The organism is Georgenia sp. M64 (assembly GCF_038049925.1).
Taxonomy (GTDB): Bacteria; Actinomycetota; Actinomycetes; order Actinomycetales; family Actinomycetaceae; genus Georgenia.
The window spans coordinates 3,789,125-3,846,508 of sequence record NZ_CP145809.1; the positions used below are offsets into that span (position 1 = coordinate 3,789,125).

General features: G+C 74.8%; 49 protein-coding genes, 1 tRNA gene and 2 pseudogenes (2 of these 52 only partly in view). 27 read left to right on the forward strand and 25 right to left on the reverse strand.

Annotation, left to right across the window (positions count from 1 at the left end; all coding sequences use genetic code 11):
* The 3 genes from AAEM63_RS16825 to AAEM63_RS16835 all read left to right on the forward strand — a co-directional run.
* A protein-coding gene (locus AAEM63_RS16825; protein ID WP_341359374.1) for a DNA repair helicase XPB crosses the window boundary here: on the forward strand, positions 1–1,572 show its 3' portion. The gene continues 72 nt to the left of window position 1, outside the view; only the last 1,572 of its 1,644 coding nucleotides appear in the window; the start codon falls outside the window, past its left edge; it ends in the stop codon at positions 1,570–1,572.
* A gap of 87 nt (positions 1,573–1,659) precedes the next feature.
* Positions 1,660–3,660 (forward strand): TPM domain-containing protein, encoded by a 2,001-nt coding sequence (locus tag AAEM63_RS16830; protein ID WP_341359375.1) that lies wholly within the window; start codon positions 1,660–1,662, stop codon positions 3,658–3,660.
* A gap of 80 nt (positions 3,661–3,740) precedes the next feature.
* Positions 3,741–4,550 (forward strand): PspA/IM30 family protein, encoded by an 810-nt coding sequence (locus tag AAEM63_RS16835; RefSeq protein WP_341359376.1) that lies wholly within the window; start codon positions 3,741–3,743, stop codon positions 4,548–4,550.
* A 96-nt stretch (positions 4,551–4,646) separates the two neighbouring features.
* On the opposite strand, the gene AAEM63_RS16840 is transcribed toward AAEM63_RS16835, so the two are convergent.
* Positions 4,647–5,792: a Glu/Leu/Phe/Val dehydrogenase dimerization domain-containing protein gene (locus AAEM63_RS16840; protein ID WP_341359377.1), complete on the reverse strand. Its 1,146-nt coding sequence runs from the start codon at positions 5,790–5,792 to the stop codon at positions 4,647–4,649.
* Positions 5,793–5,958: 166 nt separating this feature from the next.
* On the opposite strand from AAEM63_RS16840, the gene AAEM63_RS16845 reads away from it, so the two are divergent.
* From AAEM63_RS16845 to AAEM63_RS16855, 3 genes are read left to right on the forward strand one after another with little or no spacing between them, the layout of a single operon-like run.
* The gene (locus AAEM63_RS16845) at positions 5,959–6,513 is read left to right on the forward strand and encodes a twin-arginine translocation signal domain-containing protein (protein WP_341359378.1); all 555 of its coding nucleotides are present in this window, start codon (positions 5,959–5,961) and stop codon (positions 6,511–6,513) included.
* Entirely contained in the window at positions 6,510–8,222 is a 1,713-nt protein-coding gene (locus tag AAEM63_RS16850; protein ID WP_341359379.1) for a Tat pathway signal protein, read from the forward strand. The genes AAEM63_RS16845 and AAEM63_RS16850 overlap by 4 nt, the downstream gene beginning before the upstream one ends.
* Before the next feature lie 21 nt (positions 8,223–8,243).
* Positions 8,244–9,071: a multicopper oxidase domain-containing protein gene (locus AAEM63_RS16855; RefSeq protein ID WP_341361401.1), complete on the forward strand. Its 828-nt coding sequence runs from the start codon at positions 8,244–8,246 to the stop codon at positions 9,069–9,071.
* A gap of 79 nt (positions 9,072–9,150) precedes the next feature.
* Here the strand turns inward: AAEM63_RS16855 and AAEM63_RS16860 are convergent, their stop codons facing one another.
* The 11 genes and pseudogenes from AAEM63_RS16860 to AAEM63_RS16910 form a co-directional block, all read right to left on the reverse strand.
* On the reverse strand, positions 9,151–9,843 hold the full coding sequence (locus AAEM63_RS16860; RefSeq protein ID WP_341359380.1) for an ATP-binding cassette domain-containing protein: 693 nt from the start codon (positions 9,841–9,843) through the stop codon (positions 9,151–9,153).
* Positions 9,840–10,649 (reverse strand): urea ABC transporter ATP-binding protein UrtD, encoded by an 810-nt coding sequence (urtD, locus tag AAEM63_RS16865; protein ID WP_341359381.1) that lies wholly within the window; start codon positions 10,647–10,649, stop codon positions 9,840–9,842. Before urtD ends, AAEM63_RS16860 begins: the two co-directional genes overlap by 4 nt.
* Positions 10,646–11,932: an urea ABC transporter permease subunit UrtC gene (gene urtC, locus AAEM63_RS16870; RefSeq protein WP_341359382.1), complete on the reverse strand. Its 1,287-nt coding sequence runs from the start codon at positions 11,930–11,932 to the stop codon at positions 10,646–10,648. Before urtC ends, urtD begins: the two co-directional genes overlap by 4 nt.
* Complete coding sequence (gene urtB / locus AAEM63_RS16875) at positions 11,929–12,813, reverse strand: urea ABC transporter permease subunit UrtB (RefSeq protein WP_341359383.1); 885 nt, start codon at positions 12,811–12,813, stop codon at positions 11,929–11,931. The genes urtC and urtB overlap by 4 nt, the downstream gene beginning before the upstream one ends.
* Before the next feature lie 64 nt (positions 12,814–12,877).
* Entirely contained in the window at positions 12,878–14,140 is a 1,263-nt protein-coding gene (gene urtA, locus AAEM63_RS16880) for an urea ABC transporter substrate-binding protein (RefSeq protein ID WP_341359384.1), read from the reverse strand.
* 333 nt (positions 14,141–14,473) lie between these two features.
* Positions 14,474–15,292: an urease accessory protein UreD gene (locus AAEM63_RS16885; RefSeq protein WP_341359385.1), complete on the reverse strand. Its 819-nt coding sequence runs from the start codon at positions 15,290–15,292 to the stop codon at positions 14,474–14,476.
* A 209-nt stretch (positions 15,293–15,501) separates the two neighbouring features.
* Positions 15,502–16,215, reverse strand: a pseudogene (gene ureG / locus AAEM63_RS16890) (urease accessory protein UreG); the annotation flags it as partial.
* Positions 16,208–16,885: an urease accessory UreF family protein gene (locus tag AAEM63_RS16895; protein ID WP_341359386.1), complete on the reverse strand. Its 678-nt coding sequence runs from the start codon at positions 16,883–16,885 to the stop codon at positions 16,208–16,210. The gene AAEM63_RS16895 and the pseudogene ureG, both read right to left, overlap by 8 nt.
* Complete coding sequence (locus AAEM63_RS16900; RefSeq protein WP_341359387.1) at positions 16,885–18,588, reverse strand: urease subunit alpha; 1,704 nt, start codon at positions 18,586–18,588, stop codon at positions 16,885–16,887. Before AAEM63_RS16900 ends, AAEM63_RS16895 begins: the two co-directional genes overlap by 1 nt.
* Positions 18,581–19,000 (reverse strand): urease subunit beta, encoded by a 420-nt coding sequence (gene ureB, locus AAEM63_RS16905; RefSeq protein WP_341359388.1) that lies wholly within the window; start codon positions 18,998–19,000, stop codon positions 18,581–18,583. Before ureB ends, AAEM63_RS16900 begins: the two co-directional genes overlap by 8 nt.
* 8 nt (positions 19,001–19,008) lie before the next feature.
* A complete protein-coding gene (locus AAEM63_RS16910) occupies positions 19,009–19,311 on the reverse strand; it encodes an urease subunit gamma (RefSeq protein WP_341359389.1) in 303 nt (100 codons plus the stop codon).
* A 188-nt stretch (positions 19,312–19,499) separates the two neighbouring features.
* Here AAEM63_RS16910 and AAEM63_RS16915 point away from each other — a divergent pair.
* The 3 genes and pseudogenes from AAEM63_RS16915 to AAEM63_RS16925 all read left to right on the forward strand — a co-directional run bounded on the left by AAEM63_RS16915 (position 19,500) and on the right by AAEM63_RS16925 (position 22,585).
* Positions 19,500–20,109, forward strand: a pseudogene (locus AAEM63_RS16915) (NYN domain-containing protein).
* 72 nt (positions 20,110–20,181) lie between these two features.
* Positions 20,182–21,690 (forward strand): amidohydrolase family protein, encoded by a 1,509-nt coding sequence (locus AAEM63_RS16920; protein WP_341359390.1) that lies wholly within the window; start codon positions 20,182–20,184, stop codon positions 21,688–21,690.
* 58 nt (positions 21,691–21,748) lie between these two features.
* Positions 21,749–22,585 (forward strand): PhzF family phenazine biosynthesis protein, encoded by an 837-nt coding sequence (locus AAEM63_RS16925; RefSeq protein WP_341359391.1) that lies wholly within the window; start codon positions 21,749–21,751, stop codon positions 22,583–22,585.
* 168 nt (positions 22,586–22,753) lie between these two features.
* On the opposite strand, the gene AAEM63_RS16930 is transcribed toward AAEM63_RS16925, so the two are convergent.
* Positions 22,754–23,329: a hypothetical protein gene (locus AAEM63_RS16930; RefSeq protein WP_341359392.1), complete on the reverse strand. Its 576-nt coding sequence runs from the start codon at positions 23,327–23,329 to the stop codon at positions 22,754–22,756.
* 151 nt (positions 23,330–23,480) lie between these two features.
* Between AAEM63_RS16930 and AAEM63_RS16935 the strand changes: the two genes are divergently transcribed.
* The 4 genes from AAEM63_RS16935 (at position 23,481) to AAEM63_RS16950 (ending at position 27,418) form a co-directional block, all read left to right on the forward strand.
* Positions 23,481–24,053 carry a sigma-70 family RNA polymerase sigma factor gene (locus AAEM63_RS16935; protein ID WP_211338721.1) on the forward strand — a complete coding sequence of 191 codons (573 nt, stop codon included), beginning with the start codon at positions 23,481–23,483 and terminating at the stop codon, positions 24,051–24,053.
* On the forward strand, positions 24,050–24,940 hold the full coding sequence (locus AAEM63_RS16940) for a zf-HC2 domain-containing protein (protein ID WP_341359393.1): 891 nt from the start codon (positions 24,050–24,052) through the stop codon (positions 24,938–24,940). Before AAEM63_RS16935 ends, AAEM63_RS16940 begins: the two co-directional genes overlap by 4 nt.
* Before the next feature lie 61 nt (positions 24,941–25,001).
* Entirely contained in the window at positions 25,002–25,766 is a 765-nt protein-coding gene (locus AAEM63_RS16945) for a response regulator transcription factor (protein WP_341359394.1), read from the forward strand.
* Positions 25,766–27,418 carry a HAMP domain-containing sensor histidine kinase gene (locus AAEM63_RS16950; protein WP_341359395.1) on the forward strand — a complete coding sequence of 551 codons (1,653 nt, stop codon included), beginning with the start codon at positions 25,766–25,768 and terminating at the stop codon, positions 27,416–27,418. The genes AAEM63_RS16945 and AAEM63_RS16950 overlap by 1 nt, the downstream gene beginning before the upstream one ends.
* A gap of 425 nt (positions 27,419–27,843) precedes the next feature.
* On the opposite strand, the gene AAEM63_RS16955 is transcribed toward AAEM63_RS16950, so the two are convergent.
* From AAEM63_RS16955 to AAEM63_RS16970, 4 genes are read right to left on the reverse strand one after another with little or no spacing between them, the layout of a single operon-like run.
* A complete protein-coding gene (locus tag AAEM63_RS16955; RefSeq protein ID WP_341359396.1) occupies positions 27,844–29,532 on the reverse strand; it encodes an FAD-binding oxidoreductase in 1,689 nt (562 codons plus the stop codon).
* Positions 29,529–30,296, reverse strand: coding sequence for a lysophospholipid acyltransferase family protein (locus AAEM63_RS16960; protein ID WP_341359397.1), 768 nt, complete (start codon positions 30,294–30,296; stop codon positions 29,529–29,531). Before AAEM63_RS16960 ends, AAEM63_RS16955 begins: the two co-directional genes overlap by 4 nt.
* Positions 30,296–31,165 (reverse strand): SDR family oxidoreductase, encoded by an 870-nt coding sequence (locus tag AAEM63_RS16965; RefSeq protein WP_341359398.1) that lies wholly within the window; start codon positions 31,163–31,165, stop codon positions 30,296–30,298. Before AAEM63_RS16965 ends, AAEM63_RS16960 begins: the two co-directional genes overlap by 1 nt.
* Positions 31,162–33,429 (reverse strand): HAD-IB family hydrolase, encoded by a 2,268-nt coding sequence (locus AAEM63_RS16970; RefSeq protein ID WP_341359399.1) that lies wholly within the window; start codon positions 33,427–33,429, stop codon positions 31,162–31,164. Before AAEM63_RS16970 ends, AAEM63_RS16965 begins: the two co-directional genes overlap by 4 nt.
* Before the next feature lie 167 nt (positions 33,430–33,596).
* Here AAEM63_RS16970 and AAEM63_RS16975 point away from each other — a divergent pair, with 167 nt between their 5' ends.
* From AAEM63_RS16975 to AAEM63_RS17000, 6 genes are all read left to right on the forward strand, one after another.
* Positions 33,597–35,087 (forward strand): hypothetical protein, encoded by a 1,491-nt coding sequence (locus AAEM63_RS16975; RefSeq protein WP_341359400.1) that lies wholly within the window; start codon positions 33,597–33,599, stop codon positions 35,085–35,087.
* A 177-nt stretch (positions 35,088–35,264) separates the two neighbouring features.
* Positions 35,265–35,540 carry a WXG100 family type VII secretion target gene (locus AAEM63_RS16980; protein WP_341359401.1) on the forward strand — a complete coding sequence of 92 codons (276 nt, stop codon included), beginning with the start codon at positions 35,265–35,267 and terminating at the stop codon, positions 35,538–35,540.
* Positions 35,541–35,636: 96 nt separating this feature from the next.
* Positions 35,637–36,548, forward strand: coding sequence for a DUF4031 domain-containing protein (locus AAEM63_RS16985; RefSeq protein ID WP_341359402.1), 912 nt, complete (start codon positions 35,637–35,639; stop codon positions 36,546–36,548).
* A gap of 116 nt (positions 36,549–36,664) precedes the next feature.
* Entirely contained in the window at positions 36,665–36,946 is a 282-nt protein-coding gene (locus AAEM63_RS16990) for a dsRBD fold-containing protein (RefSeq protein WP_341359403.1), read from the forward strand.
* Positions 36,947–37,032: 86 nt separating this feature from the next.
* Positions 37,033–38,535, forward strand: coding sequence for a gluconokinase (locus AAEM63_RS16995; protein ID WP_341359404.1), 1,503 nt, complete (start codon positions 37,033–37,035; stop codon positions 38,533–38,535).
* A gap of 119 nt (positions 38,536–38,654) precedes the next feature.
* Entirely contained in the window at positions 38,655–38,924 is a 270-nt protein-coding gene (locus AAEM63_RS17000; protein WP_341361402.1) for a DUF1918 domain-containing protein, read from the forward strand.
* A gap of 179 nt (positions 38,925–39,103) precedes the next feature.
* Here AAEM63_RS17000 and groL read toward each other — a convergent pair whose 3' ends face one another.
* A complete protein-coding gene (gene groL, locus AAEM63_RS17005; protein ID WP_341359405.1) occupies positions 39,104–40,732 on the reverse strand; it encodes a chaperonin GroEL in 1,629 nt (542 codons plus the stop codon).
* 213 nt (positions 40,733–40,945) lie between these two features.
* Between groL and AAEM63_RS17010 the strand changes: the two genes are divergently transcribed.
* Together AAEM63_RS17010 and AAEM63_RS17015 are read left to right on the forward strand one after the other, a co-directional pair.
* Positions 40,946–42,394: a glycoside hydrolase family 15 gene (locus AAEM63_RS17010; RefSeq protein WP_341359406.1), complete on the forward strand. Its 1,449-nt coding sequence runs from the start codon at positions 40,946–40,948 to the stop codon at positions 42,392–42,394.
* A 318-nt stretch (positions 42,395–42,712) separates the two neighbouring features.
* Positions 42,713–43,609 carry an SGNH/GDSL hydrolase family protein gene (locus tag AAEM63_RS17015; protein ID WP_341359407.1) on the forward strand — a complete coding sequence of 299 codons (897 nt, stop codon included), beginning with the start codon at positions 42,713–42,715 and terminating at the stop codon, positions 43,607–43,609.
* Positions 43,610–43,613: 4 nt separating this feature from the next.
* Here AAEM63_RS17015 and AAEM63_RS17020 read toward each other — a convergent pair whose 3' ends face one another.
* From AAEM63_RS17020 to AAEM63_RS17035, 4 genes are all read right to left on the reverse strand, one after another.
* On the reverse strand, positions 43,614–45,104 hold the full coding sequence (locus AAEM63_RS17020; RefSeq protein ID WP_341359408.1) for an NAD(P)/FAD-dependent oxidoreductase: 1,491 nt from the start codon (positions 45,102–45,104) through the stop codon (positions 43,614–43,616).
* A 5-nt stretch (positions 45,105–45,109) separates the two neighbouring features.
* A complete protein-coding gene (locus tag AAEM63_RS17025) occupies positions 45,110–45,757 on the reverse strand; it encodes a LytR C-terminal domain-containing protein (protein ID WP_341359409.1) in 648 nt (215 codons plus the stop codon).
* Positions 45,758–45,877: 120 nt separating this feature from the next.
* Positions 45,878–46,159 carry a DUF3263 domain-containing protein gene (locus tag AAEM63_RS17030; RefSeq protein ID WP_341359410.1) on the reverse strand — a complete coding sequence of 94 codons (282 nt, stop codon included), beginning with the start codon at positions 46,157–46,159 and terminating at the stop codon, positions 45,878–45,880.
* A 116-nt stretch (positions 46,160–46,275) separates the two neighbouring features.
* Positions 46,276–48,591 (reverse strand): beta-galactosidase, encoded by a 2,316-nt coding sequence (locus AAEM63_RS17035; RefSeq protein WP_341359411.1) that lies wholly within the window; start codon positions 48,589–48,591, stop codon positions 46,276–46,278.
* Positions 48,592–48,657: 66 nt separating this feature from the next.
* Here AAEM63_RS17035 and AAEM63_RS17040 point away from each other — a divergent pair, with 66 nt between their 5' ends.
* Entirely contained in the window at positions 48,658–49,326 is a 669-nt protein-coding gene (locus AAEM63_RS17040; RefSeq protein ID WP_341359412.1) for a uracil-DNA glycosylase, read from the forward strand.
* A gap of 110 nt (positions 49,327–49,436) precedes the next feature.
* Positions 49,437–49,700, forward strand: a complete 264-nt coding sequence (locus AAEM63_RS17045; protein ID WP_341359413.1) for a hypothetical protein — start codon at positions 49,437–49,439, stop codon at positions 49,698–49,700.
* Positions 49,701–49,788: 88 nt separating this feature from the next.
* Here AAEM63_RS17045 and AAEM63_RS17050 read toward each other — a convergent pair.
* The 3 genes from AAEM63_RS17050 to AAEM63_RS17060 form a co-directional block, all read right to left on the reverse strand.
* Positions 49,789–49,864: transfer RNA gene (locus AAEM63_RS17050), tRNA-Thr, on the reverse strand.
* A gap of 61 nt (positions 49,865–49,925) precedes the next feature.
* A complete protein-coding gene (locus AAEM63_RS17055; protein WP_341359414.1) occupies positions 49,926–50,735 on the reverse strand; it encodes a thioredoxin domain-containing protein in 810 nt (269 codons plus the stop codon).
* A gap of 164 nt (positions 50,736–50,899) precedes the next feature.
* A complete protein-coding gene (locus tag AAEM63_RS17060) occupies positions 50,900–52,654 on the reverse strand; it encodes a protein kinase (protein WP_341359415.1) in 1,755 nt (584 codons plus the stop codon).
* 163 nt (positions 52,655–52,817) lie between these two features.
* Between AAEM63_RS17060 and AAEM63_RS17065 the strand changes: the two genes are divergently transcribed.
* The 4 genes from AAEM63_RS17065 to AAEM63_RS17080 form a co-directional block, all read left to right on the forward strand.
* A complete protein-coding gene (locus tag AAEM63_RS17065; RefSeq protein ID WP_123915128.1) occupies positions 52,818–54,245 on the forward strand; it encodes a trehalose-6-phosphate synthase in 1,428 nt (475 codons plus the stop codon).
* Complete coding sequence (otsB, locus tag AAEM63_RS17070) at positions 54,242–55,171, forward strand: trehalose-phosphatase (protein WP_341359416.1); 930 nt, start codon at positions 54,242–54,244, stop codon at positions 55,169–55,171. The genes AAEM63_RS17065 and otsB overlap by 4 nt, the downstream gene beginning before the upstream one ends.
* A 135-nt stretch (positions 55,172–55,306) precedes the next feature.
* The gene (gene ugpC / locus AAEM63_RS17075; RefSeq protein ID WP_341359417.1) at positions 55,307–56,434 is read left to right on the forward strand and encodes a sn-glycerol-3-phosphate ABC transporter ATP-binding protein UgpC; all 1,128 of its coding nucleotides are present in this window, start codon (positions 55,307–55,309) and stop codon (positions 56,432–56,434) included.
* Between the two features lie 146 nt (positions 56,435–56,580).
* Positions 56,581–57,384: the 5' portion of a DUF4032 domain-containing protein gene (locus AAEM63_RS17080; RefSeq protein WP_341359418.1), read on the forward strand. 438 nt of this gene lie beyond the right edge of the window; only the first 804 of its 1,242 coding nucleotides appear in the window; it begins with the start codon at positions 56,581–56,583; its stop codon lies beyond the right edge, outside the window.

Sequence of the window (57,384 nt, forward strand, 5' to 3'; positions counted from 1 at the left end):
GAGGCCCGGCGGGCCATCGCCCCGTTCGCGGAGCTCGAGCGCGCACCCGAGCACGTCCACACCTACCGGCTCACCCCGCTCGGCCTGTGGAACGCCCGGGCCGCCGGGCACGACGCCGAGCAGGTCGTCTCCGCCCTCATCGAGTTCTCCCGGTACTCGGTGCCGCACGCGCTCCTCGTCGACGTCGCCGAGACGATGGACCGCTACGGCCGCCTCCAGCTGCTCAAGCACCCCACCCACGGGCTGGTCCTGCACGCCCTCGACGTGCCGGTGCTCGAGGAGGTGCTGCGCTCCAAGCGGGTCAAGGGCCTGGTGGGCGAGCGGCTGGACGCCGAGGACGTCGTCGTCCACGCCTCCGAGCGCGGCCACCTCAAGCAGGTGCTGCTCAAGCTCGGCTGGCCCGCCGAGGACCTCGCCGGGTACGTCGACGGCGAGGCGCACCCCATCGCCCTGGAGCAGGAGGGCTGGCACCTGCGCCCGTACCAGGAGGAGGCGGTGGAGACCTTCTGGCACGGCGGCTCCGGCGTCGTCGTCCTGCCCTGCGGTGCGGGCAAGACCCTCGTGGGTGCCGGCGCGATGGCGCGGTCCTCCACGACGACCCTCATCCTCGTCACCAACACCGTCTCGGCCCGCCAGTGGCGCGAGGAGCTCGTCCGCCGCACGTCGCTGAGCGAGGACGAGATCGGCGAGTACTCCGGCTCGCGCAAGGAGGTCCGGCCGGTGACGATCGCGACCTACCAGGTGCTCACCACGAAGCGGAAGGGCGTCTACACCCACCTCGAGCTCCTCGACGCCCACGACTGGGGTCTGATCCTCTACGACGAGGTCCACCTCCTGCCCGCGCCCATCTTCCGCATGACGGCGGACCTGCAGGCCCGCCGCCGGCTCGGCCTCACCGCCACCCTGGTCCGGGAGGACGGCCGGGAGGACGAGGTCTTCTCCCTCATCGGGCCCAAGCGCTACGACGCGCCCTGGAAGGACATCGAGGCCCAGGGCTACATCGCGCCCGCGAGCTGCGTCGAGGTCCGCCTGACCCTGCCCGAGTCGGACCGGATGGTCTACGCCACCGCGGAGCCCGAGGAGCGGTACCGCCTCGCCGCCTCCGCGGCGGGGAAGACGCGGGTGGTCCGCGAGATCCTCGCCAAGCACCCCGGCGAGCAGACCCTCGTCATCGGCCAGTACATCGACCAGCTCGAGGAGCTCGCCGAGTCCCTGGGCGCCCCGCTCATCACGGGTCAGACCACCGTCACCGAGCGCCAGCGGCTCTTCGACGCCTTCCGCGCGGGCGAGGTCCAGGTGCTCGTCGTGTCCAAGGTGGCGAACTTCTCCATCGACCTGCCCGAGGCCTCCGTGGCCGTGCAGGTGTCCGGGTCGTTCGGCTCACGCCAGGAGGAGGCGCAACGGCTCGGCCGTCTCATGCGGCCCAAGTCCGACGGGAAGTCGGCGCACTTCTACGCCGTCGTGGCCCGGGACACCGTCGACCAGGACTTCGCCGCCCACCGGCAGCGGTTCCTCGCCGAGCAGGGCTACGCCTACACCATCGTCGACGCCGAGGACCTCGCCACGGCCTGAGCGTGCAGGTCGTGCGCCGATTGCGCTGTCGGAGGACGGTGCGCCGTTGTCGTTGCGCGGTGGCGTAGGTCCGGCGAGGATCGAAGGGTGAAGCACCTCACCGTCCGTGCCCTCGCCGTCGCCCTCCTCACCCTGCCCGCCCTGGCGATCGCCGGACCGGCCGGGGCGGTGCCCCCCGAGCAGCTCACCGAGCAGGTCACCGACGTCGCCGACGTCCTGTCCGCCGCGGAGGAGCAGGACGTCCAGGAGGTCATCGACCAGGTCCAGGACGAGACCGGTCAGCTGGTCTACGTGGCGTTCGTCGACGACTTCACCGGCATGGGCTCGAACCAGTGGGCGGTGGAGTCGGCGGAGCTGTCCAACCTCGGTCCCGCCAACGTTCTCCTCGCCGTCGGCATCGACGTGAACTCCTACGGCTACGCCCTCCACGACTCCTCCGCCGTCTCCGAGGCCGAGCTGGAGGACCTCCTCGCGCAGGACGTCGTCCCGCAGCTGTCCGACGGCGCGTTCGCGGCCGCCGCGACGACGTTCGCGCAGGAGGTCGGTGCAGCGGCGACCGGCACCAGCGACGGCGGCGTCGGCGACGTGGGCGGTGGCTCGATCCTCGGCGGCCTCCTCGGCTTCGGGCTCCTGGCGATCGTCGTCATCGGCGGCGTGGCGATGTTCCGCAGCCGGAAGAAGTCCGCTCAGGACCGGCCCGCCCAGGCCCGTCGCCTACCGCCGGACCACCCCTTGAACCTGCCGACGCCGGAGCTCGCCAAGCGGGCCGGCTCGGCGCTGCTGTCTGCCGACGACGCCATCCGGTCCTCCGAGCAGGAGCTCGGCTTCGCCAAGGCCCAGTTCGGCCTGCAGGCCACCGACGCCTTCACCGCCGCGCTGGGGGTCGCCAAGGAGAAGGCGCAGCGCGCCTTCCACATCCGCCAGCTCCTCGACGACGACCAGCCCGAGACGGAGGAGCAGCAGCGGCAGATGTACGCCGACATCCTCCAGCTCACCGGTGAGGTGGAGCGCGGCCTCTCCGAGCATGCCGAGGAGTTCGTCCGGCTGCGCAACATGCAGGCACGCGCCCCGCAGGTCCTCGACGAGCTCGAGCAGCGCGCGGGCGAGGTCGCGCGGCAGATCGAGGGTGCACGCGCCCAGCTCGCCGCGCTGTCCAACCAGTACCCGGCCCCGGCGCTCGCGTCCGTCTCGCGCAACCCCGACCAGGCCCGGGCGCTGCTCGAGTCCGCGCGCGCCTCGGTCGCCGAGGGCCGGGCCAAGGTCGAGGCCGGTGACCGGGCGACCGCCGTGACGCACATCCGCGTGGCGGAGGAGGCCATCGGCCAGGCGGACACGCTCCTGAAGTCCGTCGCGGGGGCCCGCGGCGCCCTCGCCGAGGCCGGCCAGCGGCTGGACTCCGCCATCGCCTCCATCACCGCCGACGTCCGCGACGCCGCGCGGCTCGCCCCGGCCGACCCCGTCGTCGCCGCCCGGCGCAAGGACGCCGAGTCCGCGATCGCGCTCGGCCAGCAGGCCCGTGAGGGCGGCGACCCGCTCGCGGCCATCCAGCGCCTCACCGCGGCCGAGACCGCCATCGACGCGGCGCTCGCGCCGGCCCGCGAGGCCGACGACACCAACCGTCGCGCCCTGGCCCAGCTCGGCGACCGGATGGGCCGGCTGGACTCCCAGCTCCGGGCGACCACCGACTACATCAACACCCGACGCGGCTCGGTGGGCACCGAGGCCCGCACCCGGCTGTCGGAGGCCACGCGCCTCGCCGCCGAGGCGAACCGGCTGGCCGGCACCGACCCGGTCGCGGCCCTGCAGCACGTCACCCGGGCCGAGCAGATGGCCCTGTCGGCCCAGCAGCTGGCCGAGCGTGACGCCGACCGGTTCGACGACTCATTCACCGGCGGCTTCGGCGGCGGCCGGCGGGGTGGTCTCGACATCGGCTCGCTCGTCCTGGGCGGCATCCTCTTCGGCGGCGGGGGCGGGCACTCCGGCGGCTGGGGCGGCGGTGGCGGCTTCGGTGGCGGTGGGTTCGGCGGCGGTGGTGGCGGCTTCGGCGGCGGTGGCGGCGGCTTCGGCGGCGGCGGTGGTGGCTTCTGAGGCTCAACCCGTTCGGCAGGCGCCGCCCGGCGACCTCGACAAGACTTTCCCGCGTTACCCCAACCAAGAAGGGCACGGACATGGCAGAGAAGCAGAGCATCCTCGGGCGCATCGCCCAGCTGACGAAGGCCAACATCAACGCGCTGATCGACCGCGCCGAGGACCCTCAGAAGATGCTGGACCAGCTGGTGCGCGACTACACCTCCTCGATCGCCGAGGCCGAGGACGCCGTCGCCGTCACCATCGGCAACCTCCGTCTGGCCGAGCAGGACCACGCGGCCGACCTCGCCGACGCCCGTGACTGGGGCCAGAAGGCCCTCGCGGCGTCGAGCAAGGCCGACGAGCTGCGCGCCGCGGGCGACCCCGCCGAGGCCGCCCGGTTCGACAACCTCGCCAAGGTCGCCATCGGCAAGCAGATCTCGGCCGAGAACGAGGCCCAGGCCGCCGAGCCGATGATCACCTCGCAGAACGAGGTCGTCGACAAGCTCAAGGTCGGCCTGCAGCAGATGCGCGTCAAGCTCGACGAGCTCAAGTCCAAGCGCGACCAGCTCGTCGCGCGCTCGAAGACCGCCGAGGCCCAGGCCACCGTCCAGGGCGCGATCTCCTCGATCAACATCATGGACCCCACGAGCGAGATCTCCCGCTACGAGGAGCAGGTGCGCCGCGAGGAGGCCCGGGTCGCCGGCCACGCCGAGATCCAGGCGGGCTCGATCGAGGACCAGTTCGCCGAGCTCGAGGACTACGGCCGCAGCGCCGAGATCGAGGCTCGCCTGGCCGCGCTCAAGGGTGGTAGCCCGCGTCAGCAGATCACGTCCGACGCCGCGACCGACGAGGGCTCGGCCGACCTCGACGCCGAGTACGTCGCTGACGAGGACAGGACCACCTACTGACCTGACGGCGGGCCGCGCGACGGTCCTGCGAGGATGACCACTCGCGGCCCCCGCCTCCGGGCGGGGGCCGCGCACGTCTCTCGACGTCGGGCGGGCCTAGCGGCGCGGGAGGTACGGGTGGTTCGAGCCGACGGCGGCGATGCGCTCCTCGGCCAGGTGGTCCGCCGCGTGCGCGGGGCTGATGCCGTGCTCCTCGGCGCGTCGCAGGACCGCCAGGGTCGCGCCGAACAGGCTCTCGACACGGTGCTTCGCGCGGTCGGGCACGTAGCCCTCGAGCTCGTCGGCCACCTGGATCACCCCGCCGGAGTTCACCAGGTAGTCGGGGGCGTAGGTGATCCCGCGCTCGAGGAGCCGTTCGGGGATGCCCCCCTCGCCGTCGTCGGCGAGCTGGTTGTTCGCCGAGCCGCACACGAGCCGGGCCGCCAGGGCCTCCACCGTCGTGGCGTCCAGCGCCCCGCCGAGCGCGCAGGGGGCGTAGACGTCGATGGCCGACCGGACGAGCTCGTCGGTCCCCGCCACCTTCTCGATCTCGGGGTGCCGGGCCCGGACCGCCTCGACGGCCAGCTCGTTGACGTCGGTGACGACGACGTGGGCGCCCGCGGCGACGAGGTGGTCCACGAGGACGCGGCCCACCTTGCCCACGCCGGCGACGCCGACGGTCCGGCCGCGCAGCGACGCCCGGCCCCACACGTGGTCGGCCCCGGCCTGCATCGCGGTGAACACCCCGAGGGCCGTGAGGACCGAGGGGTCGCCGGACCCGCCGTGGACCTCGCTGCGGCCGGCGACGAACGACGTCTCCCGGTGGATGACGTCCATGTCGGCCACCACGGTGCCGACGTCGCAGGCGGTGACGTACCGGCCGCCGAGGGACTCGACGAACCGTCCGTAGGCGCGCAGGAGCGCCTCGGACCTGACCTCGGCCGGGTCGCCGATGATCACGGCCTTGCCGCCCCCGAGGTCGAGGCCCGCGAGCGCGTTCTTGTAGGTCATGCCGCGCGATAGGCGCAGGACGTCCGCGAGCGCGTCGTCCTCGCCGGCGTAGGGGTAGAAGCGGGTGCCGCCGAGGGCGGGGCCGAGCGCGGTGGAGTGGATCGCCACGATGGCCCGCAGGCCGCTGGCACGGTCGTTGAGGTAGGCGACCTGCTCGTGGCCGTGGAGCGGGTCGAAGGGCCCGGGGGCACGAAACGTCGTGGCGGGCGTGAGCGTCTGGGGTCGTGCGTCTGGGCGCGAGAGGGTGGTCACGGGTCCGACTCCTTCGTCATCTCGTGGATGCGCGGCGCTCGGACCGTGGGTGGGGTCCTCGCACCACGACCAGCCTAGGCCCAAGGTCCCGGTTTCGGCGCCCGCGGACGGCCCCTGTCGGCAAGGTTTTCCCAAGCGTGGGGCGCGACGCTGACCCTTTCCGGGGATGCACCCGAAGGGTGGGACCACCATGGTCGAGCTGAGCAGACGGCAGGTGCTGACCGGCGGGGCGGCCGTGGCCGCCACCGGGCTGCTGACGTGGTCCTGGGCGGGGGCGCTCGGGCCGCCCGCCGCGGTGCCGGTCCCGACCTCGTTCGGCTCCGTGTCCCTGCTCGGTGCGCGCGTGAGCGGGCGGACCGGCGTGCACGGCCACGACGCCGCGACCGCGGCCGGCGCCTCGGCTGCCGCGGCCGTCGCCGCCGCGACCCTCGCCGCGCACCGCACCTGGCCCGGGCTGGTGCGGGTCGACGTCGCGATCGCCAACCACCTCGAGCGGGCCGTGGCGTTCTCCCCGGGCCAGTTCCGCCTGCGGGTCGGTGCGGACGGACCGACCGTCACCGCCCTCGACACCGAGCTCACCCCCGGCGCCCTGCCCGCCGGACGGACGGTGCGCACCTGGCTGACGTTCCTCGTCCCGGCCGCTCCGGCAGAGCTGTCCCTGAGCTTCGAGGACACCGCCGCGACCCTGGCGCTGGCGGTGCACACCGTGGAGGACCGATGAGCACCACCGACGAGCGCCGTGCCGCCGACGGCCGAGCTGGCGGGCGTCGCACCGACCGGGACGCCGAACGAGTCGCCCTGGCTGCTCACCGGAGCGACCGGCCCACCGACCGTCGTGACCTGCTGCGGCTCGCCGCGGCCGGGGCCACGGCCACGGCCCTGGGTCTCGTGGGCGCCCCCACGGTCGCCGCAGCCGTCCGACCGGCACGAGACGTCGCCTCCCTCGCCCCGGCGCGCACCGCGCTCGGCGCCGTCACCCCCGTCCCCGGTGTGCTGGACCTGTACGTCAACGAGGGCCGGGTGCCCATGGTCGACGGCACCTTGGTCTACATGCGCGGGTTCGGCGACCGGCCCACCGCCGCCGACGACCCCGCGCCCAGTCTCCGCCTCCCGCCGCACGTCTTCCTCGCCGACGGCACGCTCCACGCCTCCGCCACCTACCCGCTCGACGCGCCGGCCCCGCCGCACGGCCGCCCGGCCGCCGCGTCCGGGCCCGACGCGCAGGGGCTCTACGAGGTGCGGCGCGGGTACTGGGCGAGCTTCTTCCCGCCGCGCACCATCGTGGCCGAGACCGGCGCCCGTCTGCGTCTACGCGTGCACAACGGTCTCGCGGGCGTGCACCGCCTCAGCATCCCGGGTGTCCTCGACACCGGTGACATCGCCCCGGGCGCCTCGGCCGCCGTCGACGTCCCCACCCCGCCGGCGGGCACCTACCTCCTCGAGGACCCGGGGAACGCCCCGGTCGAGCGGCTGCTCGGCCTGCACGGCGTGCTCGTCGTCGTCCCGGCCGCGCAGCGGTGGCGGCTGAGCGAGGGCGGCACCGAGTTCGAGCGGCAGTGGCTGTGGATCTGCCAGGACGTCGACCCCGACTGGGGCCGCCGGGCGCAGGCGGGCGAGCACATCGACCCCGAGGCCACTCCCCCGGTGCCGCGGTACTTCATGATCAACGACCGCTCCGGGTACGCCGCCCTCGGCATGTCCCGCGACACCCGGTCCAACGAGGCCGCGCACGAGGACACCCTGCCGTCGGGCTTCCCCCGGCGGGTGGACGTGCGCGACCTGTCCGCCGGCAGCCCCGGCACGGTGCGCAGCGGCCAGCTCCTCCGGTGCGTCAACACCGGCGTCGTCGTCCACCAGCTGCACTTCCACGGCAACCACGTCTCGACGGTGCGGCGCAACGGGGTCGACTTCCCGCGGGACGGGCTCCTCGGCCTCGTCGATGCCGAGGGGCACGTGCTGCTGCAGCAGTGGGAGGACGTCGTCGAGCTCGACCCGCGCTCACGCAAGGAGACCCTCCTGCCGCTGAAGAAGCCGCCGCAGGTCGTCGAGCCGGTGTGGGCGGCGCGCACCGAGGACTGGCACTACCCGATGCACTGCCACGCGGAGCCGTCGCAGACGGCGGCCGGCGGGCTCTACCCGGGCGGCATGGTCGCCGGCTGGGTGCTCGCCGGCCAGGTGAGCCCGCCGCACCACACCTACCGCAGCCAGGCCGACTTCGCCTCGGACCAGCCCAAGGAGGACGACCCCCTCACCGAGTTCCGCCAGCGCCCCGACCGGTTCTTCGAGCGGGACGTCTTCGGGCGCCGGCTGCGCTTCCCCGACGGCGCCGAGCACGAGATGTGGAGCTTCGAGTCCGAGACGTCGGGGCGCGGTTTCCCGGCCCCCGTCATCCGGATGACGGAGAACGCGCTCGTCCACGTCCGGGTCTAACCGAGCAAGGGCCCGCACACCATCCACCTGCACGGGATGGAGCCGGACCCGCGCAACGACGGCGTGGGGCACACCTCGTTCGAGGTGAGCGGCTCGTACACCTACCAGTTCCGACCCGACGCCGGAGTGCCGGGCGACCCCAACGAGGGCTCGGCGGGCACGTACTTCTACCACTGCCACGTCAACACGGTCCTGCACGTGCAGATGGGCATGGTCGGGCCGATGCTCGTCGACCCGGTCGTCCACCCGAGCTTCCCGGTGCCGGCGGGGACCCGCCGCCCGTTCGTCGACGGACCCCTGTACGACATCGCCACCGAGCTCATGCTCGTGCCCTACGCGGTGGACCCGACCTGGCACCACCTCAACCACGCCGCGGGGCTCTCCGGCGAGGACGTCGGGCTCAACCGGTTCCGGGCGAAGCACTTCTACGTCCTGGGCGGGCACATCGCCCAGGGGCAGCCGAAGGACCGGGTGTGGGTCCCGCGGCAGGTGCGGGCCAACGCCTCGGGGTACCCGACGCTGCTGCGGGTGCTCAACCTCAACTTCATCCCGACCAGGGTGCGGTTCACCCGGGCCGGCGGCGAGCCGGTGCGGATGGCCTCCCTCGTGGCCCACGACGGCCGGGCCTACCGGGACACCGTGCGCCCGGGCAGCCCCCTGCCGGAGGACCTCGGCAACCGGCTCGTCACCGACCGGCTCGCGTTCGGTGCCGCCGAGCGCTACGACATGCTCCTCCTCCCGCCGGAGCCCGGCCCCTACGAGATCCACGTCGACTGGTTCGACTGGGTCCCCGGCGCCGCCGGCCTGCGCCTCCTCGCCACCCGGACGGTGCCGCTCACGGCCGTGTGAGAAGTGCGACCGGCGAAGACGGGCGGCGTCCGGCGGCATGGGCACGTGCCGTCCGGGCGCCATGGCGGCGTGGCCGCCGTCAGATCGCCATGGCCGCGCGCACCTCGTCCACGGCCGCGGCACCGCCGGCCCCCGTGGCCGTGACCCGCCCGGACTCCAGCACGGCGAACTCCCGCGCCGCCGTCACCGCGAAGCCGACGTGCTGCTCGACGAGGAGCACCGAGAGCCCTGCGCCGGTGAGCTCGAGGACGGCGTGCTCGATCTCGGCCACCACCGACGGCTGGATGCCCTCGGTGGGCTCGTCGAGGACGAGCACCCGCGGCGCGGTGATGAGGGCCCGGGCGATGGCCAGCTGCTGGCGCTGGCCGCCGGAGAGCAGGCCGGCGCGCCGGTCCAGCAGCGGCATCAGCGCCGGGAACAGGTCGAGCGCCTCGGCGAGCCGGCCGCGCCCCTCACGCCGGCCGTCGGCCACGAGCCGCAGGTTCTCGCCCGCGGTGAGGTCGGCGAACGACTGCTGCCCCTGCGGGACGTACGCCAGACCACGCCGGACGCGCCGGTGTGCGGGCAACCGCGTGATGTCGTCGCCGTCGAACCACACCGAGCCCCGGACGGGTCGGAGCAGCCCGACGGCGGCCCGCAGCAGCGTCGTCTTGCCGGCACCGTTGTGGCCCAGGACGGCGGTGAGGCCGCCGTCCGGCACCGTGAGGTCCACGCCGTGGACGACCACGGCCGGTCCGTACCCGACGTGGACGTCGCGCAGCTCGAGCATCATGCCCCCCTCGTCCCGGCCGGTGCGCCGAGATACACCTCGATGACCCGCGGGTCGGCCTGGACCTCTGCCACGGTGCCCTCGCTGAGCACGCTGCCCTGGTGCAGCACCGTGACGGAGTCGGCGAACGAGCGCAGGAACTGCATGTCGTGCTCGACGACGACGACCGTTCGTCGTCGCCCCACCGTGCGGAGCAGCTCACCCGTCTGCTCGCGCTCGGCCTGGCTCATCCCGGCGACGGGCTCGTCGAGGAGGAGCAGCCGGGCGTCCTGGACGAGGAGCATCCCGATCTCGAGCCACTGCTTCTGGCCGTGGGCCAGCTCCCCCGCGGGCCGGTCCCGTTCCGCGGCCAGGCCGACCGTCTCCATGGCCTCCTCCACCACCTCGACGCGACGACGGGGCCGGAGGAGCTGGTGCACCGGGCGCCGGGCGCCGGCCGCGATGTCGAGGTTCTGGACCACCGTGAGGCCCTCGATGACGCTCGCGGTCTGGAAGGTGCGGCCGACCCCCGCTCGCACGACCTGGTGGACCTTCCGGCCGATGAGCTCGGCGCCACCGAACCGGGCCGACCCGGTCGCCGGGGTCAGGCCCGTGATGGCGTCGACGACCGTGGTCTTCCCGGCGCCGTTCGGGCCGATGAGGAAGCGCAGGTCCCCCTGGACGACCGTGAGGTCGATGCCGTCGACGGCGACGAACCCGCCGAAGCTCACGCGCAGCCCCCGGACCTCGAGGTAGTCGTGGGCGACGTCCTGGGTGGCGAGGAGCCGGTCGACCCGCGCCGGGTCACGGGTGGTGTCGTGGTCGCTCATGGGTGCCTCTCCGTGGTGGCGGCCAGGTGGTGGTCGGGATCGCTCGCCGCTGCGGCGGGCGGGTCGGCGTCGACGTGCCCCGCGGCGGCCCTGTGGTCGTCGGCACCGCCCACGGCGGTGGCGGCCCTGTCGGGACCGACCGCTGTGGTGGGCGCCCTGCCGGTGCCCTCGCCACGACCGACCGTGCCGGCGTCGTCCGCCCGCCCCGCCCACCGACGTCGACGCAGGGCGCCGGGGAGCTGGGCCAGCCCACCGGGGAGGAACGCGACCACGAGGATGAACAGGGCGCCCTGGAAGTAGGTCCAGAACGACGGGAACGACTCCGACAGACCCGTCTCGGCCCAGGCCACCGCGACCGAGCCGAGCACGGGGCCGAGCAGGGTGGCCCGGCCGCCGATCGCGACACCGACGAGGAAGCCGATCGAGGGGACGACGCCGACATCGGCGGGCGAGATGATCCCGACGATCGGCACGAACAGGGCCCCGCCGACCGCGGCGAAGACGGCGGCCACCACGTACGCGAAGACCTTGACCCGCACGGGGTCGTAGCCGAGGAAGCGCACGCGGTTCTCCTGGTCGCGCACCGCCACGAGCAGCTCGCCGTAGCGCGAGCGCATGAGTGCCCGGACGACCAGGACCATCACCAGCAGCGTGCCGGCGGCGACGAGGTAGAGCATCCGCCGGTTCACCGGGTCGGCGAGGTCGTAGCCGAAGAACGAGCGGAAGCCGTTGAGCCCGTTCGTCCCGCCGGTGGTCTGCTGCTGGCCCACGAGCAGGATCGCGAACGCCGCGGCGAGGGCCTGGCTGAGCACGGCGAAGTAGGCGCCGCGCACCTGCCGCCGGAACACCGCGGTGCCGAGCACGAGGGCGAGGATGGCGGGCACGGCCACGACGAGGACGACCGTCGTCGCGGGCGAGCGCATGGGCTCCCACCACCCGGGCACCTCACCGGTGCCGTACAGGAGCATGAAGTCCGGTACGCCGCCGGGGCCGGCGTCGGCGAGCTTGAGGTGCATCGCCATGATGTAGGCGCCCAGGCCGAAGAACACGCCCTGGCCGAGGGTGAGCATCCCTCCCTGACCCCAGGCCAGGCCGATGCCGACGGCGACCATCGCCAGGCACAGGAAGCGGGCCAGGAGGCTGAGCCGGAAGTCGCTGAGCACCGCCGGTGCGAGGACCAGCAGGACGAGCGCCGCGACGGCGGTGAGGGCCCAGGTGCGGGCGGGGCCGGGGCGCAGGACGACGGCGGCCCACCGGCGCACGGCGGTGCTGCCGCCGCTCATGCCAGGCTCCTCGTCCGGACGGTGACCAGACCCTGCGGCCGCCACTGGAGGAAGAGGACCACGAGGGCGAGGAGGAGGACCTTGGCCAGGCTCGCCGTCGTCCCGAGCTGGAGGAACGCCTGGATGATGCCCAGGCCGAAGGCGGCCACCACCGCCCCCTTGATCTGCCCGATCCCGCCGACGACGACCACGAGGAACGCGTCGACGATGTAGCTCTGGCCCAGGGTCGGCCCGATGGAGCCGAGGAGGGTCAGCGCGACGCCCGCGACGCCGGCGATGCCCGAGCCGATGAAGAAGGTGAGCCGGTCGGTGGCCGCCGCGGAGATCCCCGACGTCTCGGCCAGGTCGCGGTTCTGCACGACCGCCCGGATCCGGCGGCCGAGCGACGTCCTGGCCAGGACGAGCGCGACGGCGGCGACGCAGACAACGGCGAGCAGCAGGATGAAGAGCCGCGAGCGGGGCACCGACACCCCGAGCAGCTGGACGGGGCCGGCGAGCCACGACGGGGCGCGGACGTCGACGTTCGGTGCGCCGAAGACGTCGCGCGCCACCTGCTGGAGCACGAGGGCGACGCCCCAGGTGACGAGGAGCGTGTCGAGCGGGCGGCGGTGCATCCGGGAGATGAGCAGCACCTCGAGGACGACGCCCATGAGGCCGCCGACGAGGAAGCCGACCACCACGGACACGAGCAGGGAGACGCCCGGGTCGGCCAGGACCTGCTGGACGACGAAGGCGGTGTAGGCGCCGGCCATCATGAACTCGCCGTGCGCCATGTTGATCACGCCCATCTGGCCGAACGTGAGGGCGAGGCCGAGCGCGGCGAGGAGGAGGACCGAGCCGAGGCTCAGGCCCGCGAAGAGCTGGGGTAGGACGGCGTCCATCGTGCCTCCGTCTGCTGGGCGGTCCCCGCCCCGGACGGGCGGCCGGGGCGGGGACCGGCGGTGGTCAGGAGAGGCCGGCGGCCCAGTCGTAGGACTCCAGGAACGGGTCCGGCTCGATGGGCCCGTCCGAGCTCCACTCGGTGTGGATGAGCCCGTCCGGCCCGATCCGGCCGATGAGCGCGGTCTTGCTGAGGTGGTGGTTCTCGCCGTCGATCGTCACCGTGCCCTCGGGCGCCTCGAACGTCGTGCCGTCCGCGGCCTCCTGGACGGCGGCGACGTCGAAGGAGCCCGCCTCCTCCACCATCGCGCGCCAGAGGTGGAGGGAGGTGTAGGCGGCCTCCATCGGGTCGGAGGTCACCCGGTCCTCGCCGTAGGCCTCCTGGAACGCCGCGACGAACGCGTCGTTCTCGGGGCTGTCCACGGTCTGGTAGTAGTTCCAGGCGGTCAGCTGGCCCTCGACGTTGTCGATGCCGATGCCGCCGACCTCCTCCTCGGCGATCGAGACCGACATGACCGGCATCTCCTCGGCCGTCAGCCCGATGTTGCGGTACTCCTTGAAGAAGGCGACGTTGGAGTCACCGTTGAGGGTGTTGAAGACGGCGTCCGCGCCCGCCGAGCGCACCTTGCCGACGATCGTGGCGAAGTCGGTGTGGCCGAGCGGGGCGTACTCCTCGCCGAGCACCTCGATGCCGTGCTCCTGGGCGTAGGCGTTGATGATCTTGTTCGCCGTGCGGGGGAAGACGTAGTCCGACCCCACGAGGAACAGCGACGTCGCACCCTGCTCACGCAGGTAGTCCAGCGCGGGGATGATCTGCTGGTTCGTCGTGGCGCCGCTGTAGAAGATGTTCTCCGACGCCTCGAGGCCCTCGTACTGCACGGGGTAGAACAGCAGGGCGTCGTTCCCCTCGAAGACGGGCAGCATCGCCTTGCGGCTGGCGGAGGTCCAGCCGCCGAACACCGCCGCGACGCAGTCGGAGACGATGAGCTTCTCGGCCTTCTCCGCGAACACGGTGGGCTCGGAGGCGCCGTCCTCGGAGACGACCTCGAGCTGCTTGCCGAGGACACCGCCGTCGGCGTTGATCTCCTCGGCCGCCAGCGAGAGGGAGTCGAAGACCGTCTGCTCGGAGATGGCCATGGTGCCGGAGAGGGAGTTGAGGAAGCCGATCTTGACGGTGTCGCCGGAGGTGTCCACGCAGGACTCGGCCGACGCGGCGGAGGTGTCCGCCTCGTCGCCACCGGCCACGCGCGCGCCGCAGGCGCTCAGCGTCATGGCCAGGGCGGCGACGGCGGCGAGCGCCACGCGGGTCCGCAGGGGTGTGGGGGTCATCGCAGGTTCCCTTGATTCGGGCCACGGGGGCCGGGGCTGGGGGTCGCGACGCCGTGTCGCGACGCCTGCGACGCTAGGAGTCCCCTGTTTCCGGGGACTGCCCGCACCGTTTCGGATGGGTAAACGCTGTGGCAGCCCCCGCCGACGGCGAACGATCCGTCGCCACCCACGCCCACCACCGACGGCGAACGATCACCTTGTCGCCACCCACGCCCACCACCGACGGCGAACGATCCGGCGCCACCCACGCCCACCACCGACGGCGAACGATCCCTCCGTCGCCGAGTGAGAGTGGTGTGCCGGGATCACTCGGCGACACGGTGATCGCTCGTGTCAGACGGCCGCACCGGCTCGGCCCGCACGGAAGGCACCGGCCGTGACGGCGGCCAGAGAGCCCACCTCGAGCGGGCGCGGCTCGAGCGGCCCCGCCTCGGACAACCTCTCGGCGGGGCCCATGCCTGCGCACCACGAGCTCCACCAGGGTGAGAGGCTCGCGCTGTGCGCCGCCGTCCCGAGCAGGCGCGCGAGGGCACCGGCACCATCGAGGTCGAACCTCGTCCCGCGCGCCGACGGGTCCCCGGCGGGACCGGGTCGCCACCCGAGGGCCAGCACGGTGTCCACCACGCGTGCCCGCCCGAGCACTGCCGGTGCGGTCCGCGCGGTCGGGCCGAGGTCCAGGTCCTCCACGAGCAGCTCGGCCCCGGCCTGCCGTACCGACGTGCGAGCCCGCAGAGCGCCGCCGGTCTCCCCCGTGCGGCCCAGGACGAGGACCTCTCGCAGCAAAGCCCGCGCGCCGTCGCCGAGCTCGACGTCGGTGGACCGCAGGACGTCCGCACCGTCGGCGACCACGAACGGCAGCCCCTCCCACGTGAGCCTCGCACCGGCCCCGAGTCGCACCCGCACGGCCCACGAGGAGGGCTCCCCGCCCGCGTCGTAGGCCACCGTCCCGGCTGTCTCGACGACGTCCAGGCTCGCGCCGTCGCCCACCTCGACCTCGACGGCCACGTGGTCCCCACCCAGGAGCAGCGCCCCGGTGGCGACCACGGCGACGGCCGCCCCGGAAGCGTCGGAGCGGAGCAGCCGCGGGCTGAGCGCGCCGCCCTCGAGCCGGGTACGGACCCGGCCGGGGCCCCGCTCGACGGCGATCCTCACCCGCGCGCGGCGCCGCGCAGGCCACCAGGGCCGCCGGCGGTCGGGGCGAGCTCCTCGCCCAGGTGGGTCTCGTGGTGGACGTGCTCGACCGTGTGCGCGCCGTCGGCGTGCCGGTGAGCGCCGGCCCCGTCGTGGCGGTGGACGAACGCGCTCCCCGGCGGCGCGCCCACGGCACCGGCCGCACCGGCGGCGGCATCGTGGTCGTCGCCCTCGTGGCTGTGGAAGAAGCCCCCGCCGTCCTCGTCGGCGTGGAAGTGCGGTGCCATCGGCCCGGGGTCAGCGGGGACGAGGCGGCCGCCCGCGTGCTCGGCGAGCACGCCGCGGACCCACCCGCACAGCTCGGCCACCGAGGCGGGGTCCTCCCTCGAGAGCGCCAGCACCGGCCGGCCCTCGCGGGCGGCCTCGCCGTCGGCGACCATGCGCTCGACGTCGACGCCGACGTAGGGCGCCAGGTCGGTCTTGTTGACCACGAGCAGGTCGGCGCGGGCGATGCCGGGGCCGCCCTTGCGCGCGACGTCGCCGCCGCCGGCGACGTCCAGCACGAAGATCTGCGCGTCCACCAGGGCCGGGGAGAAGGTCGCGGTGAGGTTGTCCCCGCCGGACTCGACGAGGACGACGTCGAGCGGTGCGAAGTCCTCCTCGAGGTCCTCCACGGCGAGGAGGTTGGCCGTGACGTCGTCGCGGATGGCCGTGTGGGGGCAGGCACCGGTCTCCACCGCGCGGATCCGGTCGGGGTCGAGGACCCCGGCCGAGCGCAGGAAGCGCGCGTCCTCGTCGGTGTAGATGTCGTTGGTGATGACCCCGAGGGACAGGTCGGCCGACAGCTCCCGGCACAGCAGCGCGATGAGGGAGCTCTTGCCGGTGCCCACGGGTCCGGCGACGCCGAGCCGGAGGGACCGGGTGGGTGAGGTGTTCTCAGGCACTGAAGAGCCTCTCTGTGGTGGTGTCGTGGATCTCGGCCCACAGCTCGACGAGCGGGGCACCGGTGGCGGGGATCTCGTGCGGGGCGGTCAGGTCCGCCACCCGCCCGGCGAGCTCCTCGATGAGCGGGTGGGCCGCGAGCACCCAGGCGGTGGCGTCGACCGGGTCGACCGGGGCGAGCTTGAGCGCCGCGGCCGCGACCGTCTGGGCGTCGTCGTAGCCGACGAGGCGCGCGGTGTCGGTGGCGCCGAGGCCGGAGCGGGCGGCGAGCAGGCCGAGCGCGACGGGCCGGGAGGGGCGCGGCGGGCGCGGCGCCTCAGGGACCGGCCACAGCCGGTCCGCGAGTCGCAGGTACCCCCGGCCGAGCCGGCGCGAGGCCGACCGCAGCGCCGCACTGGGGGTCCGGGCGGCCCACGCCGTCTCCACCACGGCGAGGTCGCCGCCGGCGAGCGTCACGTGCCGCGCGACGACGGCGGCCCCGGCCTCCACCAGCACCACGGTCCGCAGCCGGGCGGCGAGGTAGGCGGGGACCTGGGCGGGCGGCATGCCGGCCCGCAGCGCCGGCTCGAGCCCGGCGGACTGGGTGTGGGCCCCGCTGGGCAGCCGGGCGTCGGCGAGCATCGCCAGCAGCAGGGGCGTCGAGCCGGGCGCGGCTGTCGGTGGTGCGCCCATCAGAACAGGGAGTAGAGCTGGGCCAGGGGCAGCGCGTCGGCCGGGGCGGGCTCGACGCGCTCGCCGTCGACGTCGATGGCGAAGGTCTCGGGGTTGATGTCGATCCGCGGGAGCGCGTCGTTGTTGACCATCTGCGCCTTCCCCACGCCGCGGGTGTCGGCCACCGGGAGCAGCGTTCGCCGGAGCCCGAGCCGGTCGGCGAGGCCGTCGTCGAGTGCGGCGGGCGCGACGAAGGTGACCGAGAGGTCCGGGGCGACGGCGTCGGCCAGGGTCGGCCGCTCGAGCACCGGCTGCGGGGTGGGGATCGAGGCGTTGGGGTCGCCCAGCGCGCCGCGCACGATGGCCCCGCCCTTGATGACGACGTCCGGCCGGAAGCCGAAGAAGCGCGGGTCCCACAGGACGAGGTCGGCCATCTTGCCCGGCTCGACCGAGCCGATGTGGGCGTCGACGCCGTGGGCGATCGCCGGGTTGATCGTGTACTTGGCCACGTAGCGCCGGGCCCGCTCGTTGTCCGCCGGCAGCGCCGACGACAGGGCGCCGCGGCGCGCCTTCATCACGTGCGCCACCTGCCAGGTGCGGGTGATCACCTCGCCGATGCGGCCCATCGCCTGGGCGTCGGAGGAGGTGATGGACATGGCCCCCATGTCGTGCAGGACGTCCTCCGCCGCGATCGTCGTCGCCCGGATCCGCGACTCGGCGAACGCGAGGTCCTCGGGGACGCCGGGGTTGAGGTGGTGGCAGACCATGAGCATGTCGAGGTGCTCGGCGACCGTGTTGACGGTGTGCGGCAGGGTGGGGTTGGTCGAGCCGGGCAGGACGTACGGCTCGCCGGCCAGGCGCAGGATGTCGGGGGCGTGGCCGCCGCCGGCGCCCTCGGTGTGGAAGGCGTGGATGGACCGGCCGCCGATCGCGGCCACGGTGGACTCGAGGAACCCCGCCTCGTTGAGCGAGTCCGAGTGCAGCGCCACCTGCAGGCCCCACTCGCCCGCGGCGGTGAGCGCGGCGTCCAGCGCGGCCGGGGTCGAGCCCCAGTCCTCGTGGACCTTGTACCCGCCGGCGCCGCCGAGCGCCTGCTCGGCCAGTCCCGGGGCGCTGACCGTGTTGCCCTTGCCGAAGAGGATGACGTTGACCGGCAGGGCGTCGAGGCTGCGGTGGATCGTGGCGAGGTGCCAGGTGCCGGGGGTCACGGTCGTCGCCTTGGTGCCCTCCGACGGGCCGGTGCCGCCACCGGCGATCGTCGTGATGCCGGTGGCGAGCGCCTCGTGCACCTGGGAGGGGGAGATGAGGTGGACGTGGGAGTCGAACCCGCCGGCGGTGAGGATCTTCCCCTCGCCGCTGATGACGTCGGTGGACGGTCCGATGCGCAGCGCGGGGTGGACGCCGTCGGCGATGTCGGGGTTGCCGGCCCGGCCGAGCGCGGTGATGCGGCCGTCGCGGATGCCGACGTCGGCGCGCACCACCCCCCACCAGTCCAGCACGACGGCGTTGGTGATGACGGTGTCCGGCGCCCCCTCGGCGCGGGTGGTGGTCCCCTGCGCCATGGACTCCCGGATGGACTTGCCACCGCCGAACACCGCCTCCTCGCCGCCGGCGGTGCGGTCCTCCTCGACCTCGATCCACAGGTCGGTGTCGCCCAGGCGCACCTGGTCGCCCACCGTCGGGCCGTACAGGGCGGCGTAGCGCTCCCGCGAGATCTCAACCATCGGTGGGTCCCGTCCCCTGGTTCGTCGCGGGTGCGTCGACCGCCACCGCGTCGGGCATGTCGGTCGCCGACGTGTCGAGCGCCCCGCCGTCGGCCTTGCCGCGCTGGATCCCGGGCACCCGGCGCGCCCCGCGCAGCGCGACCGCGGCCACGGTGCGCGAGGCTCCCGGCTCGAACCGCTGCGACGTGCCGGCCGGGACGTCGAGACGGAAGCCGTGGGCGGCCGCGCGGTCGAAGGCCAGGGCGGCGTTGGCGTCCGGCAGGTGCAGGTGGGAGCCGATCTGCACGGGCCGGTCGCCGGTGTTGAGCACGACGAGCTCGAGCCGCTCGGCGGCCGTGCGGTCGGCGTTGAGCTCGATGGTGCCGGGGGCCACGCGCACGGCGCCCGGTCCGGAGGCGGAGATCCCTGCCATGGTGCTCCTCAGGCGATCGGCTGGTGGATGGTGACGAGCTTGCGCCCGTCGGGGAAGGTCGCCTCGACCTGGACGTCCGGGAGCATGTCGGCGACGCCGTCCATGACCTCGTCCCGGCCGAGCACCGACCGCCCCTCGACCATGAGGTCGGCCACGCTGCGCCCCTCGCGCGCCCGCTCCACCACCCACGTGGTCAGCAGGGCGACCGTCTCGGGGTAGTTCAGGCGCACGCCGCGCTCGCGCCGGTCGCGCGCGACCATGCCGGCGACGGCGAGCAGCAGCTTCTCCTGCTCCGACGGTGTCAGGTGCATCGGCCCTCCCGCGGCGGTGTGGCCCCGCGTCCAGCGGGCGTACCCGATGGTCGCCGCCGGACGTTTCGGGCGTGTGACCGGCCGGGAACGGTCGTGTAACCCCTCCCGGGGCGGGTGCGCCGACGCCGGGGCGCGCCGACACCGCGCGGGCGCCACCGACGGGACGGGCGCGCCCCTACGCTGGCCCCATGTCAGACTTCCCGGCGCCCGCCCCAGAGACCTACCTGCTCGTCGACGGCGAGAACATCGACGCCACCCTGGGCATGAGCGTGCTGGGCCGGCGGCCCGCCCCCGAGGAGCGTGCTGGGCCGGCGGCCCGCCCCCGAGGAGCGTCCGCGCTGGGACCGCATCCTCCACTTCACCCAGGAGGTCTGGCACGGCCAGGCGCGAGGGCTGTTCTTCCTCAACGCCACCTCGGGGCAGATGCCCATGAGCTTCGTCCAGGCGCTCCTCGCGATGAGCTACCACCCGATCCCGCTGGCGGGCACGGGGACCGAGAAGGTCGTCGACATCGGTATCCAGCGCACGATGGACGCCATCCTCGAGCAGGGGCACGGCGACGTCGTCCTGGCCTCCCACGACGGCGACTACATCCCGCAGGTGGAGCGGCTCCTCGACGCCGGCCGCAAGGTGGGCGTGCTGTGCTTCCGGGAGTTCCTCAACGGCCAGCTCGCCGACCTCACCGAGCGGGGTCTGCAGATCTACGACCTCGAGGACGACCTCGGCGCCTTCAACGCCGTGCTGCCGCGCGTGCGGATCATCCCGCTCGCGGCCTTCGACCCCTCCCGCTACCTGTAGCGCGACCGCTACCTGCAGCCCGACCGCTCCACGCCAGTCCGGGGCACCCGCGGCCGGCTCTAGAGTTCCCCCATGGTCACCGCCTCCGCCTCGGTGCTGCTGCGCGACGTCCGCCTGGTCCCCGTCGCCGGCATCTCCGCACCGCCGGAGCCGGTCGACGTCCGGATCACCGGCGGCCGGATCAGCGAGGTCGGCCCGCACCTGTCCCGCCGGGCGGGTGAGGACGAGCTCGACGGAGCCGGGCGGTGGGCCGCCCCGGGGCTCTGGGACCACCACGTCCACCTCGGTCAGTGGGCGCGCACCTTCGACCGGCTCGACCTGACCGACGCCGCGAGCGCCGCCGAGGTCCTGCGGCGCGTGCGCGAGCGCCTCGGCGGCGCCCGGACCCCGCTGGTGGGGTTCGGCTTCCGCGACGCCGCCTGGCCCGACGCCCCGGACCAGGCGGCCCTGGACGCCGTCGCCGGAGGAGCCGCCGTCGTGCTCGCGTCCGGCGACTTCCACTCCGGCTGGCTCTCGGCGCGGGCGCGCGAGCTCCTCGGCGTCCCGGCCGACGGCGACGCGCTGGTCCGCGAGAACGCGTGGTTCGCCGCGCTCGGGCGCCTGGAGGACCTGCCCGGGGACGAGCCGGTCTCCTACCGCCGCGCCCTGGCCGAGGCGGCCGCGCGCGGCGTCGTCGGGGTGACCGAGATGGAGTGGGCGGCCAACGCCTTCGAGTGGCCCGACCGGGTCGCCGACGGCGCCGACACCCTGCGTGTGCGCGCCGCCACCTACGCCGACGGTCTCGACGACGTCCTCGCCGTCGCCCTGCGCACCGGCGAGGCCGTGCCCGGGGGACGGGGTCTGGTGCGGATGGGCCCGCTCAAGATCATCTCCGACGGCTCGCTCAACACCGCGACCGCGCACTGCCTCGCGCCCTACCCCCAGCCGATCGACCCCCGCCACCCGCACGGTGTGCAGAACGTGCCGGCCGACGAGCTGCGCGACCTTCTGCGCCGCGCGCGACGCGGCGGTCTGGACGTCGCCGTCCACGCCATCGGCGACGCTGCCGTCTCCATCGCCCTGGACGCGTTCGCGGCGACCGGCGCCCGCGGGTCGGTCGAGCACGCCCAGCTCCTCACCCCCGCCCACAGCGCCGAGATGGCCCGGCTGGGGGTGGTGGCGAGCGTGCAGCCGGCCCACCTCCTCGACGACCGCGACGTCACCGAGGAGCGCTGGCCCGACCGGGCGGGACGCACGTTCGTCCTGCGCGAGCTGCTCGACGCCGGGGTCCGGCTCACGCTCGGCTCGGACGCCCCCGTCTCCCCGCTCGACCCGTGGCTGGCCATGTCCGCGGCCGTGCACCGCAGCGCCGACGCGCGCGCGCCGTGGCACCCCGAGCAGCACATCACCCCCGCCGAGGCGCTCGCCGCCTCGACCGACGGCCAGGGCACGCTCGCCGTGGGCGGGCGCGGCGACGTCGTCCTCCTCGACGCCGACCCCCTGGCGCCAGCGGCGTCCACGGACGAGGCCGCGGCGCGGCTGCGCCGGATGCGGGTGGCCGCCACGCTCGTCCGTGGTCGCGTGAGCCACCTGGCGCTGTAGGGACGCACGCCCGGTCCGCACCCGGCCCCCGCCGGCCCGCGCGGCTATCGTGGCCGCCGTGCGCACCCGTCCTTTCGCCCAGATCGACGTCTTCTCCGCCGAGCCCCTCCGGGGCAACCCCGTCGCCGTCGTCGTCGACGGCGACGGGCTCGACGAGGAGGAGATGCAGCGGTTCGCGTCCTGGACCAACCTCTCCGAGACGACGTTCCTGCTGCCGCCGACGGACCCCGCCGCGGACTACCGCGTGCGGATCTTCACCGTCGACGGCGAGCTGCCGTTCGCGGGCCACCCGACCCTCGGCTCGGCGCACGCCTGGCTCGGGTCGGGCGGCCACCCACGCGCCGCCGGCGAGATCGTGCAGGAGTGCGCGGCGGGCCTGGTGCGGGTGCGGCAGGACGAGGGCCGCTGGGCCTTCGCGGCCCCGCCGCTGACCCGGTACGAACCGGTCGACGCCATCACCCTCACCCGCGCGGCGGCGGCGCTCCGGCTCGACCCGGCCGACGTCGTCGACGCCTCGTGGCTCGTCAACGGCCCCGAGTGGATCGGGATCCTCGTGGGCAGCGCCGACGCGGTGCTCGCCGTCCGGCCCGACGGCGCCGTCCTGGACGGGCTGTTCGTCGGTCTCGTCGGGCCGACGGCCACGGACACCGACGACGCTCCGGCGTTCGAGGTCCGCGGCCTCATGGGCACCGGCCAGGAGGACCCCGTCACCGGCAGCCTCAACGCCGGCCTGGCCCGCTGGCTCGTCGACACCGGCCGCGCCCCCGACCGTTACGTCGCGGCGCAGGGCACCGTGCTGGGCCGCGCGGGCCGGGTCCACGTCCGGACGGACGGGGACGAGATCTGGGTCGGCGGCGACACGAGGACCGTCGTGACCGGCACCGTCGAGCTCTGACGCCCCGGCCTCGACACCGGACGCCCGGCACCGCCACACTGTCCGCACGACGCACGGGCGAGCGGGGGCGGGCCGTGCCGGAAACGAGGACGGACGATGACGCCGCCGACCCACCCACGCCTCGCGGGGCCGTGGCCCGAACGGCCACGACCCCGCCGTGAGCCCGCGTCAGGGCATCCCGATGGGTTCGCCCGCCGGGTCGAGCACGTACCAGACGTCGCCCACGCCCTGGCCCGTGACGTCACCCGGCGCGGTGTCCTGCGCCCAGTAGTACAGCGGCCACCCGTTGTAGCTCGCCTGGGTGGAGCCGTCGGAGCGCTCGATCGTCCCGAGGAGGGAGTCGTCGACCCCCTCACCGGCCGTGGGCTCACCCTCGAGCGGCGGCCAGGCGACGAGGCAGTCACCCTCGCAGACGCTCTCGCCGGAGTCCTGGGTGTCGTTGGTGAACATGTACAGCGTCATGCCCTCGCCGTCGACGAGGATCGTGCCGAGGTCGCTCTCGGCGGTCATGACGGTGGCCGCACCGGCGGCGGCGCCGTCCTCGGTCGACTCCTCGGTCATCGCCTCGGTGGTCGCCTCCTCGGACGCGGTGGTCTCCTCCTCGGTGGTGGCCTCCTCACCGCCGGCAACGGTGGTCTCCTCGACCGTCGTCGCCCCCTGCGGGTCGTCGTCGCCACACGCGGCGAGACTCGCCGCGAGCAGCACACCCGCCGCCACCGCCCCGAGCCTGGATCTGGTTCTCATGGTTCCTCCCTCAGGTCCTGACGACGGCCGGGTCGGGCCGTCCCCCGTGGTACGCACCGGAGGTGGCCCGGGATTGCATGGCCCGAGAACCAGTGGCACACCCGGTGGGGGCGAGGCAATCCCGGACGGCTCCGCGCGCGTATCCCCCGACGTGGACCTCTTCTCGCGCACGGACCGGACGGCCGACGCCGCCCTGGTCGCGGGCCTGGCGGTCGACGACCAGCCCGCCGCCGCCGCGTTCGTGCGCCGGTTCCAGGCGCCCGTCTTCGGCCTGGCGGTCTCGATCACCCGCGACGCCGCCCTCGCCGAGGACGTGGCGCAGGAGGTGTTCGTGCGCGCCTGGCGCGCGGCCGGGACCTACGACGTCCGACGGGCGTCCGTGCTGACGTGGCTCCTCACGATCACGCGCAACGCGGCGATCGACGTCGTCCGGGCCCGTCGGCAGACACCCACCGACGACGGGGTGCTGGAGGAGATGATCGCTGCGACCCTGCAGGCGCCGGCGTCGGACGAGGAGGCCCTGCGCCACGTGGAGCGCGACGACGCCCTGCGGCGGCTGAAGTCCCTGCCGCCCGAGCAGGCCCGGGCCGTGGTGCTCGCGGTCATCGGGGGCCGCACCGCGCAGGAGGTCTGCGAGCACGAGGGGATCCCGCTGGGGACCGCCAAGACCCGCATCCGCACCGGGCTACGCCGGGTGCGCGAATCGATGGAGGCCGGAGAATGAGCAGGCAGTGCCCGGACCAGGACGAGCTGTACGCCCTGGCCCTCGGCGACGTCGGGCAGCCCGAGCGCGACGCCGTCACCGCGCACCTGGCGGTGTGCGAGGGCTGCCGGGCGGAGTACACGGCGATCGCCGACGCCGCCGACCACGTGCTCGCCGCCGCACCGGCGGTCGCACCACCCGCGGGGTTCTCCTCCCGGGTCCTCGCCGCCATGGCTGCGGCCGGCGGCGCCGGTCCGGCCGCGCGCCCGTCGCACCCGTCCGCCGAGGAACGGCCCGCGCCCGACGTCGTCCCGGCACGCGCGGACGTGCTCCGCGCGGAGCAGGGGCGCGGTGCGGACACCGCTCGGCCCGCCACCGCCCACCACAGCCCCACGGTTCGCGGCGCAGGACCCGAGCGTCCTGGGAGCCGCAGCGGCGGGCACCACGACTCCGCCGGTCCGGCCGTCCGGCACCGGCGTCGTCGGTGGCCGGCACTCCTCACCGCAGCGGTGGCCGGTGTCCTGCTCGGCGTGGCCGGGACCGCCGTCCTCACGCAGCTGACCGCCGAGGAGCCGCCGCCCGCGGCCGCGCCCGCCGAGACCGCCGAGCCCGCCCGGTCCGCCGGCATCGCCCTCGTCAAGGACGACGGCACGGCCGTCGGCTCGGTGAGCGAGACCTGGTTCGACGGCCAGCCCGTCCTCGTCGTCGCCGTGACCGACGGACCGCCCGGCGCGCTCTACGAGTGCTGGCTGGTGGGCTCGGACGGCACGCGGGAGAGCGCCGGTCGATGGAGCCTGGACGAGTACGGCGCCGAGGCCACGTGGATCGTCCCCGTCCCCGAGGGCCGGCTCGACCGGCTGGAGCTCGTCGCGGCCAGCGGCAGGGTGTGGTCGACGGCCAGCCTGTAGCGGTGCCGTCGTCCAGCCCGTTCCCAGGAAACGTCCAGTCGACGGGCGGAGACTGGGGCGCATGGACACCACGCGCACCCCGGCGCGGGGCTCCCGCGGCCCCGAGCGGGCCCCGGAGGCCCGGCTGCTGGTCGTCGACGACGAGCCCTCGATCCGCGAGCTCCTCTCGGCCTCGCTCCGCTTCGCCGGGTTCGAGGTCCTCACGGCCGAGGACGGCAACTCCGCCCTGCGCGCGGCCACGGAGAACGAGCTCGACCTCGTGGTGCTCGACGTCATGCTGCCCGACATGGACGGCTTCACGGTGCTGCGGCGGCTGCGCACGCACCAGGACGTCCCGGTCCTGTTCCTCACGGCCCGCGACGACATGTCGGACAAGGTCCAGGGCCTGACCGTCGGCGGGGACGACTACGTCACCAAGCCGTTCAGCCTCGAGGAGGTCGTCGCCCGCATCCGGGCGGTGCTGCGCCGCACCCGGCCCGAGCCGGAGGACGGCGCCGTGCTCACCTACGCCGACCTCGAGCTCGACGAGGACGCCCACGAGGTCCGCCGCGCCGGCCGCGAGGTCGAGCTCTCCCCCACCGAGTTCAAGCTGCTGCGCTACCTCATGGTCAACGCCGAACGGGTGGTGTCCAAGACCCAGATCCTCGACCACGTGTGGGACTACGACTTCGCCGGCGACGCGGCGATCGTCGAGTCCTACATCTCCTACCTCCGCCGCAAGCTCGACAACCCCGCCGCCCTCGGCCTCGACCCGGCCACCGAGCTGCCGCCCCTCATCCACACCCGTCGCGGCGTCGGGTACGTCCTGCGGCTCCAGGCGCGCTGATGGTCGGCAGCCTGCACGCACGGTGGCGGGCGGTGCCGCTCAGCGGTCGGCTCGTGGCGATCATCGCCGCCCTGCTGCTCCTCGGTCTCGCCGCGATCTCCGCCGCCACCCTCACGGCCCTGCGCGTCCAGCTCGTCAGCCAGGTCGACGAGGAGCTCACCGGCTCGGCCCGGGGCATCGCCCAGCGGGTCCTGGACCAGATCACCCGCGGCGACGGCGAGGACCAGTTCCTGCCGTCGAACTTCTTCGTGCGCATCGAGATGGCCGACGGCACCGAGCGCACCATCATCAACGACGACGTCGAGGCGAGCCTGGGCGTGCCGCGCACGCCGGCGGCCGACCTCGACGCGCTGCGCGACGCCGCCGAGCCGCTCGAGCCCGTCACGCTCGCCGGCCGGGGCACCACCGTCCCGTGGCGGGCGGTGGTGCTGCCCGTCAGCGGCCCGGACGGGCAGGTCGTCGGTGCGGCGACCGTCGCGCTCCCGCTCGCCGCCGAGGAGAAGACCCTGGCCCGGACGGCGCAGCTCGTGGGCATGGCGGGGCTGGGGATCGCGGCGTTCGGCGCGGTGGCCGCCTGGCTGGCGGTGCGCCGCTCCCTGCGGCCGCTTCGTGAGATCGAGGCGACGGCCGGGGCGATCGCGGCCGGCGACCTCTCCCGCCGCGTGCCGGCCGCCCCGCCGTCGACCGAGGTCGGGTCGCTCGCACTGTCCCTCAACGCGATGCTCGCCCAGATCGAGCAGTCCTTCGCGGCGCGGGCCGCCTCCGAGCGGCGGATGCGCCGGTTCGTCTCCGACGCCTCCCACGAGCTCCGCACGCCCCTGTCGACCATCCGCGGGTACGGCGAGCTCTACCGCATGGGCGGGGTGGAGGACGTCGAGCAGGCGATGGGCCGCATCGAGACCGAGGCCAAGCGGATGGGCAACCTCGTCGAGGACCTCCTCCAGCTCGCCCGGCTCGACGAGGGCCGCCCGCTCGCGCTGAGCCAGGTGGACCTCGCCGCCGTCGCCCGCGACGCCGTCGCCGACCTCGGCGCGCTGGCCCCGGACCGCCGGGCCGCCGTCGTCCCGCTGGCCCAGGACGACCCCGCGGCCGGGACGGGTGACGTGGACGCGGTCCCCGTCACCGCCGATGCCGACCGCGTGCGCCAGGTGGTGGCCAACCTCGTGGGCAACGTCGTCCAGCACACCCCTGCGGGCACACCGGTGGAGATCGCCGTGGGCGTGCCCGAGCCTGGCTGGGCCCTCCTCGAGGTCCGCGACCACGGTCCGGGCATCGCCGAGGAGGACGCGCCGCGGGTCTTCGAGCGCTTCTACCGGGTCGACCCGTCGCGCACCCGCAGCTCCGGCGGGTCCGGACTGGGCCTGGCGATCGTGGCGGCCGTCGTCGGCGCCCACGCCGGCGGCGTCCGGGTCCTGCCCACCCCCGGCGGCGGCACGACCGTCCAGGTCGCGCTGCCGGTCGAGGGACCGGTGCCCGCCGGGGCCGACCGCACCGAGGGCGCGCCCGCCGCCGGCCCCCTCCGCGGCACCCCCGCTGACCGCACAGGCGTTGACCACGCCGAGGGCGCGCCCGCCCAAGGCGCTCCCGCTGACCGCGCCGCCGACGACCGCGCCGCCGACGACCCCCTGCTCCGTGCGAATGACCCCTCGTGACCGAGTGAGAGCGGTGTGCGGGGCATCATCCAGCCAGCACCGACCCCACCGATCCCTCCGTGACCGAGTGAGAGCGGTGTACGGGGATCGTTCGGCAACAGAGGGATCGCTCGGCAACCCAGGGATCGCTCGCGGCCCGGGCCCACCACTGCGCACCACCCGCGGCCGGGTACCGGCGTCGCACCGACGCCACCGATCCCTCCGTGACCGAGTGAGAGCGGTGTACGGGGATCGTTCGGCAACAGAGGGATCGCTCGGCAACCCAGGGATCGCTCGCGGCCCGGGCGGCCCCTGACCTGGCACCGACTCCGGCGCGGCCCCGACCGCAGCCGCGTGCGCCGCAGCCGCGGCGCGGTCACCGCTGTGCACCGGCACCGAAGCGCGTCACCAAAGCGCGTCACGGCAGCCGCGTCACGGCTCCACCGTCACCACTCCCGCGACGGAGGCAGGATCGTGCCCGGGTTGAGGTTGCGCCCCGGGTCCACCCCACGCAGCAGCGCGACCATGACGTCGGTGCCGGCCTCGGAGATGTCGTCGGCGAGCCAGCGCGCGTGGTCGGTGCCCACGCCGTGGTGGTGGGAGATCGTGGCGGCGTTGTCCATGAAGGACTGCTGCACCGCGTTCTTCACGGTCCAGTACTTCTCGAGCTGGGCGTCGGCGTCGGTGGTGCCCGGCGGGAACGCGAAGGTGAAGTACAGGCACGCACCGGAGTGGTAGCTGTGGGAGAGGTGGCACATGATGAAGCCCTTGACGCCGATCTCGTCGAAGGCCGCCTGCGCCGCTCGGACCGTGCCCGAGTGGACGTCCATGAGCCGCGACCACGGGGCCGCCGTCTCCGAGACGTCCGCCACCCCGCCGACGTCGAGGAGGAAGTCGCGGATGTAGGGCGTGTCAAACTTCTTCTGGTCGTACAGGGCGCCGGGGCCCGTGCCGAGGCTGATCCCGCCGTGCCTCTTGACGATCTTGCCGACGAGGGCCTTGTTGCGGCGCACGAGGTCCTTGCCGCCCTCGTAGCCGATGTAGGACAGGCACGCGTTGCTCAGGTCCCACCCGCGCCGCTCCAGCACCGCGAACAGCGCCTTGGACACCTTGCCCTTGATCCCCTTCGACCTCTTCTGCGTCGACAGCGAGAACTGGGTCTCGTTGGCGTCGGACACGCGGGTGACCGACGGGGTCGCGTCGGAGGAGGCGATCTCCTGCATGGCCGCCATGCCCGCCGCCCAGGACGGGAAGAGGTAGGCGATGATCTCGCGGTTCTCCGGCACCCGGTGGACGTTGACCCACGCCTCGGTGATGACGCCGAGCCGGCCCTCCGAGCCGAGGATCATCTCGCGCACGCTGGGGCCCGAGGAGGTGCTCGGCAGCGGCCGCAGGGCGACGACCTTGCCCGGCAGCACCACGCGCAGACCACGGGTGATGTCGGCGATGTCGCCGTACTTGTCGGACTGCATGCCCGACGAGCGCGTCGCGATCCACCCGCCGAGGGTGGAGTGGCGGAAGGAGTCCGGCTGGTGGCCCATGGTCCAGCCGCGCGCGCCGAGCTGGTCCTCCATGTCCGGGCCGAGGACGCCGGCCTGCACGCGCGCGAGGCCGGCCGCCTCGTCCACCTCGAGCACCCGGTTCATCCGACCGAGGTCGAGCGAGACGATGGTGCGCGCCTCCGCGGCGGGCGGCGTGAGCGAGCCCGAGATGTTCGACCCGCCCCCGAACGGGATGAGGACGGCGTCCGCCGCGACGACGGCGTCGACGACCGCGCGCACCTGGTCCTCGTCGGCCGGGTAGACCACGACGTCGGGCACGCGGGGCAGGTCGCCCGCGCGGACGCGCACGAGGTCGGCCAGGCCCTTGCCGTAGGTGTGGACGAGCCGGTCCTCGTCCTCGACGACGACGTGGCCGTCCCCGACGGCGCCGCGCAGGACGGTGGCGAGGTCCTCACCGAGGCGCGAGGCCGGGACGGCGATGTCGCTCAGGGCCGGCGGCGGGTTCCCCGGGGCGTGCAGGTCGATGCCGACCCGGTCCAGGACGAACGGCGCCAGCTTGGGCTTGTCGCGGTGGTTGAAGGCAATGCCCTCCTCGCCCCAGCCCCACCACTTCTGGTGCCGAACTCCGTTCACGAAGCCTCCTCCTGCTGCGCTCGCGGCTGGTCGGGGCGTTGCCCGCCCGCGCCGTCGACGTGGTCGTCCTCCCCGCCGGGGACCACGTGGTCACCCAGGACGTACGGGGTCTGCATGGTGAGCATCGCGCGCACCCGGGCGGCCACGCGGTCGTTGAAGTCGCGGGCCTTCTCGCCCGGGCGGGGCCGCATCGGCCGGCCCACCAGCAGCCGGATGGGCGGGCGGCCGGGCTTCGGCCAGCTCCGCCCGACGGGCATCGCGTCGTGCGTGCCGATGAGCGCGACGGGCACGCACGGCACGTTCTCCTTGATGCACAGCGCCGCGGCGCCGGGCTTGAAGGCCTTCATCACCCCGTCCCGCGCACGGGTGCCCTCGGGGAAGATGAGGATCGGCACCCCCTCGGCGAGCAGCCGCTGCGACATGCCCTTGCCCTTGCCCTGGCCGGTGCGGTGCACGGGGTAGGAGTTGAAGAACAGCCCGGTGAGGAACCGCCGCCACCACGTGTTGAAGAAGTAGTCCGCCGCGGCCGCGACCGCCAGGCGCCTCGTGACCCGGTAGGGCAGGCGCGTGACCAGGACGGTGGCGTCCATGTGGCTGGAGTGGTTGGCGACGACGACGAACGGGTCGGTCAGCCCCTCGAGGTTGTCCGCCCCCTCCACCGAGGTCGAGGTGAACGTCCCGACGATCCCACCGAGGATCCACCGCTGCGCGACGAACCGGGCCCACCGGTGCGTCACCGACCGGAAGCGGGTGAGCTGCTCCATCAGCGCCTCCTCAGCCGGACGATGCGCGCGGCCACGAACCGGACCGCGGGGCGCGGGGCGTACTGGGCGAGGAAGGCGAGCACCTTGTACCGGTGCGACGGCGTGGACCGGGGCCGACCACGCTCGACGTCCGCGAGGCACTCGGCGACCACGCGCTCGGGGTCGAGCCACAGCACCTCGGGGATCTTCGAGCGCGAGACCCCGGCGCGGTCGTGGAACTCGGTGCGCACCCACCCCGGCAGCAGCGTGGTGACCTGGACGCCGGAGCCCTCGAGCTCGAGGGCGAGGGCCTCGGAGTAGCTGTACACCCACGCCTTGAGGGCGGAGTAGGCGCCCATGGCGATGAACGCCTGGACCGAGCCGACGTTGACGATGACGCCGTGGCCACGCTCGCTCATGACACGACCGGCGGCCCCGCCGAGGTGGAGGACGGCGCGGACCATGAGGTCGAGCGCGTCGTCGTGCTCGGAGAGGTCCTCGCCCAGCAGCGGGCTGTGCAGGCCCCGGCCGGCGTTGTTGATGAGGATCTCCACCGGCGAGGTGGGGTCGACCAGGCGCTCGACGACCGTCGCGACGTCGGTGGTCTCCGACAGGTCCGCCCGGATCGTCTCGACGTCGACGCCGTATCGCCAGCGCAGCTGGTCGGCGGTCTTCTCCAGGCGGGCGGCGTCGCGGGCGACGATGACGAGGGGGCAGCCGCGGGCGGCCAGGGCGTGGGCGAAGGCGAGGCCGATGCCCGAGGTGCCGCCGGTGACGAGGGCACGGCCGTCGAGGACGCTGCGACCGCCCGCCGGACGTGCGCCCTCGCCGGCCGGACGTGCGCCGCCGTCGGTCGGACGTGCGCCGTCGGCCCTGCCCCGCTCGGTCATGCCCTCTGCGCCCCCTTGATGCTCCGCAGGACCGGCGAGAGCCGTCCCTCCGCGGTGGTGGTCCAGGCGTGGACCGGCCACCGCCGCGCACTGGCGTACCGGTACAGGCTGGCGTCGGGGTTGACGGCGTTGGGGTGGCCGACGACCTCGAGCCACGAGCGGTCCGCGTAGCTGTCGCCGTAAGCATAGGACTCGGCCAGGTCGACGCCGCGCTCACGGGCGTAGCGCCGCAGCCACGCCGCGCGCGCCTCGCCCACCAGCGGCGACGCGGCGAGGTGCCCGGTCCAGCGGCCCTCGGCGTCCTTCTCCATGCTGCCGGCCACGATCTCGTCGAACAGGCCCGCGAGGGGCTCGACGAACACGTCGATCTCCCCGGTGACGAGCACCGTGCGGTGCCCGGCGGCGCGGTGCGCCTGCACCCGCTCGACCGCCTCGGTGAGCAGGCCGCGCCGCAGGGAGGGCTCGACGACGCGGGCGACGACGCCGCGCAGCTCCTCCTCGGCGATGCCCTCGTAGCGCCGCATGAAGGTGCGGATGAAGTCCGAGCGGTCCCGGCGCTCGGCGCCGAGGTAGCGCGGGCCGAGGGCGAGGAGGTTCGCCAGCGAGCCGGGCCAGTGCCGCACCGGCTTCGCGGCCAGCTCGATCCACAGGTAGTGCTCGACCAGGGTGGCCGCGGCGATCGTGCGCTGGAGGTCGAAGACGGCGACGACGTCGGTGCGGTGGGGCAGCGCCGGCGGCGGGCCGCCGGCGTCCTTGGACCGGCGGTCCCGCATGAGCCCGGGCACCCCGGGGATGTGGACCTCCTGGAGGTAGTGCTGCCAGTCGATCTCCGTGACGTCGAACCCGTGCTCGCCGCGCCGATCGGCCGGCAGGCCGGCGTGGAGCGCGCGCGTGCGGGCGTCGTCGAAGATCACCTCGGTCTGGGTGTACGGCTGGTACAGGGAGGTGAACTTGCGCAGGGTGCCCAGGTCGCGACGCGCCTTGTCCAGGGTCGACATCCACCCGCGGGTGCGCTGGTTGGCGGGCAGCCGGCCCAGCGCCTTGTCGGCGAGGTCGACCGCCCTCTCGCGCCGGCCCAGCGCCCGCTCGACGGCGCCGGTGTGCGGGAAGGACCACGAGGGCACCTGCACGTGCGCGCCCTCGGCGTCCTTGAGCGGGTGCGCCTCGAAGTACTCGCGCACGAGGCGGTACAGCCGCCCGATGGGCAGCGGGTTGGTGATGCCCGAGGAGACCTGGAAGAACTGCGGCTCCCCGGCCGGGGCGGGCGCGGCCGCCGCGGCCAGGATCGCGTTGACGACGAAGTCGACCGGGATGACGTCCAGGACGGTGTCGGCCAGGGCGGGGAACTCCGGCAGCAGACCGCGCCCGTAGGCGGCGATGAGCGGGTCGGCGACCTTGAACCCGTCGATCCAGCCCGGGTAGGGGTGCTTGAGGGAGGACTCGATGATCGTCGGGCGCACCACCGACAGGCGGTGCCCGGCGCCGGCCCAGAGCTCCTCGGCCACCCGCTCACCCAGGGCCTTGGTGAACGTGTAGACGTCGGTCCAGCCCAGCGACTGGGCACGCGTACGGCCGGCCTCGACGAGCTCGGCCCGCACCCACTCGCGGCGGGCCTCCTCGGCCGCCTCGGCGACCGCGGCCGCACCCGCGCGCCGGTGCTGCGCCTGGGCGTCGTCGAGCAGGTGGCGCAGGACCTCGGGACGGCGGGAGGCGGCCTCGGCCTCCTCGCGGGCCAGCAGGGCCTGCGTCTGCTCGAGGTCGCGGTCGACGTCGTGGTCGAGGGGACGCTCCTCGGCGACCCCCTTGCGCAGGCCCGCGACGTAGGCGGTCGAGACGTGGACGACGTGGGGGTCGCCGCCCGCGGCGACCAGCGCCTCGTAGAGCGAGACGGGTCCGCCGACGTTCGCGGTGAACGCCTCGTCGATCGGCAGGTCGAAGGAGACCGTGGAGGCGGAGTGGAGGACGACGTCGAGGTCGCCGGGCAGCGGGGGCAGGTCGCCGAGGTCGCCGGAGATGACGGTCACGCGCTCGGCGACGGCGGCCGCCGCGGCCTCCTCGCCGAGCTGGGCACGCCAGGGGCGGAAGACGGGCTTGCGCAGGAGCTTGTCGACCCGGGCCTGCGCGGACAGCTCGCCGCGCGGACGGACGAGCACGCTCACGCGCGTCGTCGGGTAGGCGGAGAGGAGCTTCTCCAGGACGGCCTGGCCGACGAAGCCGGTGGCCCCGGTGAGCAGGACGTGGGCGCCGTCGAGCGGTTTGGACATTCCGCAGACGATACCGCTGTGCGCCGGGCGGGCCGACCGTGACCGTGCCACGGTCAGCACGTGGAACGTCTCACGCCCGGAGCGTCCACCCCTGGTTTGACGGGGTCCCCCATCGGTCTACGATCGGAGGTTGCAGTTGTTTCCTGTCACCGACGAATCCAGGAGCCATGGGCGTCACCGACGTACCGCAGTGGTTGCCCGCCGCGTTCATCCGCAGCGTTCTCGCCGCCGGTGCCACGGCACCTCGGGAGGAGATCGAGGCCACCTGCCGGCGGCTCCTCGATCGCTGGGCCGGGCCGGACCGTCGCTTCCACAACGTCAAGCACCTCATCGACGTCCTCGCCCGGGTGGACGAGCTCGCCGAGGAGACGCACGACCCCGACCTGGTGCGGCTGGCGGCGTGGTACCACGGAGCGGTCTTCAGCTCCACGGCGACGAAGGCGTACTCCCGCAGCGGCGGGGAGGACGAGGTCGCCTCCGCCGACCTCGCCACCGAGGAGCTCCTCGCCCTCGGCGTGCCCGAGCGCACCGTCGACCGCATCGCCGAGCTCATCGTCAACCTCAAGCGGCACGAGGCGGCGGTGCGTGACATCGACTGCCTGGCGCTGTGCGACGCCGACCTGGCCACCCTCGCGGCGGACCCGCAGCGCTACCGCGCCTACCGGCGGGCCGTGCGGGAGGAGTACGCGCACCTGCCGGTCAGGCACTACGTCGAGGCGCGCAGGAGCATCGTCTCCAAGCTCCTCGCACGCCGGCACCTCTTTCTCAGCCCCATGGGCGCACAGTGGGAGGACCGGGCGCGGGAGAACCTCACCGCCGAGCTCAACCGGCTCGACGCCGAGCTGGCCACGCTCGGCGAGGCGATGCCCGAGGAGTCGGTGACCGCCGCCGAGGCCGCACAGGGCGAGGTCTTCGACGAGAGCCACCCGGTCCGTCGTGACAGCGCCTCGCACGTCTTCACCGCCACCCACGGCACGACCGAGCGGACGGCCGGTCCGTACGACGGACCGGCCGAGCGCCACGCCGCGGAGCGGCACCCGGCACCGGCTCCCAGCGCCGACACCCCGGCGGTGACCGCCGCCGCTGCCGCGGAGACCGCGGCCGCTGCCGGCAGCGGCGATCGGGCGGCAGACGCCGCCGACAGCCCGGCGCGTGCACGTGCCTCCTCCCTGGAGTCCTTCCCGGACGACCTCGACGGACGCCGCGACGGTGCGGCCGGCGCGACGCGGGCCGGCCGCGAGCTCATCGCCCGCACCTCGCGCGAACGGATCGAGGAGGCCGTGCGCCACGGCGCCGAGCGGGCCGAGCGGGACCGCCGTCAGCGCGAGCGGCTCGTGTCCGCCCGTGCGGCGCGCGAGGCCGCCCAGCCGTCCCGGACCGAGCGGGTCGCCGACCGTGGCGCCCAGCCGCTCGACCCCTCGGGCGCGCTCCTCACCGCCGCCACGCCCGCGGAGGCCGGCGATGCCGGGGCCCAGCCCGCGTCGGCCACCCCGGTGGAGCAGCGCTCGGCGGTGGACCGGGTGCCCGAGGAGATCGAGCCCGACCCGGTGACCGGGGTGCTGGAGCGCCCCGACGCCACCCCCCACAGCGGCATCGAGCGGGAGCCGGAGCTCTTCGGGCACCGCCGGGACCGGCGCAGGGACCGCCACCGCCGCTGACGTCGGCCCGCGGGACCCGTTCCGCCGAGCCCGTCCACCGGTCGACGTCGCGGGCCCGCGTCCACAGGCCCGCCGTGCGCCGCCAGGGCTCGGTGCCGAGCCTGCCTAACGTCGGCCGTGGACGCCCGCACCCGGTGGGCGGGGTGGACGGTGAGGGTGACGATGTCGAGATTCCAGGTGGACAGCACGGAGGTCGCCCGAGCGGCCGCGCTGACCCGCGCCAGCACGGCCGTCATCCGGGACGAGGTGACGGCGATGATGGCGCACCTCTCCGCGCTCCAGGCCGGGTGGACGGGTGCCGCGGCCGCCGCGTTCGCCGGGTGCGCCGAGAGTTGGCGGGCGACGCAGACGCAGGTGGAGCTCTCCCTCGAGCAGGTCACCCAGGCCCTCGACACCGCGTCGCGGACCTACGCGGAGGCGGAGGCGAGCGCGCAGAGCCTGTTCCTGCGGTGAGCGGACCTGTTCCTGCGGTGAGCGGACCTGTTCCTACGGTGAGCGGGCCTGTTCCTGCGGTGAGCGGGCCGGCGCCGCGGTCCGTACGATCGCGAGGTGGCCGTCCTCGTCGATCCACCGCAGTGGCCGGCCCACGGCACCCGCTGGGCCCACCTCGTCTCCGACGCCTCCCTCGTCGAGCTCCACGCCTTCGCCCGGGCGGCCGGGCTGCCGGCGCGGGCCTTCGACCTCGACCACTACGACGTGCCGGCCGAGCGGGTGGCGGACCTGGTCGCCGCCGGGGCGGACCAGGTCGCGGCCCGTGAGCTCCTGGCCCGGCTCACCGCCTCGGGGCTGCGGGTGCGTGGGGCCGACCGCGACGCGCTCGCCGCCGCCCGCCGCCGGGACGACCTCGTGCGCCGCTGGGCGCGCCTGGCGCCCGAGCTGCCGGTCGGGGCGTGGATGCCGGCCGGCACCGACCTGCTCGGCCGGTGGGCGGAGCCGCACCGCGGCTACCACGACCTCGGCCACCTGCACGAGGTCCTCGTCCACCTCGACGTGCTCGCCGAGAGCGGCGAGCGGTTCGGGCGGCCCGCGGTCCTGGCCGCGTGGTTCCACGACGCGGTCTACCGCGGCCGTCCGGGACAGGACGAGGCCGACTCGGCGGAGCTGGCGCGGGCCGAGCTCGACGCCCGGGGGGTCGCGGCGGCCGACGAGGTCGCCCGGCTCGTCCGCGTGACCGCCGCCCACCTGCCCGACGTGGCAGACAGCGACGCCGCGGCGCTGTGCGACGCCGACCTCGCGGTCCTGGCCGCCTCGCCGCGCCGCTACGCCCGGTACGTCGCCGGGGTGCGGCGCGAGTACCCGCACGTCACCGACGAGGACTTCCGGCGGGGGCGGGCCGAGGTCCTGCGGCGGCTCCTCGGGCGCGGGCACCTGTTCACCACGACGACCGGCCGGCGCCGCTGGGAGCGTCCCGCCCGGGACAACGTCGCGCTCGAGCTCACGTCGCTGGAGACCCACCGCTGAGGACCGGCTGCCCGATGGTCCCTGGCCCCCCGGCCGGCCGGGCCGGACGATGGAGAGGTCAGGTCGGCAGGGCCGGACCGGCGCGGCCGGACCGGCGGGCGGGGAGGAGCAGAACGGTGGCACACACGTGGAAGGTGCAGATCGACCTCTTCAACGCCAGCGAGGTCCGCTCCGACGAGCCCCTCACCACCGCCCACGCGGCGCTGACGACGTCCGCGGGGACGACCCTCAACGGGTACGGGCGCGCCAGGCGCAACCCCGGTGACTCGGACGTGCCCGAGATCGGCGAGGAGCTCGCCGCCGCGCGAGCCCTGCGCGACCTGGCGGACCGCCTGCTCCGGGCGAGCTCGGACGACATCTCCGCCCTGGAGCACCACCGGGTCCATCTCGCCCGGTAGGTCTCCCGCCCGCCGCGCTCGCGGCCCGGGCGCGCGTCGCCGGGTTCCCCCCTAGGCTCCAGGAGCCGACAGCGAGAGGGGCAGCCGTGACCGGAACGACGTCCGTGACCGGGACGACGAGCGTGGGGCTCACCGAGGCGGTCGACCCGCTCGTCGTCGCCCTGGACGTCGGCTCGACCGGCACCCGCGGCGGCGTCTACGACGCCACCGGGCGCCCGGTGCGCGGCCTGCGCCACAAGGTGCCCCACGGGTTCACCACCCGGCCCGACGGCACGTCCGAGATCGACCCGGCCCAGGTGCTGAGGGAGGTCGCGGAGATCCTCGACGCCCTCGACGACAGTCGGCTCGGCGCCCGGGTCCGGGGCGTCGCGCTCGACACCTTCGCGGCCAGCCTCGTGGGTGTCGACGCCGCCGGGACCGCCGTCACGGCCTGCCTGACCTACGCCGACTCGCGCAGCGCCGCCCACGCCGCTGCCCTGCGCCGCGAGCTCGACGTCCGCGCGGTCCACGACCGCACGGGCACGATGATCCACCCGTCGTACCACGCACCCCGGCTGCGGTGGCTGGCGGCCACCGCACCCGACGTCGTCGTGCGCTCGTCGTCCTGGTGGTCCCTCGGCGAGTACGTCTACCACCACCTTCTCGGCACGACCGCCGTCGGCACCTCGACGGCGGCGTGGACCGGCCTGCTCGACCGGCGGACCGGCGCCTGGGACACCGAGCTGCTCGAGGCGACCGGGACCGACCCCGAACGGTTCTCCGCCGTCCACGACCCGGGCGTGCCCCTGACCCCGGCGACCGGCGAGGTCGCCCGCCGGTGGCCCACGCTTGCCGGTGCCGTGTGGTTCCCTGTCGTCTCGGACGGGTTCGCGAGCAACGTCGGCGCGGGCGCCGTGGACGCGACGTCGATCGCGGCGGCAGCGGCCACCTCGGGGGCGCTGCGCGTGCTCCTGGACGCCCCGCCGGAGACGGTCCCCGACGGGCTGTGGAGCTACCGGGTCGACGCCGGGCGCTCCCTCCTCGGCGGCGCGCTCAACGACGTCGGCCGCGCCGTGACCTGGCTCTCCGAGACCCTCCGACTCGACGGCGCGCAGGGCGCCGTCCTCCTCGCCGAACCCTCCGCCACCACCCCTCTCGTGCTGCCCTACCTCTCCGGGGAGCGGGCACCGGGCTGGGCCGGTGACGCCCGTGCCGTCCTCACCGGCGTGGGAGCGGCCACCACGCCGGACGACCTCTACCGCGGCACGCTGGAGGGCGTCGCGCTGACCTACGCCCGGGTGGCCGACCTCCTCGCACCGGCTGCGCCGGACGCGGACCGGATCATGGCCTCGGGCCGCGTGGCCAAGGACCTGCCCGAGTGGCTCCAGGTCCTCGCCGACGTGCTGGGTCGGCCCGTCACGCACGTCACCGCCCGGCGCTCGACCCTGCGGGGCACCGCACTCCTCGCGCTGGACGTGCTCGCCCCGGCGGTGGCGAGGTCGTCGCCGGAGACCGGGGCCACGTACGAGCCCGTCCCCGGACGTGCCGGGTACTACCGCGACCGCAGGGGGCGGTTCGAGGCGCTCTACGACGCGCTCGTGCGGGGCTGAGGGGTCCGCCGCGACGGCGGGCGCGACCAACGGCCCTTGCGGGCCGTCCCGCGGCGTCCGACGCTGGAGGTGACGCACGGCCCCGGCACAGGGGTCCCGGCGGAGCGGAGGTGAGCGAGATGCGCGCCGACCCTGGTGACCGCATCGTCATCCAGTCCCGCAGCCAGGGGGTGGTCTCCCGCGACGGGGAGGTCCTCGAGGCCCGTGGCCCGGACGGCACCCCGCCCTTCCTGGTGCGCTGGTCGGACAACGGCCATGTCGCCCTGGTCTTCCCCGGCCCGGACGCCGTCGTCGCCCCGGCGAGGCTGCACCCGTACCCGCTGGACCACCTCCAGCACATGACCCACCTGGCCCAGCACGGGACGAGGCACCACCTCGACGCGGCCTGAACCGCCCGCCGCCGGCGCCGGGACGCCGCACGGGCGGGCACGCTCCGTCCCTGCGACCGACGCCGCACGGGCCGGCACGCGCCGTGACGCGCCGAAGGGCGGCACGTGGGTGCCGCCCTTCGGTGTGCCGTGCTCCCCGGCCGGTCCGGAGCGGTCCGGCCGGGGGTCAGGCGGGTGGGTCAGAAGCCCATGCCGCCCATGTCGTCCCCGCCGCCGGCCGGGGCGGCCGGGGTCTTCTCCGGCTTCTCGGCGACGACGGCCTCGGTGGTGAGGAACAGGCCGGCGATGGACGCCGCGTTCTGCAGCGCCGAGCGGGTGACCTTGACCGGGTCGGCGACGCCGGCCGCGAGCAGGTCCTCGTACACGCCGGTCGCGGCGTTGAGGCCGGAACCCGCGGGGAGGTTGCGGACCTTCTCCGCCACGACGCCGCCCTCGAGGCCGGCGTTGATGGCGATCTGCTTGAGCGGCGCGTCGACCGCGACGCGGACGATGTTCGCGCCGGTCGCCTCGTCACCCTCGAGGTGGAGGTTCTCGAACGCGTCCTTGGCGGCCTGGATGAGGGCCACGCCACCACCGGCGACGATGCCCTCCTCGACGGCGGCCTTGGCGTTGCGCACCGCGTCCTCGATGCGGTGCTTGCGCTCCTTGAGCTCGACCTCGGTGGCGGCACCGGCCTTGATGACGGCCACGCCGCCGGCCAGCTTCGCCAGACGCTCCTGCAGCTTCTCGCGGTCGTAGTCGCTGTCGGAGTTGTCGATCTCGGCGCGGATCTGGGCCACGCGGCCCTCGATGAGGTCCGCGTCGCCGGCACCCTCGACGATGGTGGTCTCGTCCTTGGTGACGACGACCTTGCGGGCGCGGCCGAGCAGGTCGAGGTCGGCGTTCTCGAGCTTGAGACCCACGGTCTCGGAGATGACCTGACCACCGGTGAGGATCGCCATGTCCTGCAGCATCGCCTTGCGACGGTCGCCGAAGCCCGGGGCCTTGACGGCGACGGACTTGAAGGTGCCGCGGATCTTGTTGACGACGAGCGTGGCCAGGGCCTCGCCCTCGACGTCCTCGGCGATGATCGCCAGCGGCTTGCCGGACTGGATGACCTTCTCCAGCAGCGGCAGCAGGTCCTTGACGTTGGAGATCTTGGACTCGACGAGCAGGACGTACGCGTCCTCCAGGACGGCCTCCTGACGCTCGGCGTCGGTGACGAAGTACGCCGACAGGTAGCCCTTGTCGAAACGCATGCCCTCGGTGAGCTCGAGCTCCAGGCCCAGGGCGTTGGACTCCTCGACGGTGACGACGCCCTCCTTGCCGACCTTGTCGAGGGCCTCGGCGATGAGCTCGCCGATGGCCGGGTCAGCGGCGGAGATCGACGCGGTGGCGGCGATCTGCTGCTTGGTCTCGACCTCCTTGGCCTGCTTGAAGAGGTGCTCGATGACAGCCTCGACGGCCTTGTCGATGCCCCGCTTGAGGGCGATCGGGTTGGCGCCGGCGGCCACGTTGCGCAGCCCCTCCTTGACGAGGGCCTGGGCGAGCACGGTGGCGGTGGTGGTGCCGTCCCCGGCGACGTCGTCGGTCTTCTTGGCGACCTCCTTGACCAGCTCGGCGCCGATGCGCTCGTGCGGGTCCTCGAGGTCGATCTCCTTGGCGATGGACACACCGTCGTTGGTGATCGTGGGGGCGCCCCACTTCTTCTCCAGGACGACGTTGCGGCCCTTCGGGCCGAGGGTGACCTTGACGGTGTCGGCGAGGATGTTGAGGCCTCGCTCCATTCCGCGGCGGGCCTCCTCGTTGAAGGCGATGGTCTTGGCCATGCGTTCGTTCCTCCACTGGTGGCGGTTTGACGCAGCTGGCGAGCGCCCGCGACGGACGACCGGAGCGGTTGGCGGTCACGTCCCGCCACCCGCCCGGCCTCACCGGCCAGCCGGTATGTTCTGTCACTCTCGGACCGAGAGTGCTAACGCCGAGTCTGGCACTCTCCCTGTCCGAGTGCAAGACGCGTCCGGCCGTGGACGTAACCTTCTGGGATGTCGGTCGCCACCCTGCCCCGGACCGCCGCACCGGTCGAGAGCCCGGCGCCGCGCCGTCGTCGGCGGCTCCGCCGAGCCGCCGGGTGGGCGGTGGCGGCCCTGGTGTACGCCGTCGTCGCGCTGTGGTCCTTCCACCTCAAGGCGACCGAGTCCACCGAGGCCTTCGTGGACCTCTACCTCGACGGCGTGCACCTCAGCGCCGAGGGGACCGTCGGCGACGTCCGGGCCCGTGAGGCGGCCGAGTACCTGCCCGGCAGCCGGGTGCTGGCCCGCGACGCCGACGACCCGCGGGCCCTCGCCCTCGCCCAGGAGCAGCGCGACTGGCTCGCCGCCGGCACCGTGCCGGGCGAGGGGACGCGGTACGAGGAGCTCGTCTCCTCCGCCCTCCTGGACATCCGCACCCTCACCGGGGCCACCTTCGACGACCCCGGGAGCGAGACGGCGGCCGCCCCCGGCGCCGTGGTGGCGGGCTGGACGGACCGCTGGCGGTACGTCTGGCCGCGGGACGCCTCCTTCGTCGCCGCCGCGCTGGCCCGGTCCGGCCACCCGGACGACGCCGTCGAGGTCCTCGGGTTCGTCGAGCAGGCCCAGAGCGCCGGCGGCGGCTTCCAGGCCCGATACCTCCCGGACGCCTCGGGCGTGCCGGACGGCCGCGGGATCCAGCTCGACGGCACCGGCTGGGTGCTGTGGTCGGCCGCCACCGTCCTGGACACGCTGCCGGACGGCGCACCGCGCGAGGCCGCGCTGGAGCGGCTGCGGCCCCTCGTCGACCGCGCGACCGACCGCATCCTCGAGCTCACCGCCGACCCGCCGCACCTGCCCCCGCCGTCGGCGGACTACTGGGAGGTCCAGGAGGACGAGCTCACCCTCGGCACCGCCGCCCCCATGCTCGCCGGGCTCGAGGCCGCGGCGGGGATCTACGCCGCCGCGGGCGACCCCGCCCGGGCCGACGCCGCCGCCGGGCGCGCCGCCCAGCTGCGCACCGCGGTGGAGGAGACGTTCGGGTCGGACGGCTACACCCGCTACGCCGGCGACGCCGGTCCGATGACGGCGCTGCTGGGTGGGGACGGCCGCGACGCCGCCACCGCGATGCTGCTGCCGCCGTTCGTCGCCGAACCCCTGCCGGGCGCGGAGGAGGCCTGGCTGGCGTCGGCGCAGGAGATGGCCCGGCCCGCGGGCGGCCTCGCTCCGGGCTCGGGGTGGAAGCGCGACGGCATCTCCTGGACCCCTGAGACCACGCTGTACGCGCTGACGGCGGCCCGCAACGACCACCCGGAGCGCGCGACGGCGTGGCTGGACTGGGTCGAGGCCCACCGCACCGGCTCGGGCGCCATCCCCGAGAAGGTCCTCGCCGGCGGGGCCCCCGCCGCGGTCGCCCCGCTGACGTGGTCCAGCGCGAACGTCGTCCTGGCGGTGGCCGCGCTGGAGGACGCCGGGGCCCTGTAGGGGCCGCCCGGGGCGCTCAACGGGCCCGCGCCGCGGGCGGGCGCGGAGGGCTACTCGAGGTCGACGCCGTCCTGGACGGTGCGCTCACGCTGGTCGTCGGCCGGGGGGAAGATCTGGCCAGGGGTCACGAGGGCTCCTCGAGGAGGACCCGCGCTCGTGCGCGGGCGGGGGGAAGGACGTCGATCCGAACGTATCGACACCGCAGTCGTTCACCAGGGACCCAGGTCCCGGCGCGCCTCGGCCACGGCAGCACTCGCGCGAGGTGGCACACCCCGCCCCGCTCGCGCGACCGGGTCCGGGCGGGGCAGGATCGTGGGCGTGAGCAGCACACCCCCGACCGCCGTCCCGACAGGCGCCGCCGGCCCGTGGTCGCGGTACGTCGCCCTGGGCGACTCCTTCACCGAGGGCCTGTGGGACCTTCCCGACCCGGCCCGCCCGGACCGCCTGCGCGGGTGGGCCGACATCCTCGCCGGCCGTCTCGCCGGCCGGCTCGCGGCCGGACCGACGCCCGGCGACGACGCCGACGACGCCGGCAGCACGGACGGCGGCGCCGACGGGCTGGTGGACGACGGCCTGGTCTACGCCAACCTCGCCGTCCGGGGCCGTCTCCTGGGTGCCATCGTCGAGGAGCAGCTGCCCGAGGCCCTCGCGCTCGGCCCGGACCTGGTCAGCCTCGTCGGCGGCGGCAACGACCTCCTCCGCCCGGGGTCCGACCCGGATGCGCTCGCCGACATCCTCGAGGGCGCGGTGGTCCGGGTGCGCGCGACCGGCGCCGACGTCCTGCTGGCCACGGGCATGGACCCGCACGGCTCACCCCTCCTGCGCGCGACCCGCGCCCGGGTGGCGGTGTACAACGCCCACGTCTGGTCGCTCGCCCGCCGCCACGGCGCATCCGTCATGGACGTGTGGGGCATGCGCTCGCTCCGCGACTGGCGCATGTGGGCGCCCGACCGCATCCACCTCACCACGGCCGGTCACGAACGCGTGGCACAGGCGGCGCTCGTGGCGCTGGGGGTGGGGGCCGACGACACGGCCTGGGACGACCCGCTGGCACCCCTGCCCCCGGTGGCCCGCGCCGAGCGGCTCCGCTCCGACCTGCTCTGGGCCCGTCAGTACGCCACGCCGTGGATCGGCCGGCGGCTGCGTCGTCGCTCCTCGGGCGACACCCGCCCGCCCAAGCACGCCGAGCCGGTCGTCCTGACGCCCCGAACCTGAGCGCTCAGTCGCGCGGGCCGAGGTCGGGCGCGTCGCGCTGCCCGAACCGTTCGGCGAGCGCCCGACGGGCGGCGTACCAGCCCGCCATGCCGTGCACGCCGGGGCCCGGGACGGTCGACTGCGACGCGAGGTACACCCCGGGGACCCCGCCGTCGTAGGGGTTCCACGCCACCCGGGCGCCGAGGGCCATCCGCCGCATCGTCACCGCGCCGGAGGCGATGTCCCCGCCCACGAACGCCTCGTCGTGCTCCGGCATGCGCGCCGCGGGGATGACGTGCGCGGCGACGACGACGTCGCGGAAGCCCGGCGCGAACCGCTCGAGCTGCGCCGTCACCAGCTCGGTGACGTCGGCGGCCGAACCCGCCGGGACGTGCGCGTACGTCCACAGCGGCCGCAGCCCCCCGGCGCCGCGCGAGCGGGCCACGACGGTGGGGTCGGAGACGAGCATCATGGGCCGGGCCGGCAGCCGCCCGGCGGCGACGTCGCGCTCGGCGGCGACCATCTCGGCGCGGGTGCCGCCGACGTGGACCGTGCCGGCCGCGCCCACCCGCTCGTCGGACCACGGCACGGGGCCGGAGAGGACGAAGTCGACCTTCGCGGCGGCGTCGCCGTAGCGGAACCGCCCGAAGCCGCGCCGCGCGGACGGGCGCATCCGGGCGCCCCACACGGCGGCGAGCGTCGCCGGAGAGGTGTCGAAGAGGTAGGCCCGCGCCCGGGGCAGCGTCCGCCACGTCCGGACCGGCTCGCCGGTGCGGACCTCGCCGCCGTGGGCACGCAGGTCGGCCAGCAGGGCGTCGGCGATGGCCTGGCTCCCCGCGGCCGGGACGGGCCACCCGGGGTCGTGGGCGAGGGCGGCGAGCATGAGCGCGGTGCCGGCGCCGGCGAGGGACGGCAGCGCGGTGATGGCGTGCGCGGCGACGCCGGTGAGCAGCGCGGGCGCCACCTCATCCCGGAATCGGGCCCCCCACCAGGGGCCGCCCTGCTCGACGACGCCCGCGGCGAACGCGACCGCGGCGCGCGCACCGGCGGGGGTCAGCAGCGACGGCGGCACCGATCGGTGGTCGCCCAGCGCCAGGTCCACGACCGCCTCACGCCCGCGCACGAGCGGCCCGAGGAGGCCTCGCCACGCCTCTCCGTCGGCGCCGAGCTCCTCGGCGGTGCGCTCGAGGGAGCGGTAGGCCAGCGCCGCGGGCCGGCCGATCAGCGGCTGGGCGTAGGACACCTCGGGGACGACGAGCTCGACGCCGCGGGCGCCGAGGTCGAACGCCCGCAGGAACGGGCTCGCCAGGGCGAGGGGGTGCACCGCCGAGCACAGGTCGTGCACGATCCCCGGGGCGAGGCCGAGGTCGACGGTGCGCGAGCCGCCCCCGGCCGTCGGCTGCCCCTCGAGGACGAGCACGTCCAGGCCCGCCCGCGCAAGCGTGACGGCCGCGGCCAGGCCGTTGGGCCCAGCGCCCACGACGACGGCGTCGCGCACCTCCCGCCGGGCCGTCACGGTGCTCAGCCGGTGAAGTCCGCGCGCAGGACGATGGCGATGGCCTGGGTGGCGCTCGCGGACTCCACGAGGTTGGTGATGCCCAGGACGGAGGCCACCTCCTCGGCGGTGGCCTGCAGGCCGGCGTTGTTGTAGTACAGGGTCGTCGTGGCGGGGGTCGCCGAGGCGTAGTTGTCGGCCACGCCGCCGGTGAAGCCCTCCGCGGCGAGCCGGCCGACGACCTCGCCGGCCAGTCCGCCCACGCCGGCGCCGTTGAGTACGGCGATCGGGGTGCCGAGCTCGACGTTCGCGGCGGGCTCGGTCTCCTCCGGGGTCTGGGTGGTGGCGCCCTCCGTCGGCGCCTCGCTCGCGGCGTCGGTGGGCTCGGCGGTGGCCGTGCCGCCCTCGGTCGCACCCTCGGTCGCGGTGTCGGTGCCGCCCTCGGTGGCCGCGGCGGTGGCCGTCGCCGCCGCGGTCGGTGCCGCGGCGGGGTCATCGCCCCCGCCGAGCAGGGAGATCGCACCCCACGCCAGCAGCGGGGCCAGGACGATGACGGCGACCACGGGCAGCAGCGCGCGCCAGAGCGGACGCGGGCTGCGGTGGACGCCCTCGGGGGCGCGGTCGCGGCCGGCGACGTCGAACTCGTCCTCGTGGTCCTCGTGGTGCGTGCTCACGCAGGTGAGGTTATCTGCTCGGTGGACGCGCCCGCGCATCCCCCGCCGCGGCGGCGCACGGCCTGTGCCGGACAGGGGGCGGAGCGCACGGGCAGTGGCCGGGCAGGCGCGCGGGTGGGGCTACAGCCCCGAGCCGAGCCGCCGGGCGGAACGCTCGCGCTGGCGGGCCGAGCGCATGCGGCGCAGCCGCTTGACGAGCATCGGGTCGGCCGCGAGAGCGGCCTCGGAGTCCAGGAGCTGGTTGAGCACCTGGTAGTAGCGGGTGGCAGTCATGTCGAACAGGTCGCGGATCGCCGTCTCCTTGGCGCCGGCGTACTTCCACCACTGCCGCTCGAAGGCGAGGATCTCCTGCTCGGTCTCGCTGAGGGCGTCGGTGACCTCGTTCGCCCGGGCTGCCGTCACGGCGTTCCTCCTCGCTGGGACCTCTCGGGCCGGCCGCGCCGACCACCGTGGCCATGCTAGAGCAGCGAACGACACGCATGTCATTCCTCAGCGCGTCGCGTCGGCGCGTCGACCGGTCACCGGCCGGCCGGCACCCCCCGTCGCGCCGGGACCGCGGCCCGCCACCACGAGGTCCGGGTGAGCGTTGCCGCGTCGAGCGCCTCCAGCGCGCCCGCGACCGACCGGCGCCGGTCGAGCGCCTCGGCAGGCAGCCAGACCTCCGCGCCCGGGTGCAGCGGCAGGATCCGCACGCTCACCCGGTCACGCTCGGCGCCCGGCAGCACGTCGAGGTCGACGTCCCACGGCGAGCCGTCCCAGAAGCGGTCGGCGACGACGTCGTCGTCGACGATGAGCTGCGCGACGTCACCCGCCCACACCAGCCGGAGGACGCGCCGGTCCTCCCCGCGCGACGCCGTCCCCACGTCGGTGAGCCGGTAGCGCGCCGCGAGGTCGGTGAGCCTCTCCTGCGCCGGCGCCGAGGCCCGGCCCTGCGACCGGCCGTAACCGGGCGGCACCTCGCCGGGCCTGCGCTCGAGAACCACCCGTACCTCCCGCGGCGGGCGCGGCTGCCCCTCGCACCGCACGGGCAGGGACTCCCAGCCCTCGCCGAGGACGCGGACACGGGGCTCGACCGCCGCGCGGACGACGACGTCGCCGCCCTCGACCCACACCGGGTCCGCGCACAGCGTCACGAGCGGCCGCGCGTCGGCCTGCAGGACCCACACGTCGTCGGCGTCCTCGGCCGCGACGACCACCACGCGCGCCCGTGCACCGTCCAGCTCGACCTCGAGGGTCCCGCCCGGGCGCGCCCGGTGGACCCCGGGCGCCCGCTCCGCGAGCGCGCCGGAGACCACCGCGGCCGGGTCGAGGCACACGTCGACGTCGACGCCGCGCTCGGCGACGAGCACGAGCGTCGACGGGTCGGCCAGCGTCAGGGCGGACGCGGTCGCCCAGCCCACACGGATCCCGCCCACGTCCAGCCCGAACGGCCAGCGGGCGAGCGTCCCGGCCGGGACGTCGAACGGGCCGACGCGCAACCGGCCACCGGGCAGGTCGAGGGCGAGGACGACCCCGTGCAGGTCGGGCAGCGGCACGTGGGGCTGGTGCCAGCTGATCACGACGAAGCCGCTCGTCCCGTCCCCGCGCACCGCCCACCGCAGGGTCCGTGAGTCCTCGACGCCCTTCGGGAGGACGTCGGGCAGGCTCGAGCGCATGCCCACCAGCTGCGGGCCGAAGGCCCGGAGGAACGCGTGCTGGCGGCGCAGCGGCGCGTGGCTGGGCCCGAGGAGGCCGGCGGAGCCGATCGCGGCGTGGAAGTCGTAGTCGAGCCGGGGCAGGTCGTTGGGGTAGCCGGTCGCGTGGGACTCCTGGACCGCCGGGCCGGCGGGGTTCGTCCCGCCCGCGTACATGTAGTACCCCTGCCACGCCGATCCCGCCGCGATCTTGGTGTTGGCGACCGCGGCGATGTCGGCCCCCGTCGGGACGGGGCGGCGGTGGTAGGTGGTGGCCATGCCGCCGCCGAGCTCGCACGTCGCCGGCGGGAACGACTCGTCCAGCTTCCGGGGACTCACCTCCTCCGCGGCGACGCCCCGGACGTCGGCGCCGACCCCGGGGTCGTCCCACTCGTGCGAGACGAGGTAGTGCGACCGGAACGTGGGGTCCCAGGGTGCGTGGGCGTCGACCCAGAAGCCGTCGCCGTAGCCGGACCAGAGCGGGAGGACCTCCTCGGGCGGCAGCAGCGCGCCGCCCCACGCCGTCGCGGTCCACAGGGGGGCGCGCAGGCCGACCGAGCGGGCCATGGACTTCAGCGTGAGGAGGTGGTCCGGCTGGTCGTAGAGCTCGTTCTCCACCTGCACGGCGAGCACGGGACCGCCGGGGGCGCACAGCGCGGCGAGCTGCTCGCCCAGCGCCTCGAACCAGGGCCGGACGAGGGCGAGGTAGCCGGCGTCGTCGGTCCGGTGCCGCACCGGCGCGTCCTGCACCCAGTCGGGGAACCCGCCGTTGCGCACCTCGCCGTGGCACCACGGGCCGATGCGCAGGACGACGGCGAGGCCGAGCTCGTGGCAGAGGCGGACGAACGCGGCGACGTCGAGGTCCCCGTCGAAGCGCGGCGGGCCCGGGTCGCCCTGGTGGTGGATCCAGATGAGGTAGGTGGAGACGACGTCGACCCCGCCGGCCCGCATGAGGAGCAGGCGCTCGCGCCACCGCGCGCGCGGGACCCGTGAGTAGTGGATCTCGCCCGAGACGGGCACCCAGCCGACGCCGTCGCGGGCCAGGCCGCGGGCCGTCACCGTCAGGCGGGGGTCGGCGTCGGGGGCACCGGCCATCGCGGGGACGACGGGCGGACCCTGCCAGCCCTCGTGCCGGACCACCAGGACGTCGTCGTCACGCACGCCGGACCCCTCCCACCGCTGCCGGGGGACATCCCACCACACCGGAGCGCCGGTAGCCTCGTCGCGATGAGCCCCCTCCCCGTCGACCCGGCGTGGGCCGACGCCCTCTCCCCGGTCGAGCCGCGCATCCACGCCCTGGGCGAGTTCCTCCGCGGCGAGCTCGCGGCCGGTCACGGCTACCTGCCCGCGGGGCCGGACGTCCTGCGGGCCTTCACCTACCCCATGGCGGACGTGCGCGTCCTCGTCGTCGGCCAGGACCCCTACCCCACCCCGGGGCACCCCATGGGGCTGTCGTTCTCCGTCCAGCCGCACGTGCGGCCGGTCCCCCGCTCGCTGCGGAACATCTACCGCGAGCTCCACGACGACCTGGGGGTTCCCGCTCCCGACGACGGCGACCTCACCCCCTGGGCGAGGCACGGCGTCATGCTGCTCAACCGTGTCCTCACCGTGCGCCCGGGCACGCCCGCCTCGCACCGGGGGCGCGGCTGGGAGGAGGTGACCGAGCACGCCATCCGGGCGCTCGTGGCCCGGGGCACCCCGCTCGTGGCGATCCTGTGGGGCCGCGACGCCGCCACGCTCAAGCCGGTCCTCGGCGACACCCCGGTCGTGGAGTCGGCGCACCCGAGCCCGCTGTCCGCCTCCCGCGGCTTCTTCGGCTCCCGGCCGTTCTCGAGGGCCAACGCGCTGCTCGCGGAGCTCGGGGCCGAGCCGGTGGACTGGTCGCTCGCCGGCTGACCGCGGTGCCCGCCACGCGCGGTCGTGTCGCACGCTCGCGGGGTCGCGGGGCATCATGAGTACCGGGGGGTCACACCGACCGTCGGGCCGGCCCCCTCGAGGAGGAGACCATGGGAACCCCGGAGACGACGCGCGAGCCCGGGTGGCGCCCGGAGCTGGTCAACGACGCCCTCGTGCACCGCGGTCTCGTGCGGCCCGAGGAGCACGGCGACCACCCGGTCCGTGACCTCCTCAAGGGCGGTCGTGCCGCAGGCGCCCCCCGCACCGACGCCGAGAGCTACGGACGGGACTCCGAGCTCGTGGGAGCCGGTCCGGACGACGAGGACGAGTTCGTCCACGGCGACTCCGGCCAGGACTCGGGCTCGATCATCTGACCGGCTCCTCCTGACGTCCGCCGCTCCACGGGCGGCTCTCCCGGACCGTCGGACGGACGGCCCGGGTCTCCGGTCGTCCGGCCTGCTGTGGAGCCGCCTGTCGGAATCGAACCGACGACCGTCCGCTTACAAGGCGGGTGCTCTACCAGCTGAGCTAAGGCGGCGGGGCGGGCAGCAGTCTGCCACGAGCGGCAGGCCCGGGCCGAGCCGGCCACCCCCGTGCCGTCACTCCCCGGTGACCGCCTCGACGAGGGCGCCGGGCGTGTTCCACTCCTGGAAGACCTCGCCGTCGACCAGCACGGTCGGGGTCCCGGTGAACCCGTCCCGGCTGAACTGCTCGGTGGTCGCCGAGACCCACTCGGTGAAGCGGCCCTCGGCGATGGAGTCGGCCACGTCCTGGGGGACACCGGACTCGACGGCCGCCGCGGCGATGTCCTCGTCGGTGGGCTCGACGCCGCCACCGGACTCGCTCGCCCCGGCGTCGACGGCCTCGGCCCACAGCGCGAACAGGGCGGCGTGGAAGTCGGCGAAGGCCTCGGGAGCCGCGTCCGCGACGACGGCCGCCGCCTGGGCGGACCGGCCCGAGTAGCCCGAGAACTCCCCGGTCCGGTCGAGGATCGCCACGGGGTGGAACACGACCGTCGCGTCGCCGGCGGTCACCATCTCCTCGACGTCACCGGCGTTGATCTCCTCGAACATCGCGCAGAAGCTGCAGGTGTAGTCGAGGTAGACGTCGAGCACCGGGGCACCCTCGTTGGCCGTGCCGGCGACGAGGTCCGAGCCGAGCGAGATGCCGCCGTCCTCCACCGAGACGTTGGCCGGCACGGTCTCCACGTTCTCGGCGACGGGCTTCGAGCCCTGGCTGATGATCACGTAGAGGGCGATGGCGACGACCACCATGAGGGCGATGACACCGCCGATGAGGATGTTCCGGTTGCGGCGGTCACGCCGGGCCTGCGCCTCGCGCAGCTGCTTGGCCTGCTCGCGGGCGGCCTCGCGACGCTCGGCCTTGGTGGGGTTGGGGTTGCTCGGCATGACTCTTCCTGTCCCTGGGTCCGGTGCGGCGACGGCGACGGTGACGGCGACGGCGACGGCGCACCTGACAAGGGTAGGGCGCGCAGCGCCCCGCTCGTGCGGGACCGGTGGTGGTCGGGCGGTGGTGGTCGGGCGGTGGTGGTCGGGCGGTGGTGGTCGGGTGGTCACAGGGGCCAGGGGGGCTCCGGCAGCGGCGCCCAGCTCGGCGACGGCGGCGCGAGCAGCACCACCGCCACGACCGCCGCGACGACGACGAGGACCAGCACGGCCAGCAGCGCCCGGAAGCCGGCCGTCGGTGTGAGCACGTCGACGGCCGCGCGGGCGCCCTCGCGCGCGGGCAGGGTCGTCGGCGTGAGCCAGGCCACGCCCAGGGCCGCGGCCGCCGCGCCCCACAGGACCACCGGCGCGGTGAGGCGCGGGTCCCCCACCGAGATCCCGACCCACCAGGCGGCGGCGCCGGCGAGGAGGCCGAGCACGAGGCCGGGCACGACGGAGAGGAGCCCGCGCAGGAGGTGCCAGGGCACCCCGGCGAGCATCCGGGCGTCGTCGCCGGGCCGCGGGCCGCGGCGCAGCCGGGCGGTGCGGCGCGAGCGCCCGGCCCATCCGGCGGTGGCGGAGAGGACGAGCGCGACGGCCGCGACGAGGACGAAGACACCGGGGTAGGAGGTCGCGATGGCGGCCACGCCCAGCCCGACGACGCCGACGAGCAGGCTGCGCCGCCGCGGCGGCACGGCCCACCGGGGAACGGCGGGCGGGCCCTCCGGGGTCCAGGTGCCGCCCTCCGGCGGCGCCCACCGCTGGTGAGCCGGGGGCGCGCCGGGGCCGACCGGGCCCGGCCGGACCTGCGGCTCAGGCGCGGCCCCCCGCCAGGCCTGCTGCTCGGCGGGCCGGCCCGGCCCGTCCTCCCGTCGCGGCGCCGGCGAGATGCCCGGGGGGTACACGGGCGCGGTCGCCGGCTCCGCGGCGCGGGGCAGGGCGCGGGTGGCCGGCCCGGACCCGGCGGCGTCCGGCAGCGTCCGGGTGCGCCACGCCTCGGGGTCACCGGGGGCGGCGTCGCCCGGACCGCTCCGCGGATCGTCGTGGCCGCTCCGCGGCGCGGCCAGGACGCGGGTCAGCGCGGTCGACCCCCGCCCGTCGAGGGCGGCCAGGACGTCGTCGGGGCCGAGCCGGTCCGCGGGCCGCGCGGCGAGGGCCGCCGTGAGGGCGCGGGCGGTGCCGTCGGGCAGCCCGGCGGTGTCCACCTGACCGGTGGCGACCCGGGCGAGCACGGCGTCGGTCGGGCCCCGGCCGAAGGGGGGCCGGCCCGTCGCGGCGAAGACCAGCACCGCCGCCCACCCCCACCAGTCGCACCCGGGCCCGGGCTCCGCACCGGCGATGATCTCGGGGTCGAGGTAGCCCGGGGTGCCCGTCACCATCCCGGTCTGGGTGAGGCGGGCGTCGTCGGCGACCTGCGCGATGCCGAAGTCGATGACGACCGGCCCGGTGTCGCTCATCATGACGTTGCCCGGCTTGAGGTCGCGGTGGACCACCCCGACCGCGTGGATCGAGCGCAGGGCGTCGGCCAGGCCGTGCGCGAGGACCGAGAGCTCCTCGGCGTCGAAGGGGCCGTCGTGCGCGACGTCCTCCTCGAGGGTGGGCCCCTCGACGAGCTCGGTGACGACGAACGCCTCGGCGTCCTCCACCTCGGCGTCCAGGACCCTCGCCACCCCGGCGTCCCGCACCCGGTGGAGGAGGGCGACCTCACGCGCCAGTCGCCGGCGCGCCTGCGGGTCGGCGCCGATGTGGGGGTGCAGGAGCTTGATCGCCACGTGCCGGCCCTCGCCGTCCACGGCCTCGTGGACGGTGCCCATCCCGCCGGCGCCGAGCGTGCGCACGAGCCGGTAGCCGCCCACCGTGCGCCCGGAGGCCTGCGCCGTCATGGGTCCAACGTACCCAGCCGGCCCGTGCGGCCGGTCCGTCACCGGCCGGCCGGGCACCCGCTGCGCCCGGCCGCGCGCGGCACGGGCCCTCGCCCCACCGGGCACGTCACCACGGGCACGGATACGGTGGGTCGGAAGTCGACCAGGGAGCTGTGAGTCACCAATGCCGGCCGGAGAGCATGAGTTCGTCGTCGTCGCGAACCGACTGCCCGTGGACATCACCGTCGAGCCGGACGGTGGGCTGCGCACCGAGCGCTCGCCGGGCGGTCTCGTCACGGCCCTGGCGCCGATCATGCGCAAGAACGACGGCGCCTGGGTGGGCTGGTCGGGCCAGCCGGACTTCACGCACGAGCCGTTCGACGCCGAGGGCATGCGCCTGTGGCCGGTGCCGCTGAGCGAGCGTGAGGTCGCCGAGTACTACGAGGGCTTCTCCAACGCCACCCTCTGGCCGCTCTACCACGACGTCATCGTGGCGCCGGAGTACCACCGCAACTGGTGGAACGCGTACGTCTCGATCAACCGGCGCTTCGCCGCCGCCGCGGCCGAGGCCGCCGCCCCGGGCGGGACGGTGTGGGTGCACGACTACCAGCTCCAGCTCGTCCCGTCGGTGCTGCGGCTGCTGCGCCCGGACGTCAAGATCGGGTTCTTCAACCACATCCCGTTCCCGCCGGTCGAGATCTTCGCCCAGCTGCCCTGGCGGCGCCAGGTGGTCGAGGGCCTCCTCGGGGCCGACCTCGTGGGCTTCCAGCGGCCGGGCGACGCCTCGAACTTCCTCCGCGCCGTCCGCCGGCTCACCGACCTGCAGGTCCGCGGCCCGCAGGTGACCATCCCCGGCCGCTGGTCGCGCCCGGACCGCCAGGTGCGGGCCCAGGCCTTCCCGATCTCCATCGACGCCGCCTCCTTCGACGAGCTCGCGCGCACGCCCGAGGTGCTCGCCCGCGCCGAGGAGATCCGCAGGAACCTCGGCAGCCCGGAGGTCCTGCTCCTGGGTGTGGACCGGCTCGACTACACCAAGGGGATCCGCCACCGGCTCAAGGCCTTCGGCGAGCTCCTCGAGGACGGGCAGCTGCGGGTGCCCGAGGCGGCCATGGTCCAGGTGGCCAGCCCGTCCCGGGAGCGGGTGGAGCAGTATCGCCAGCTGCGCGACGAGGTCGAGGTGACGGTCGGGCGCATCAACGGCGACTTCGGCACCCTGGGGCGCGCCGCCGTGCACTACCTCCACCACTCCTACCCGATGGAGGAGATGGCCGCCCTGTACCGGGCCGCCGACGTCATGCTCGTCACCTCCCTGCGCGACGGCATGAACCTCGTCGCCAAGGAGTACGTCGCGGCCCGCTCGGACCTCGGCGGGGCGCTGGTCCTCAGCGAGTTCACCGGCGCCGCCGACGAGCTCGCCCAGGCCCTGCTCATCAACCCGCACGACATCGACGGCACCAAGGCCACCGTCATGCGCGCCATCGGCATGGACCCCCGCGAGGGCCGCCGCCGCATGCGCAGCCTGCGCCGGCGCGTGCTCGAGCACGACGTCCAGCGGTGGGCCGACGACTTCCTCGGCTACCTCGCCATGACCGCCCCCACGGAGACCCAGTGACCACCGAGCCCGCCCCCACCCCCGACCGCCCGGACCGCGACGTCCCCCACGGTGAGCGCGCCCCCGACGACGCCGGCGTGCCGGGCCCGGGCGTGGACGCGCCGCTGTTCACCGCCCACCTCGAGGAGGGGCTCGACGCCGCGCTGCGCGACCTCGCCGGCGCCGGCCGGCTCCTCGTGGCCCTGGACTTCGACGGCGTGCTCGCCCCGATCGTCCTCGACCCGACGGCGTCGCGGATCCTGCCGGTCTCCGCGCGGGCGCTGGCCGACCTCGCCGTCCTCGACGGCGTCGACGTCGTCCTCGTCTCCGGCCGCAACGCCGCGGACCTCGCCACGCTCGCCGACGTCCCCGACGGCACCCGGGTCATCGGCAGCCACGGCGCCGAGCTCGGCCGGGTCACGCTCACCCCGGACGGGCGCCGCGGGGTGGACGCCGAGGCCCTGAGCCTGAGCGAGGAGCAGGCCGCGCTGCGCGCCGAGCTGTTGCGCGAGACCGAGGAGCTGGCCGCCGCGGTGGAGGGCGCCTGGGTCCAGGCCAAGCCCGCCGCCGTCGTCCTGCACACCCGCCCCGCCGCCCCGGAGGCCGGCGCCGAGCTCACCCGGCGGGTCCTGGCCGGGCCGGCCGCCCGCGACGGCGTCCACGTCGTCGTGGGCAAGGAGGTCGTCGAGATGGCCGTCCTCGCGGTGACCAAGGGTGACGCCGTGACCACGCTGCGCTCCGACGTCGGCGCGGACGCCGTGCTGTACGCCGGGGACGACACCACCGACGAGGACGCCTTCGCCGTCCTGACCGGCGACGACGTCGGGATCAAGGTCGGTGACGGCGAGACCCTGGCCGGCTGGCGAGTGGCCGACCCGGAGGAGTTCTCCGCCGTCCTCGTCCGCCTGGTGGAGCTGCGTCAAGAGACCTCCGTCACGCGTTCGTAACAAACCTGTGCAAGGATGACCCCAGCGACGGCCCCTTCCCGGGGGCCGCCCGCTGTGTCAGTGCGGACACGCTCTCGGCACCCTCCACAACGGATCGTCCGGCACGTACCTGCCGGTGAAGGGATGTACATCACCATGGCCTCAGTCACCTTCGACAAAGCCACCCGCATCTACCCCGGCGGCGAGCGCCCCGCGGTGGACGCCCTCGACCTGGAGATCGCCGACGGCGAGTTCCTCGTCCTCGTCGGGCCCTCCGGCTGCGGCAAGTCCACGTCGCTGCGCATGCTCGCCGGCCTCGAGGACGTCAACGCCGGCCGCATCTTCATCGGTGACCGTGACGTCACCGACGTCCAGCCCAAGGACCGGGACATCGCCATGGTGTTCCAGAACTACGCGCTGTACCCGCACATGTCCGTCGCGGACAACATGGGCTTCGCCCTGAAGATCGCCGGCACCCCCAAGGCCGAGATCGAGACCCGCGTCAAGGAGGCGGCGAAGATCCTCGACCTCACCGAGTACCTCCAGCGCAAGCCCAAGGCGCTCTCCGGCGGCCAGCGTCAGCGTGTGGCGATGGGCCGCGCGATCGTCCGCCAGCCGCGCGTGTTCCTCATGGACGAGCCGCTGTCGAACCTCGACGCCAAGCTCCGCGTCCAGACCCGTACGCAGATCGCCTCGCTCCAGCGCCGCCTGGGCGTCACGACGGTCTACGTCACCCACGACCAGACCGAGGCCCTGACCATGGGCGACCGCATCGCGGTGCTCAAGGACGGCGTCCTGCAGCAGGTCGGCACCCCGGCGCAGATGTACGACACCCCGGCGAACGTCTTCGTCGCGGGCTTCATCGGCTCCCCGGCGATGAACCTGGGTGACTTCCACATCGAGAACGGCCACGCCGTCCTCGGCGAGGCCAACGTCCCGCTGACCCGCACCACGCTCGACGCCCTCACCTCCGAGGACAACGGCAAGGTCGTCCTCGGGTTCCGGCCCGAGTCCCTCGACCGGGCGTCGGCCGCGGGCCAGGGCACCATCCCGGTCACGGTCAACATCGTCGAGCACCTCGGTTCCGACGCGTTCGTCTACGGCGAGCTCGCCGGGTCCAAGGAGCTCAAGGAGCACCTGGGCTCGGGCGAGGACTCCAGCCAGATCATCGTCCGCATCGACCCCCGGGACGTCCCGGCCAAGGGCGAGACGATCCACGTGAGCATCCGTGAGGGCGAGCAGCACGTGTTCTCCTCCGCGACGGGCAAGCGCCTGCCGCAGTGACGTCCGGCCCGTAGGGCCGCACGTCGTTCGAACCCCGCACGGGGCGGGTCCAGCAGGACCCGCCCCGTGCGTTCGTGTCGGGCACGTCACACCACCGTCGCGCCCGCACCCCGCGCGACGACCGGACCACCTGGGAGGATGGCCGCATGGCCCAGGAGCTCCAGATCACCGCCGCCTCGGTGGAGCCCGCGCTGCTCGACCTGCCCTGGGACGTCCCGCTCGAGGAGTGGCCCGGCGAGGTCCTCGCCGCACTCCCCCGGGGCCTCTCGCGTCACGTGGTGCGGTTCGTCAAGCTCGGCGGACGGATCATCGCCGTCAAGGAGATCGGTGAGACGGTCGCCTACCACGAGTACGAGCAGCTCCGGGCGCTGGGCCGCCTCGGTGCCCCCTCCGTCCAGCCCCTCGCGGTCATCACCGGACGGCGCGACCACAGCGGGGAGGATCTCAACTCCGCCCTGGTCACCGAGCACCTGCAGTACTCGCTGCCCTACCGCGCGCTCTTCAGCCAGTACATGCGTCCCGAGACGGCGGACCGGCTCATCGACGCCCTCTCCGTCCTCCTCGTGCGCATGCACCTGCTGGGCTTCTACTGGGGCGACGTCTCGCTCTCGAACACCCTCTTCCGCCGTGACGCCGGTGCGTTCGCCGCCTACCTCGTCGACGCCGAGACGGGCGAGCTCCACCCCACGCTCACCCCGGGGCAGCGCGCCTACGACCTCGACCTCGCCCGGACCAACATCATCGGCGAGCTCATGGACCTCCAGGCCGGCGAGGTCCTCGACGAGGACGTCGACACCATCGCCGTGGGCAACCAGATCGTCGAGCGCTACGAGTCGCTGTGGGCCGAGCTGACCCGCAAGGAGTCCTTCGAGTCCGGCGACCGCTGGCGCGTGACCCGCCGGATCAACCGCCTCAACGACCTCGGCTTCGACGTGGGCGAGCTGACCATC

Coding starts and splice junctions, on each gene's coding strand:
- AAEM63_RS16950 (WP_341359395.1), top strand. CDS start 25,766: ATGGTCGGCAGCCTGCACGCACGGTGGCGGGCGGTGCCGCTCAGCGGT.
- ugpC (WP_341359417.1), top strand. CDS start 55,307: ATGGCCTCAGTCACCTTCGACAAAGCCACCCGCATCTACCCCGGCGGC.
- AAEM63_RS17060 (WP_341359415.1), bottom strand. CDS start 52,654: ATGACGGCGCAGGCCTCCGGGCGCACGGTGGGCGGCTACCGGCTCGTG.
- groL (WP_341359405.1), bottom strand. CDS start 40,732: ATGGCCAAGACCATCGCCTTCAACGAGGAGGCCCGCCGCGGAATGGAG.
- AAEM63_RS16960 (WP_341359397.1), bottom strand. CDS start 30,296: ATGGAGCAGCTCACCCGCTTCCGGTCGGTGACGCACCGGTGGGCCCGG.
- AAEM63_RS16900 (WP_341359387.1), bottom strand. CDS start 18,588: ATGGTTGAGATCTCGCGGGAGCGCTACGCCGCCCTGTACGGCCCGACG.
- AAEM63_RS16895 (WP_341359386.1), bottom strand. CDS start 16,885: ATGGGCGCACCACCGACAGCCGCGCCCGGCTCGACGCCCCTGCTGCTG.
- AAEM63_RS16860 (WP_341359380.1), bottom strand. CDS start 9,843: ATGATGCTCGAGCTGCGCGACGTCCACGTCGGGTACGGACCGGCCGTG.
- AAEM63_RS16975 (WP_341359400.1), top strand. CDS start 33,597: ATGGGCGTCACCGACGTACCGCAGTGGTTGCCCGCCGCGTTCATCCGC.
- ureB (WP_341359388.1), bottom strand. CDS start 19,000: ATGGCAGGGATCTCCGCCTCCGGACCGGGCGCCGTGCGCGTGGCCCCC.
- urtB (WP_341359383.1), bottom strand. CDS start 12,813: ATGGACGCCGTCCTACCCCAGCTCTTCGCGGGCCTGAGCCTCGGCTCG.
- AAEM63_RS16835 (WP_341359376.1), top strand. CDS start 3,741: ATGGCAGAGAAGCAGAGCATCCTCGGGCGCATCGCCCAGCTGACGAAG.
- AAEM63_RS16930 (WP_341359392.1), bottom strand. CDS start 23,329: ATGAGAACCAGATCCAGGCTCGGGGCGGTGGCGGCGGGTGTGCTGCTC.
- AAEM63_RS16845 (WP_341359378.1), top strand. CDS start 5,959: ATGCACCCGAAGGGTGGGACCACCATGGTCGAGCTGAGCAGACGGCAG.
- urtA (WP_341359384.1), bottom strand. CDS start 14,140: ATGACCCCCACACCCCTGCGGACCCGCGTGGCGCTCGCCGCCGTCGCC.
- AAEM63_RS16945 (WP_341359394.1), top strand. CDS start 25,002: ATGGACACCACGCGCACCCCGGCGCGGGGCTCCCGCGGCCCCGAGCGG.
- AAEM63_RS16965 (WP_341359398.1), bottom strand. CDS start 31,165: ATGACCGAGCGGGGCAGGGCCGACGGCGCACGTCCGACCGACGGCGGC.
- AAEM63_RS16910 (WP_341359389.1), bottom strand. CDS start 19,311: ATGCACCTGACACCGTCGGAGCAGGAGAAGCTGCTGCTCGCCGTCGCC.
- AAEM63_RS16970 (WP_341359399.1), bottom strand. CDS start 33,429: ATGTCCAAACCGCTCGACGGCGCCCACGTCCTGCTCACCGGGGCCACC.
- AAEM63_RS17040 (WP_341359412.1), top strand. CDS start 48,658: ATGAGCCCCCTCCCCGTCGACCCGGCGTGGGCCGACGCCCTCTCCCCG.
- AAEM63_RS17010 (WP_341359406.1), top strand. CDS start 40,946: ATGTCGGTCGCCACCCTGCCCCGGACCGCCGCACCGGTCGAGAGCCCG.
- AAEM63_RS16850 (WP_341359379.1), top strand. CDS start 6,510: ATGAGCACCACCGACGAGCGCCGTGCCGCCGACGGCCGAGCTGGCGGG.
- urtD (WP_341359381.1), bottom strand. CDS start 10,649: ATGAGCGACCACGACACCACCCGTGACCCGGCGCGGGTCGACCGGCTC.
- urtC (WP_341359382.1), bottom strand. CDS start 11,932: ATGAGCGGCGGCAGCACCGCCGTGCGCCGGTGGGCCGCCGTCGTCCTG.
- AAEM63_RS17055 (WP_341359414.1), bottom strand. CDS start 50,735: ATGCCGAGCAACCCCAACCCCACCAAGGCCGAGCGTCGCGAGGCCGCC.
- AAEM63_RS17065 (WP_123915128.1), top strand. CDS start 52,818: ATGCCGGCCGGAGAGCATGAGTTCGTCGTCGTCGCGAACCGACTGCCC.
- AAEM63_RS16920 (WP_341359390.1), top strand. CDS start 20,182: ATGGTCACCGCCTCCGCCTCGGTGCTGCTGCGCGACGTCCGCCTGGTC.
- AAEM63_RS17000 (WP_341361402.1), top strand. CDS start 38,655: ATGCGCGCCGACCCTGGTGACCGCATCGTCATCCAGTCCCGCAGCCAG.
- AAEM63_RS17045 (WP_341359413.1), top strand. CDS start 49,437: ATGGGAACCCCGGAGACGACGCGCGAGCCCGGGTGGCGCCCGGAGCTG.
- AAEM63_RS16940 (WP_341359393.1), top strand. CDS start 24,050: ATGAGCAGGCAGTGCCCGGACCAGGACGAGCTGTACGCCCTGGCCCTC.